Below are 57671 nucleotides of genomic sequence, written 5' to 3'. Positions count from 1 at the left end.
ACGAGGTAGACGGCCGGGTACTTCATGGTGACCTTGGAGCCAATGTTGCCGTCGACCCATTCCATGGTGGCGCCTTCTTCGCAGATGGCACGCTTGGTCACCAGGTTGTACACATTGTTGGACCAGTTCTGGATGGTGGTGTACCGGACGCGGGCGCCCTTCTTCACGATGATCTCCACGACGGCCGAGTGCAGCGAGTCCGAGGTGTAGATCGGCGCGGTGCAGCCTTCGATGTAGTGGACGTAGGAGTCCTCGTCGGCAATGATCAGGGTTCGCTCGAACTGGCCCATGTTTTCGGTGTTGATGCGGAAGTATGCCTGCAGCGGGATGTCCACGTGGACGCCCTTGGGCACATAGACGAAGGAACCGCCTGACCACACCGAGGTGTTCAGCGACGCGAACTTGTTGTCGCCCACGGGGATGACCGTGCCGAAGTACTCCTGGAAGATCTCCGGGTGCTCCTTGAGGGCGGTGTCGGTGTCCAGGAAGATGACGCCCTGGGCTTCGAGGTCCTCGCGGATCTGGTGGTAGACAACCTCGGACTCGTACTGTGCGGCAACACCGGAGACGAGGCGGCTGCGCTCGGCTTCCGGGATACCCAGCTTCTCGTACGTGTTGCGGATGTCCTCGGGCAGGTCTTCCCAGGTGGCAGCCTGCTTCTCCGTGGAGCGGACGAAGTACTTGATGTTGTCAAAGTCGATGCCGGAGAGGTCCGCACCCCACGTGGGCATGGGCTTCCGGTCGAAGTACTTCAGGCCCTTGAGGCGCAGGTCGAGCATCCATTCCGGCTCGCTCTTCTTGGCCGAAATGTCCCGGACTACCTCTTCATCGAGCCCACGGCGGGCGTTGGCGCCGACGTCGTTCTTGTCAGCCCAGCCGTACTCGTAGTTGCCGATGCCGTGAAGCTCGGGATTCTTCTCAAGAATCTCCGAGATCACAGTGTTTTCGGCGACTGCTTTCTCTGATAGTTGGTCCGTCATCACGGCCTTTCTTGCTGATGGTTGGTTACTTCATTCAGGCGGGCGGGGGCTGCCGGGAGCGGTTTAGGCCCTCCGGCAGACAGCCTTCCTGTGGGAATGTGGGTGGTGCAGACGTGGCCGCCGCGGGCAAGTGTGGAGAGCCGGCGTACGTCTACGCCCACCAGCCTCGAGAACACTTCGGTCTCCACATCGCAAAACACGGGGAAACGGGCGGCGAGTTGCTGGATGGGGCAATGGCCCTGGCACAGCTGGACACTGGAAAGGGCTGCCGGCAACGGAGCCTTGGCCTCGATGGAGGCTGCCGACGCCACGAAGTTGTCCCGGCTCAGGGCGTCCGCAAGCGCTTTGGCGCGGTCGGTGATGTCCGGACCCGCCTTTTCGATCTCGGGCGCGTACCGGCGCTCCATGTCCGCAAAGCGTTCGACGGCGAAGGCCCGCACCGCGTCCGGGCCTGCCATTTCCTGGAGCTGCTGGAGGGCGAGGGCGGCAATATCAAGGTAGTCGTTGCCAAGGCTCGACTGGCCTTGGGAACTAAGGACGTAACGCCGGGCGGGGCGGCCTGCCCCTGCACCCGACTTGGCCACCCGCTTGACTTCGATAACGCCGGCACGGGACAAATGGTCCAGGTGGCGGCGGACTGCCGCGGGCGTGAATCCCAGCAGGTCGCCCAGTTCGGCGGCACTTACTGGTCCGTGTTCCAGGACCGCAGCAAGGACGCGGTCGCGGGTACGCTCATCTGCGTCAGCCACCGGCCCTGCGGGCATGACGCCGCCTTCCGCGGAAACAGCGGAAGCCCCGTGCCGGACAACAGGCACAGCAGTAGCGTTGGTCATGGAATACACAACACAATAGTGTCGTAATTTAGTCCCGGGTTCCAGTAAGGCGAGGCTGACCTGACCCGCAACAGCGGACTGCCGGCAATACTACTTCCCGTAGAATACTGGGGTGCGATCGCCCCAATCCCCCGTCCTGTCCATTAACGGGCTCATCAAGGATGTAGGTCCGCTTTCCAGCCTGGACGGAAAAATGCTCCGGGTGGTGGGCGGCATCTCACTCGTCGCCGAGCGCGGGCAGGTCACTGCACTGCTGGGTGCCAACGGTGCAGGCAAAACCACCACGCTCGAATGCGCCCAGGGCCTGCAGAAGCGCAGCGGCGGCAGCATCACCCTGCTGGGCCAGGACCCGGCGTCGGCCGGGGCCGACCTGCGGTCCCGCGTAGGCGTGATGCTCCAGGACGGCGGCCTCCCGCCGTCGGCCAGACCGCTGCCGCTGCTGCGGCACATTGCCGGACTCTACGCGCACCCCTGGCCCGTGGAGGACTTGGTTGAGCGGCTGGGGATCGACGCGTTCGGCCGGACCACTGTCCGGCGGCTCTCAGGCGGCCAGAAACAGCGCCTTGCCCTTGCGGCAGCATTGATCGGCCGGCCGGAAGTCCTGTTCCTCGACGAGCCGAGCGCCGGGCTGGATCCGCAGTCCCGCCAGCTGGTGTTCGAGCTGATCGGCGAACTGCGGGATTCAGGCTTGGGAATCATCCTCACAACGCACCTGATGGACGACGCCCAGCGGCTCGCCGACTATGTCTACATCATCGACGGCGGCCGGAACGTCGCCGAAGGGACAGTCCAGGAACTCCTTCAGCGCGGACCCGCGTTGGAAGCAGGCGCCCACCACGTGCGGACCCTCTCCTTCGAGGCGAAGCCGGGACTGGACCTGTCCGCCGTGCTGCCCGCCGACGTCGTCATCTCCGAGGAACGGGCCGGCAGCTACACCGCCACCGGTACGCTGACCCCCCGCCACCTTGCAGCCCTGGCAGAGTGGTGGGCCGTCCACGACATCATGCCCGCTTCGATGACCCTGCAGGCGCGTAGCCTTGAAGACGTCTTCCTGGACATCTCGGGAAAGGACCTCCGATGAACGGGACTCCCGCGGGTGCCGCAGGCACCGCTCCAGGCCCCGGCCGCCAGTCGCCCGCACCCCTGCTGCGGCGCATACTGCTGCAGGGCAAGTACGAAGCGCTGGCTATGCTGCGCAATGGCGAGCAGCTGATCCTCGCAGTGGTGCTGCCGCTGCTGGCGCTTGCCGGCCTGACCGTGACACCCTTCCTGGACGGGCTTGGACCCACCCGCATCGATGTGGCGGTGCCCGGCATCCTCGCTCTTTGCGCCATGTCCACGGCCTTTACCGGGCAGGGCATCGCCACCGGATTCGACCGGCGCTATGGCGTGCTCCGCTTCCTCTCCACCACGCCGCTGGGCCGCGGCGGGCTGATCGCGGGCAAGGTGCTTTCGGTCCTGGCGGTGCTGTGCCTGCAGGTTGCCGTTGTGGCCGCCGTTGGGCTGGCTTTGGGGTGGCGGCCGACGGCGGCCGGCTGGATTCCGGGGCTCCTGCTCCTTGCGCTGGGGGCGGCGGCTTTTACTGCCTTGGGCCTCTTGGTGGCCGGAACTGTCCGCCCGGAAGCCACCCTGGCCATCACCAACCTGCTGTGGATCCTCCTGGGGGCCCTCGGCGGCATCGTGATTCCCGCGGAAAGGCTCCCCGCCGGGGCCCAGCAGATCGTTGCATACCTGCCCTCGGGCGCACTCGGCGAAGCCCTGCGGGACGCCTTCCTGCACGGTGCGGTGAATGGCGCCGCCGCCCTCATACTGGTGCTCTGGACAGTCATAGCCGGCGCAGCAGCAATCCGTTGGTTCAAGTGGAATTGAGATATTCGTGAGCACCGCCTTCCGCCTTCCTGAGTTCGCCGGCCGCCTGGCGGCGCGGCTGCCCCGCACTGTGGACACCAGCGTCCGCCGACTGGCCGTAGCTTCCCTGATCGGGCAGACCCTGCTGGTGGTCACCGGTGGCGCCGTACGGCTGACCTCGTCCGGCCTGGGCTGCCCCACCTGGCCCCGCTGCACTGACAGCTCCCTGGTGAACACCCCCGAGATGGGCATCCACGGCTTCATCGAATTCGGCAACCGCCTCCTCACCTTCGCCCTGGCCGCCGTCGCCGCTTTGATGCTGGTTTACCTGTGGAACCTCCGCAAGGAGCGGCGCGACCTTTTCCTGCTGGCACTGGGCCTCCTCGCCAGCATCCCCGCCCAGGCCGTGATCGGCGGCATCACCGTCCTCACCAACCTGAACCCCTGGGTAGTCGGACTTCACTTCCTGGTATCCATGGCGCTGGTGGTGTTCGCCACGCTTCTGGTCAACCGGGCATTCGGCCGGACCGGCCGGTTCCGGACCGTTCCCCTCGCCGTCCTGCCCGGGGCCATGCGCCCGGTGACGGCCGCCGTCGCGCTTTTTTCCGCCCTCGCGGTCATGCTGGGCGTGGTGGTAACGGGAGCCGGCCCCCACGCCGGCGACGCGGACGCTCCGCGCAATGGGCTCGACTGGGACCTGTTCTCCCACATCCACGCCGTGCCGGCGTACCTTGTGACCGCAGGAACCCTGGTTGCGCTTGCGCTGGTACTGCTGCGACGGATCACAGGCCCCATCCGAACGGCAGTCCTGGGACTCCTTGGCGTGACAGTCCTCCAGGCCGTCATCGGCTTCACCCAGTACTACAACGGCATCCCGGCCCTGCTGGTGGCCGCCCACATGCTGGGGGCCGCGCTGCTGATGGTTGCCTCCACGAACGCCTGGGATCTCGCAAAAGCAAGTCCGGTGGAATAACCCCCTGCAGCGGATCGGTCCGGCCGCTGCCAATCTGTGACCAACGCCCCTACTCCCCCGACCCCTGCGCCATCAGGCTGGGTATTGAAACACTTTGGCTTGCTTCCTGGTGCCGAAAGGCGGTCCCAGGGGGCTACGGGCAGGAGGATCCGCGATGGCAGGCCAGCCACAGCCCGGAGTCCCGCTGCCAGGGGTACCTGCCGGCAGCGGGAACGGAGCAACAGCGTTCATGCGGCGGCATCCCGCCCCTGCCTACTACCTCCTGACCTTCGTCATCTCCTGGGGCGCCGTAGCTGCCATCCAGGGTGTGGGGCCGGTACCGATGGGGGTCGCGCTAACGGCAGGCCCGCTGGGCCCGGCGGCCGCAGGCGTCCTCCTCACCTGGCTCCTGCACGGAAAAGCCGGCCTGCGGCAGCTCGGAATCCGGCTCCGTACATGGCCGGCCGGTGCACGCTGGTACGCGGTTGCGCTCCTGACCGGACCCCTGGTCATGGCTGCCACTGCGGCTGCTGTCACATGGGCGTTCCCGGGGTTCTACCGGAGCTTTGCCACCCCCGGTGAACTGGCCATCATCGTGCTGGCCGGCGTCGTGGTGGGAACCGTGGTCGGCAGCCTGGAAGAGCTCGGCTGGACAGGCTTTGCGCTTCCCCGGCTCCGGCAGCGGTTCGGCATCCTCTCCACCGGGCTCATCATGGGCCTGCTGTGGGGCGCTTGGCACTACCCCATGTTCGCCGGGAGCGCTGATCCGTCAGGAGCCGTACCCGCCGCCCTGGTGGTGGCCGTGTACCTTTTCGCGTGGCTTCCCCCGTACAGGGTGCTGATGGTGTGGGTGTACGAGCGGACGGGGAGCCTTCCCCTGGCGATGGCGATGCATGCGCCACTTTCGGCGGCCGCTTTCATCCTCTCCTTCATGGCGGCCTCCGGCACTGGATCCGGCCTTGCCATCCTGGTTCCCTCGCTGGCCTGGGGCATGGCGTTCTGGGCGATCGCCGCCGTCGTCCTGGTGGTCAAAGCCGTCCGCCCGAAAAATTGAACCTTTCGCCGGGACTCCCCTCGCGACACCTGAGGGAAACAGTCACTCTTCATTCCGCGCCGGAGCGCCGGCGCCTTGGTCCTGCCGTGCGCGTCACCCGGCACACACCGGGGCGGCGGCCCGGGCCGGGTCCAGGAACCGGATGCCGGTGGGTTCCACCAGTAGCACCCGCGCCGTGGCGATGTCATAGAACAGCCCTGTTGCCTGCACTTTGCCGGTAACGAGTTCCGGGCCAACCGCCGGATGGCGTTCCAGCTTGCGCAGCTGAATGGCAACGTTCACCATGGCCAGCTGGTCCACCTCGTTGTAGCCTGCGGCTGCAGCTTCCAATGCAACCGGATGCTCCGCGAGAAGCTCGGCGTAGCTGGGCCTCGCGTGGTCCAGCCAGGAATCGAAGGCCGCCCCCAAAACACCATTCCCCTTGCCGTTGGCCTCCTCGACCAGCGCCTTCATGGCACCGCAGTTGGAGTGCCCGCAGATCACGATCGAATCCACGTTCAGGCCCTTGACGGCGAAGGCCAGGGCCGAGTCAATCGAGGCATCCTGGCCCTCGTGGCACACCACGTTCCCGATGTTCCGCAGGGTCAGCAGGTCGCCCGGGCCGCTGCTGGTGATCAGGTTGGGGTTGACGCGGGAATCAACGCAGGCGATAAACAGGGTGTCCGGGTTCTGGCCCTCTGCCAGATCACGGACCAGGGGCCGGACCTGGTCGGCGAACCGCCGGTGGTACTTGCTGATCCCCTGAAGAAGCGAATCCAGCGGCCCGGCCTGCCGTCCGGCTGCTTCCCCGGCCCCTTCCCGGGTTGGCATGGCGGACTGCCATGACGTCCTGGGCGGCAGCGGAAGCTCCCTGGCGTCCTGGCGCTTGGGCGTGCGGTCAGCAGCATCCTGGAACAGGCTGTTGCCGTGTTCCTCAAGGCGGACCTTTCCGCCGGCCGCCTCGTATTGCCTTTGCCAGGCGATCAGCGCCTCGCGGAATGCGTGGTCAACGTAGTCCGCGTTCAGCTCCACCACAACCCCCTTGCCGTTCGGCACGGAATGCAGCACGCGGCTGAGCCGCGGCAGGGCGAAGAAGCTGCAGGACCCCGCGACGGTGATGCGCCAGGTATCCGACGACGAAACGGGCTTGTGTGCGTGGACCGCCGCCCGCAACACACGCCAAAGCACGCTCGCCGCCGCCAGCACGAGGCCGATCATGACACCTTCGAGCAGGTTCAGGAAGACGACACAGAGGAGGGTCACGGAGTAGATCAGGAGGTCGCCCGTGCGGAGGCTGATCCTGATGTCCGCAATTTTGATGAGGCGCGCGCCGATCACCACAAGGAGGCCCGCAAGGACGGCCAGCGGGATGAGCTGGATCAGTCCGGCGAAGATGGCGGAGAAGGCAAGGACCCAGATGCCGTGCAGGACTGCGGACGAACGGGTGGCGGCGCCGGCTTCCACGTTCGTGGCGCTGCGGACGATGACGCCGGTCACGGGCAGTCCGCCCAAGGACCCGGAAACAATGTTGGCTGCGCCCTGGCCCACGAGCTCCCTGTCCAGGTTGGTGCGGGGGCCGTGGTGCATTTTGTCCACGGCGACGGCGGACAGCAGCGATTCAATGCTGGCGATCAGCGCCATTGAGATGACGGCGAAGGCAACGGCGCGCCAGTTGTCGTCGGGCAATTGCGGCAGCGCGACGGCGTCGAAGATCGACCCTTCGAGGGAAATGCGTCCCACCCCGGGAGCGAAGGCGATGGAAAGCGCGGTGCCGGCGGCGACGGCGGCAAGCGGCCCCGGAATACGGCGCACAGCCGCGGGAAGGTGCTTCCAGCCGAGGAGGATTACGACGACGGCCAGTCCCAGGAGGGCTGCGTGCAGTTCGACATTGGTGATAGCTGCAGGCAAGCCCACGATGTTCTCAACAGCCGAGCCCGCCGGCTGGCCGCCAAGCAGTACGTGGATCTGCTGAAGGATGATCGTGACGCCGATGCCGGCCAGCATCGCCTTCACTACCACCGGCGAGACTGCCAGCGCGGCGCGCCCCACGCGGCTGAAGCCCAGCAGCAGCTGCACGACGCCGGCCGCTGCGGTGATGGCGCACGTCACCTGCCAGCCGAACTCCTGGACCAGCCCGGCCACGACGACGGTGAGTCCGGCCGCCGGTCCGCTGACCTGCAGCGGAGACCCGCCCAGGCTGCCGGCAACGATGCCGCCGATGGCGGCCGCGATGAGGCCCGCCATGATGGGCGCACCGGATGCCGCGGCAATACCAAGGGAAAGTGGCAGTGCCACGAGGAACACCACGAGTGACGCCGGGATGTCTGCGCCCAGATGGCCAGGGAACTTCAGGCGGCGCCGTCCCATCCCCCCGCTCCCTGGTGCGGGCGGACTGGCCGCGGTGCGGACGGAGGATGGATCGGGTGCCTGTGCCATGGAACTTCCTTTGCTAGCGGGCAGGATCCCCTCCACCGTAACCACGCCGTCATTTCAAATGACAGTAAACGTGATCGACATGACAAAAATGTCATACGCCTCGGCGCCACAGAAGGCGGCCCCCCGTGGGGCTGAGTCCAAGGTGCCAGGGCGTTGCGGAGAGTCCCGCGGAAAGTAATGGAGCGCTGCGGGTGCGAAAGGAACCCGCCGGACCGCTTTCCCCTGCTAGCCGGCCATGACGGCGGGTCCGACGAACGGGTCGACCGCCAGGGCGATGAAGAGCAGGGTGAGGTAGCTGATGGAGCCGTGGAAGACCTTCATGGCCCGCTTGTCGGAGATGTCCTCACGCTGTGCCCTGTTGTAGAGGGCGTGTGACTCGTAAAGGAACCAGGCCCCGGCCAGGACGGCGGTTACGGTGTAGACCCAGCCGGCACCGCCTGCGGGAACCATCAGGAGCGAGCAGGCCACCATGGCCCAGGCGTAGAGGACCACCTGCACGGAAACCACCTGGGCGCCGGCGATGGCGCCCAGCATGGGGACCTTGGCGTTGCGGTAGTCCTCGCCGTAGCGCATGGACAGCGGCCAGTAGTGCGGTGGCGTCCAGAGGAAGATCACCATAAAGAGGATGACGGCGGGCCATTCCACCGAGTTGGTGACGGCGGCCCAGGCAATCAGCACGGGGAAGCAGCCGGCCGCGCCGCCCCACACGATGTTCTGCGCGGTGCGGCGCTTGAGGATCATCGTATAGATCACCACGTAGAAGAAGATCGCCCCAAGCCCAAGCCACGCGGACAGCGGGTTGGCGCCGAACCAGAGGATGGCGATGGCGGCGGCACCGAGGAGCCAGGAGAAGACCAGCGCCTCGCGCGGGCTGACCTCACCGGTGACCAGCGGCCGGTTCTCCGTCCGGTGCATCAGCTTGTCGATGTCGCGGTCGATGTAGCAGTTGAAGGCTCCGGCGCTGCCGGCAGCGAAGGCCCCGCCCACCAGCGTGGCCAGGATGAGCCCGATGGACGGAAAGCCGCGTTCCGCATAAATCATGGTGGGCAGCGTGCTGACCAGCAGCAGTTCAATGACGCGGGGCTTGGTGAGGGCGAGATACGCCTTTGCCTTACGGGCGATCCCGGGTCGTGAGGCCCGGGATGCGTTCAGCGGCGTATCTGTTGTGCTCACGGTGGCAGTCACCCGTTCTGTTGGCAGTTCTGTCTGGCTGTCCAGCTAGTCATGCGGCCCGGTCCAACCGGGCGCCCGCGGAACAGTGATCCACGCAACAGCCGGGAGTGCGGGCGGCTGGAATTATTCCCGGACCCGGCGCTGGCCTCCGAATATCATACCGCGCCGGCCTGCTCCCGACGGCCCGCCATTAGGTGCTGGTGATTGCTCGCGCACCGATTCGAGCAGATTAACTCAACCTCACTTCAGACGCATTCATATAAGCGGAAATTGCGTCCAAAACGTGAGATTTGCAGCGACCAAAGAATGGAATAGAGCTAAGCTGTCACAAGATCAGCACGCAGCGAGGAAGCAGTGGAAAACGCATTCCCTGACTGGCCAGTGGCTGAGTGAAAAGATCAACGTTTCGATGGTGAACGGCTGGTACACACCGAGCGGGCGCCACACAGCGTGCCTTTGTACGGATCCCGTGTGCCGCCTGCCATCAGCACAGAGAGGGGCCCGGTTTTCGTGCCACATTTGGAAGAGCAAGAACTGTCTTGGACCAGCCTGGACCAGCGCGCGGTGGACACCATCCGCGTGCTGGCCGCGGACGCGGTGGAGAAGGTGGGCAACGGCCACCCCGGAACGGCCATGAGCCTGGCGCCGGCCGCATACCTTCTTTTCCAGAAGCTGATGCGCCACGATCCCCGCAACCCTGACTGGCTGGGCCGTGACCGCTTCATCCTCTCCCCCGGCCACACCTCGCTCACCCTTTACATCCAGCTGTTCCTTTCCGGCTACGGCCTGGAGCTGAAGGACCTGCAGGCACTGCGCACCTGGGGCTCGCTGACCCCCGGCCACCCCGAGTACAAGCACACCGCGGGTGTCGAGATCACCACCGGCCCGCTGGGCCAGGGCCTGGCGTCCTCCGTCGGGTTCGCCTACTCCCAGCGCCGCCAGCGCGGACTGTTCGACGCCGATGCTCCCGCCGGCGAGAGCCCGTTCGACCACACCATCTGGGTTATCGCCTCCGACGGCGACCTGCAGGAAGGCGTCACGGCAGAGGCTTCCTCGCTGGCCGGCCACCAGGAGCTCGGCAACCTCGTCGTTGTCTACGATGAGAACCACATCTCCATCGAGGACGACACCGACATCGCCTTCACCGAGGATGTCCTGAAGCGCTACGAGGCCTACGGCTGGCACGTCCAGCGCGTGGACTGGACCAAGACCGGCGAGTACAAGGAAGACGTGCAGGAGCTGTACTCCGCACTCCTCGCCGCCAAGGCCGAGACTTCGAAGCCCTCGATCGTCTCCCTGCGCACCATCATCGGCTATCCGGCACCCAAGAAGCAGAACACCGGCAAGATCCACGGTTCCGCGCTCGGTGCGGAGGAAGTCGCAGCGCTGAAGGAAGTCCTGGGCTTCGATCCCGCCAAGTCCTTCGACGTCGACCAGGATGTCCTGGCCCACGCCCGCGCCGTCGTCGACCGCGGCGCCGCTGCCTGCAAGGAGTGGGAGGAGTCCTTCAACGCATGGCAGGCAGCCAACCCCGAGGGCGCGGCCCTGCTGCAGCGCATCGAGGCCAAGGAACTTCCCGAAGGCCTCGACTCAGCGCTTCCGGTGTTCCCCGCCGGCAAGGACGTCTCCACCCGCGCCGCCTCGGGCAAGGTCCTGAACGCCCTGGGCCCGGTCCTGCCGGAACTGTGGGGCGGCTCGGCCGACCTCGCCGAGTCGAACAACACCACCATCGAGGGTTCGCCGTCGTTCGTTCCCGCCTCCAAGCAGACTGATGCCTGGTCCGGCAACCCCTATGGACGGGTCCTGCACTTCGGCATCCGCGAGCACGCCGCAGCTTCGATCGTGAACGGCATCAGCCTGCACGGCCGCACGCGTGCGTTCTCCGGCACGTTCCTGATCTTCAGCGACTACCAGCGCCCGGCCATCCGCCTTGGCGCGCTGATGGGTGTCCCGTCCCTGTACGTCTGGACGCACGACTCCATCGGACTGGGCGAGGACGGACCCACCCACCAGCCGGTGGAGCAGTTGGCCTCGCTGCGCGCCATCGTGGGGCTGGATGTTGTCCGTCCCGGTGACGCCAATGAAGTCGCCGTTGCGTGGAAGACCATGCTGGAGAACCACAGCAACCCTGCCGGCATCGTGCTGACCCGCCAGAACATCCCCACGTGGGAGCGCGGCGAAGGCGAGGCCGACGGCGACACGTTCGGTTCCGTTGCGGGCGTCGCCAAGGGCGGTTACGTCCTGGCCGAGGCCGCCAAGGACGGCGCCACCGTCCCGGCCGACGTCATCCTCATCGCCACCGGTTCCGAGGTCCAGCTGGCCGTGCAGGCCCGCAAGGCACTGCAGGGCGAAGGCATCGCCGCCCGCGTCGTCTCCATGCCCTGCGTTGAGTGGTTCAACAAGCAGGACGCCGCCTACCGCGAATCCGTCCTGCCGGCCGCCGTCAAGGCACGCGTGTCCGTTGAAGCAGGACTGGCCCTTGGCTGGAAGGAATTCGTCGGCGACGCCGGCCGTTCCATCAGCCTCGAGCACTACGGCGCTTCCGCAGACTACAAGCGCCTCTTCCAGGAGTTCGGCCTCACCGCAGCAGCAGTTACCGCGGCCGCCAAGGACTCCCTCGCCAGCCTCCAGGCATAACCCCAATTTTCGAGGAGATAAACACCATGACTACTCCCACCCAGCAGCTCTCCGACGCCGGAGTTTCCATCTGGCTTGATGACCTTTCCCGCGGACGTCTGGAAACCGGCACCCTGGCCAAGCTCATCGAAGAGAAGAACGTGGTTGGCGTAACCACCAACCCGTCGATCTTCCACGCAGCGATCACCGCCGGCACGGACTACGACGCCACCATCGCGAAGCAGGCAGCAGCCGGCGCCAGCGTCGAGGACACCATTTTCGAGATCACCACCACCGACGTCGCCGACGCCTGCGACCTGTTCGCACCGGTCGCCGCAGCCACCAAGGGCGTGGACGGGCGGGTGTCCATCGAGGTCGACCCCCGCCTGGCCTGGGACACGGCAGGCACCATCGCGGAAGCCAAGCACCTGTACAAGCGCGTCAACAAGGACAACGTCCTCATCAAGATCCCGGCCACCCTTGAGGGCCTGGAAGCGATCACCGCCACCCTGGCCGAGGGCATCAGCGTCAACGTGACCCTGATCTTCTCGCTCGAGCGCTACCGCGCAGTCATCAACGCCTTCCAGTCCGGCCTGGAGCAGGCCAAGGAAAACGGCCACGACCTCTCCAAGATCCACTCCGTGGCTTCGTTCTTCGTTTCCCGCGTGGACTCTGAGATCGACAAGCGCCTCGACGCCCTGGGCACCGACGAAGCCAAGGCACTCAAGGGCAAGGCAGGCCTGGCCAACGCCCGCCTGGCGTACCAGGTCTACGAGGAACTCTTCGCCACTGAACGCTGGGCCCTGCTGGCCGAAGCCGGCGCCCTCCCCCAGCGCCCGCTGTGGGCCTCTACCGGCGTCAAGGATCCGGCCTACCCGGACACCCTCTACGTCACCGAGCTCGTGGCCCCGGGCGTCGTGAACACCATGCCCGAGAAGACGCTGGACGCCACCTTCGACCACGGTGTGGTCGCCGGGGACACGGTCACCGGCACCTACGCCGAGGCCAATGCCACCCTGGATGCCCTTGAGAAGCTTGGCATTTCCTACAACGACGTCGTCGCAATCCTTGAATCCGAAGGCCTGGACAAGTTCGTGGCCAGCTGGAAGGAACTGCTCGGCGACGTCGAGGGCGCCCTCGCCTCCGCACGGAAGGCTTCCTAACCCACCATGAGCACACTCAGCTACGAAGCCACCGGTGCCGCACAGCAGGCACTCGAACAGCACCTTCCCGCCCTGGTGGAGGACCGGATCGCCACCCGGATCTTCGCGAAGGACCACACGCTGTGGGGTCCGGACGCCGAAGCAGAGTCGGCCATCCGCCTCGGCTGGGTTGAGGCTGCCACTGTCTCCCAGCCGCTCGTTAAAGAGATCCTCGAACTGCGCGACGCCCTCCGGGACGAGGGTGTGACCCGCATCGTGCTTTGCGGCATGGGCGGATCGTCGCTGGCTCCGGAGGTCATCGCCGGCACCGCCGGTGTCGAGCTGACTGTGCTGGACAGCACGGACCCGGACCAGGTCCGTGCTGCCCTGGCGGACCGGCTGGCGGAAACCGCCATTGTGGTTTCCTCCAAGTCCGGCTCCACCGTTGAAACCGACTCCCAGCGGCGGGTCTTCGAAAAGGCGTTCAACGACGCCGGCATCGATGCCGCCAGCCGGATCATCATCGTCACCGATCCCGGCTCGCCCCTGGACAAGGCATCCCGCGAGGCCGGGTACCGGGCCGTCTTCAACGCCGACCCCAATGTCGGCGGCCGCTTCTCCGCCCTGACTGCCTTCGGACTGGTGCCTTCGGGCCTGGCCGGGGTGGATATCCAGGCGTTTCTGGACGAGGCCGAGGAAGCGGCGGTAGTCCTCAACGAGGATGCTCCTGAGAACATCGGGCTGGCACTCGGAACCGCGCTGGGCGGAACCAGCCCGCTGCGCAACAAGATTGTCATCGCCGAGGACGGCTCCGGGATTGTTGGCTTCGCGGACTGGGCCGAGCAGCTCATCGCCGAGTCCACCGGCAAGCTCGGCACCGGCGTCCTGCCGGTGGTGGCCGGCCCCAACTCGCCCGAAGTGACTTCCGGCGCCGACGACGTTCTGGTGGTCCGGCTGGTAGCCGCCGATGCCGACGTCGAACTCGGGGACAACGAAGTGGCCATTGCCGGCGGACTTCCCACCCAGATGATGGTGTGGGAGTTTGCCACTGCCGTGGCGGGCCGCCTGCTGGGCATCAACCCCTTCGACCAGCCCGATGTCGAAGCCGCCAAGGTCGCAGCGCGCGGCCTGCTGGACGCACAGCCCGAGCCCACGCCCGCAGCTTTCATTGACGGCTCCATCGAGGTGCGCGGCGGAGACTGGCTTGGCAGCGCGGCAACGGCGGAAGAGGCAGTGCGCGCACTGTTGGATACCCTCCAGCCCGACAGCTACCTCAGCGTCCAGGCCTACTTCGACCGCCTTGCGTTCGCGCAGCTCGAAGGCGTCCGCGACGAGCTCGCAGCCGTCACCGGCCGGCCCGTGACATTCGGCTGGGGACCGCGCTTCCTGCACTCCACCGGGCAGTTCCACAAGGGCGGGCCGGCCATCGGTGTGTTCCTCCAGGTCACCGCGGCCTCAGCGGAAGACGTCGCCATCCCGGAGCGTCCTTTCACCTTCGGGGAACTCATTGCCGCCCAGGCAGCCGGCGACGCGCAGGTCCTGGAAAGGCATGGCCGGCCCGTGCTGCGCCTGCACCTGACCGACCGTGCCGCCGGTGTGGCACAGTTGCAGGACATTATTGCTGCGCTGTCCGCCAGGTCAGCCTCCGTTACCGAAAGCTAAGGCACAGAAGCAACATGCCAGAAACTGAATACGGCAGGACGCCCGGGACGCGTTCCGGGAGAACGCTGCGGAACCCGCTGCGCGACCCGCGCGACCGCCGCCTGAACCGGATCGCCGGCCCGTCATCGCTGGTGCTCTTCGGAGTGACCGGCGACCTCGCCCGCAAGAAGCTCATGCCGGCCGTGTACGACCTCGCCAACCGCGGGCTCCTGCCGCCCAGCTTCGCGTTGGTGGGTTTCGGACGCCGGGAATGGACTGATGAGGATTTCGCCGGTCAGGTGAAGGCTTCCGTGCAGTCCTATGCGCGCACGCCTTTTGATGAGGCGGTGTGGAACCAGCTTTCCGAGGGCATCCGTTTTGTCCAGGGAGAGTTCGACGACGACGACGCCTTCGAGCGGCTGGGTGAAGTCATCGATGAGCTTGATGAGCTGCGCGGTACCCGCGGCAACCACGCGTTCTACCTCTCGATTCCGCCCAAGGCCTTCGAGCAGGTATGCCGACAGCTGTCCAAGCACGGCCTGGCACAGGCTGAGGGTGACAAGTGGCGCCGCGTGGTGATCGAGAAGCCGTTCGGGCACGACCTCGAGTCTGCCCGGCAGCTGAATGACATCGTGGAATCGGTGTTCCCGCCGGACGCCGTGTTCCGGATCGACCACTACCTGGGCAAGGAGACGGTCCAGAACATCCTGGCGCTGCGCTTCGCGAACCAGCTGTTTGAGCCTTTGTGGAACGCGAACTATGTGGACCACGTCCAGATCACCATGGCCGAAGACATCGGCACCGGCGGCCGGGCGGGCTATTACGACGGCGTGGGAGCGGCCCGCGACGTCATCCAGAACCACCTGCTGCAGCTGCTGGCGCTGACCGCGATGGAGGAGCCCATCTCCTTCAACGCCGATCACCTGCGCGCCGAGAAGGAAAAGGTCCTCGCCGCCGTCAAGCTCCCGGACGACCTCTCCACGCACTCGGCGCGCGGCCAGTTCACCGGAGGTTGGCAGGGCGGGGAACAGGTCCAGGGCTACCTGGAGGAAGAAGGCATCCCGGCCGATTCCACCACCGAGACCTTCGCCGCGATCCGGGTGGACATCCACACCCGCCGCTGGTCCGGCGTCCCGTTCTACCTCCGCGCCGGAAAGCGCCTGGGCCGCCGCGTCACAGAGATCGCCGTGGTCTTCAAGCGTGCGCCCAACCTGCTGTTCCGCGACCACGCCGAGGACGACTTCGGACAGAACGCCGTGGTGATCCGCGTCCAGCCTGATGAAGGCGTGACCATCCGGTTCGGTTCCAAGGTTCCCGGCACGCAGATGGAAGTCCGGGACGTGACCATGGACTTCGGTTATGGCCACTCCTTCACCGAATCCAGCCCGGAGGCATACGAGCGGCTGATCCTGGACGTGCTCCTGGGCGAGCCGCCGCTCTTCCCGCGGCATGAGGAAGTGGAGCTGTCCTGGAAGATCCTCGACCCGTTCGAGGAATACTGGGCCACCCTGGACGAACAGCCCGAACCCTACGCCCCGGGCAGCTGGGGCCCCGCCTCGGCTGACGAGCTGCTGGCCCGCGACGGACGAACCTGGAGAAGGCCATGATTGTAGACCTGCCGGACACCACAACCTCCGCTGTCTCCAAGAAGATCATGTCCCTGCGCGAGCAGGGCGGCGTGATTGCCCTGGGCCGGGTGCTCACCCTCGTGGTGGTCACCAAGTCCGGGCTAGAGGAAGAGGCTATCGAGGCAGCCAACGAGGCCAGCCGCGAGCACCCTTGCCGGATCATCGTCCTGGCCGACGCCGGGGCCACGGCGCCTGACCGCCTGGACGCCCAGATCCGGGTCGGCGGTGACGCCGGCGCATCCGAGGTGATCGTACTGCGCGGCTACGGCGAGCTCGCGCACGAAAGCGAATCCCTGGTAGCCGCGCTGCTCCTCCCGGACGCACCGATCGTGGCCTGGTGGCCGCACGGCGCGCCGAAAAACGCGTGCGAAACCTCCATCGGGAGAATCGCCCACCGCCGGATCACCGACTCCGCGAATGAGCCGGATCCACAGCGTGCGCTGGAGAACATCCGGTCCACCTACAAGGCCGGAGACACGGACCTCGCCTGGACGCGCCTGACCAACTGGCGGATCCAGCTCGCGGCCGTCCTGGACCAGGTGGACTCTTCCCCCGTCACGGCCGTCGCGGTCGAAGGGGCCTCGGACTCCCCGAGCACCATCCTGCTGGCAGCCTGGCTGACGCTTACCCTGGACGCGCCCGTGACCATCGTCGCCGACCCGGCCGGTACGGGCATCCGCCGGGTCCGGCTTTCCCGGCCCGGTGGCGACATCCAGCTCTTCCGGCCCGGCCTGTCCGTCGCCGAACTAACGCAGCCCGGCCAGCCCGCCCAGCGCATCTCGCTGCCCCGGCGCAGCCTGCGTGACTGCCTTGCCGAGGAACTGCGGCGCCTGGACCCGGACGAGGTGTTTGGGGAAGTGATTACTATGGGACTGCCACGAACCAATCTAAGGAGCGTCCGACCCAGTGAGCGTTGACCCAAGAGTAAGCATTCATCCTGATTCGTCCGTCCTGATGGCCGCGATCGCGGCCCGCCTGATCACCAAGCTCGTTGATGTGCAGGACAAGTTCGGCGAGGCCACCGTGGTGCTGACCGGGGGAACCGTGGGTATCGGCACGCTAAAGGCTGTTGCTGACTCCCCGGCTGCCCCGGCGGTCGATTGGTCAAAGGTGAATTTCTGGTGGGGCGACGAGCGCTTCCTCCCCGCCGGGGACCCGGAACGGAATACGAAGCAGGCGTCCGACGCCCTGCTGTCGCACATCCCCGTGGACCCTGAACGGATCCACGAACCGGGGTCCGCGGATGACTTCGGCACTCCGGAAGAAGCCGCCGAGGATTACGCCCGGCGGTTGCGGGAAGCTGCAGCCGCCGAGCACGCTGCCGACATGTCCGACGACCGGCCGGAGGAGCCGTCCGCGCTGCCGCGCCTGGACGTCGTCCTGCTGGGCGTCGGTCCGGATGCGCACGTCGCGTCGCTGTTCCCGGAGCAGGCCGGCATCCGCGAAAAGGAACGCACTGTGGTGGGAGTCAGGAACTCGCCAAAACCGCCGCCCCTGCGGGTATCCCTGACGCTGCCGGCCATTAATACGGCCTCCGAGGTGTGGATGGTGGTGGCGGGCGAGGACAAGGCCGGCGCCGTGGGCCTGGCACTGGCAGGCGCCAACCCCGTCCAGGTCCCGGCCGCAGGACCACGGGGGACGTCCCGGACCCTGTGGCTTATCGACGAAAACGCGGCCTCACGTGTCCCCCAGCAGCTCGTCCGGAAGGACGCCGCGGGCGCGTAGTTTTTCCAGCGCTCCGGCCAGGACATCTTCGGCGTCCTGGTCGGAGCGCCGCTCTTTAACGTACTCAAGGTGGCTTTTATATCCGTCGTCCAAGGCGTCGGCGGCCGCTGCCTCGCCATCCCGGGATGCCGGGCCGCCGCACTTCCGGCAGTCCCAGACGAGCGGAATCTGGTCCTCGGGGAGTTTGAGGAATACCGGGGTGGTTTCGTGGCCCTTCGCGCACCAGTACGAGACCCGGATGCGCGGCAGCGGCTTCCCATGGTCCTCCGACTCGAAGCTGAAACCCGTTCCTTCCGTGACGCCCGCGCGGGTGCCCCGGAAGCCTGACGACGGATGAATCATCGGGACTCCTGCCTGCTTAAACAGAACTGTGGCTGTCGGGAACCGACAGCCACAGTTTAGTTGGCAGACCTGTGCAGCGGCAGTTTCCGCCACGGCACTTTTCGCTCATTAGGTAGTCAGGAGTCCCCGCCGCCGCTGAACCGCATGATCAGTCCCAGCGCGATGATGACGATGCCCCACGTCACGCCAAGCACCACCGTGAACCTGTTCAGGTTGCGTTCGGCGACGCCCGACGAGCTGAGGCCTGAGCTCATGCCGCCGCCGAACATGTCCGACATCCCGCCGCCCCTGCCCTTGTGAAGGAGGATGAGCAGCGTCAGCAGGAGGCTGGTGATGCCCAGGAGGATCTGCAGAATGACATGAAGAACGTCCACGACGGCCTTTCCGGAAGTTGGGGATTGCGGGAGTTGGGCGGACGGACTAGTCCGTCACCAAGTGACTCTCGAACCTGACAATATTAGCAAACTCGGCAGGATCCAAGCTTGCCCCGCCCACGAGCAGGCCGTCCACGTCGCGTTCCTTGAGGATTGCGGCGGCGTTGTTGGCCTTGACCGAGCCGCCGTAGAGCAGCCGCGTCCTGGCGGCAACATCGGCGCCGAACAGCGTCCCGAGCTCAGCGCGGATGGCGGCGCACATCTCCTGGGCGTCCTCCGGTCCGGCTACTTCACCGGTGCCGATGGCCCAGACGGGTTCGTAGGCGACGACCAGTTCGGCGGCCTGCTCGCCGCTAAGCCCGGCAACGCCGGCCCGAAGCTGCTCCAGGGTGTGGCTGACGTGGGTACCGGCCTGGCGGATCTCCAGGCCTTCACCGACGCAGAGCACGGGCGTGATGCCGTGCTTGAAGGCGGCCTTGACCTTGGCGTTGAGGACGTCGTCGGTTTCGTTGTGGATGGTGCGGCGTTCGCTGTGGCCCACCAGGACGTACTTGCAGCCCAGCTTGTTAAGGAACTGGCCCGAGATGTCTCCGGTGTACGCTCCCGAATCGAACTGGGAGAGGTCCTGCCCGCCGTAGGCAATGTCCAGGTCGTCGCCCTGGACAAGGGTCTGGACGCCGCGGAGATCCGTGAACGGGGGGAAGACAGCAACTTCGACCCGGCTGTAGTCGTGCTTGGCGTCCGAGAGGGTCCAGGCGAGCTTCTGCAGGAGGGTGATGCCCTGCACGTGGTCCATGTTCATTTTCCAGTTGCCCGCGATGAAGGGCTTGCGGTCGAAAGCGCCGTTCGTTGACGTAGTCACGTATTCTCCAAAAAGTTCTAGATATGTGTTCGGCCGGCAGGCTGCCGCGGGGCAACCTGCCGGCCGGAGGGACAGGTACTGCTGCCGGAAAGGCGTTAGCGGTCGAGGACGCTGAGCCCCGGGAGTTCCTTGCCTTCGAGGTATTCCAGGCTTGCGCCTCCACCAGTGGAGATGTGTCCGAACTGGTCGTCAGCGAAGCCAAGCGTGCGTACGGCCGCAGCAGAGTCGCCCCCGCCCACCACGGTGAACGCTTCGGTCTCAGTCAGCGCCTGGGCGATGGCACGCGTCCCGGCGGAGAACGCTTCGAACTCGAACACCCCCATCGGACCGTTCCAGAAGACCGTCTTGGCACCCTTGATCCGCTCGGCAAATGCTGCGGCGGACTCGGGGCCGATGTCCAGGCCGATGCCCTGGGCACCGAAGCTGCTGCCTTCGATGTTGTCCGCGGGGACAGTCTCATGGGCGGCATCGGCGGCGAACTTCTCCGCCACCACGACGTCCGTGGGCACCACGAATTCGGTGCCGGCGCCTGCCGCACGCTTGAGGTAGTCCTGGACCACCGGGATCTGGTCTTCCTCGAGCAGGCTGGAGGCGACCTTGTGCCCGGCCGCGGCGAGGAACGTGAACAGCATTCCGCCGCCCACCAGGATGGTGTCGGCCTTGCCCAGCAGGTTTTCGATGACTGCCAGCTTGTCGGAGACCTTGGAACCGCCGAGCACCACCACGTAGGGGCGCTGCGTGTCGGCCGTCAGCTTGCGCAGGACCTCCACCTCGGTGTGCACGAGGTCGCCAAGGTAGGACGGAAGCCGGGTGGCGACGTCGTACACGCTGGCGTGCTTGCGGTGCACCGCTCCGAAGGCATCGTCCACATAGGCGCCGTTGCCGCCAGTCAGGGCAACCAGCTCGTCAGCGAAGGCGCCGCGCTCGGCGTCGTCCTTGCTGGTTTCGCGGGCATCGAAGCGGACGTTCTCCAGGACAAGCACTTCGCCGTCCTGCAGGGAGGCTGCTGCTTCCTTGGCGGCACTGCCGACGGTGTCCGCGGCAAGGGTGGCTTTGAAGCCGGCCAGCTCCGCCAGGCGGGCTACTGCGGGGCGAAGGGAGTACTTGTCCTCAGGAGCGCCCTTGGGGCGTCCGAGGTGGGCTGTTACCAGCACGCGGGCACCGGCGTCCGTGAGCTTTGACAGCACTGGCAGGGAGGCCTTGATGCGGCCATCATCAGTGACTGTAGAGCCGTCGAGCGGCACATTCAGGTCACTTCGAACCAGAATGTACCGCCCGCGGACACCTTCAGCGATCAGTTCGTTGAGGGTGTGAGATGTCATGTGTCTAACCCTAGCCCAGCTTGGATGCGACAAGCTCCGTAAGGTCTACGAGGCGGTTGGAGTAGCCCCATTCGTTGTCATACCAGGAAACAACCTTGACCTGGTTGCCGATGACCTTGGTCAGGCCGGAGTCGAAGATGGAGGATGCGGGGTCGCCCACGATGTCGGAGGACACGATGGGCTCGTCCGTGTAGGTCAGGAATCCCTGCAGTTCCTCGGATTCGGCGGCGCGCTTGAGGGCTGCGTTGACTTCCTCCACGGTGGTCTCGCGGGAGACGGTGACGGTGAGGTCGGTGGCGGAGCCGGTGGGGACCGGGACGCGGATGGCGTAGCCGTCCAGCTTGCCCTTGAGCTCGGGCAGCACCAGGCCGATGGCCTTGGCCGCACCGGTGGACGTGGGAACCATGTTGATGGCCGCGGCGCGCGCACGGCGCAGGTCGCTGTGCGGGCCGTCCTGCAGGTTCTGGTCCGCGGTGTAGGCGTGCACGGTGGTCATGAGGCCGCGCTCGATGCCGAACTCGTCGTTGATGACCTTGGCCAGCGGGCCGAGGCAGTTGGTGGTGCAGGAAGCGTTGGAGATGATGTGGTGCGTCGCGTTGTCGTACAGGCCGTGGTTTACGCCCATCACGATGGTGATGTCCTCGTCGGACGCCGGGGCGGAGATCAGGACCTTCTTGGCGCCTGCATCAATGTGCTTCTGTGCAGCGGCGGCCTTGGTGAAGAAGCCGGTGGACTCGATGACGATGTCAACGCCCAGTTCCCCCCACGGGAGGTTGGCGGGATCGCGCTCGGCGAGGACCTTGACGACGTTGCCGTTGACGACGATGTTGCCGTCCTTGACCTCGATGGTTTCCTTCAGGCGGCCGCCGACGGAGTCGTACTTGAAGAGGTGCGCGAGTGCTTCGGGGCTGGTGAGGTCGTTGACTGCAACGATCTCCAGGTCCGCGCCCTGTGCGAGTGCTGCGCGGAAGTAGTTGCGGCCAATACGGCCAAAGCCGTTGATACCAATACGGGTCGTCACTTGTTCAGTCTCCTTGGTGCTTTCAAAAGCACAACTAGTTGAGCGGGCTATCAAGCCAACTAACAGATCCCGCACGCCATTGGGCAGAGATGATTTACATACGGAGGGCGACCAGCCTCATTGCTGAAGGCTAACCGCCTTCCGTGACCTATCTTACGTTTAACTGGGTCCGCCCCCGCAAGTGCGGGGGCGGACCGTCCACATCCCGGCCGTCATATGTCCGAAATGTGAAGTTTGTTACACCGCGGTGCGGCGGTGTTCACTACGGGAGGGTGATGAGCCCCGTGGCGTTGGTGCGCGCAGCCTCAAACCGCTTGGCGACGTCGGCCCAGTTCACGATGTTCCAGAACGCCTTGACGTAGTCGGCCTTTACGTTGACGTAGTCCAGGTAGAAGGCGTGCTCCCACATGTCCAGCATCAGCAGCGGGGTGGTGCCGAGCGCAACGTTGCCCTGCTGGTCGTACAGCTGCTCGATGACCAGGTTGCCGCCGATGGGCTCGTAGGCGAGGAAACCCCAGCCGGAGCCCTGCAGGCCCAGTGCCGCAGCGGAGAACTGCGCGCGGAACGCGTCGAACGAGCCGAACGCGTCATCGATGGCCGCAGCGAGTTCACCCTCGGGCTTGTCGCCGCCGTCCGGGGAGAGGTTGTTCCAGAAGACGGAGTGGTTGACGTGGCCGCCGGTGTGGAAGGCGAGGTCCTTGGAGAGCCGGTTGATGTTGGCGAAGTCGCCCTTCTCCCGGGCTTCGGCCAGCTGGGCCAGGGCGTTGTTGGCGCCGGCCACGTAGGCTGCGTGGTGCTTGCTGTGGTGCAGCTCCATGATCCGCGCGGAAATGTGCGGCTCCAGGGCGGCGTAATCGTAGCTGAGTTCGGGCAATACGTACTCGGTCACAAAATCCTCCAATATCGTGGACATTCGGTCCGGTTGGTAACTCTCGGATTATGCATCCGGGCGGCTGGCGCCCGGAATCTTTTTGATTCTATGGGGCTGTCACTCGTCCAGCATTTCAGGCGTCACATTGGCGTCCGTCCCGGGGATGCCCAGGTCCAGCGCACGTTTGTCCGCCATGGCCAGCAACCGGCGGATCCTTCCGGCAATCGCGTCCTTGGTCATCACCGGGTCCGCCAGGCGGCCGAGCTCGTCCAGGCTGGCCTGCTTGTGCGCCACCCGCAGTTCGCCGGCGTACTTCAGGTGGTCCGGCACGTCGTCGCCGAGGATTTCCAGGGCCCGGTCCACGCGCGCCCCTGCTGCCACGGCGGCCTGGGCGGAGCGGCGCAGGTTGGCGTCGTCGAAGTTGGCCAGGCGGTTGGCGGTGGCACGCACCTCCTTGCGCATCCGCCGTTCCTCCCACACCATCAGGGCGTCATGGGCACCCATGCGGGTCAGCAGCGCCGCAATGGTGTCGCCGTCCCGGATGACCACCCGGTCCACGCCGCGGACTTCGCGGGCCTTGGCCTGGATGTCCAGCCGGCGCGCCGCCCCCACGAGCGCCAGGGCCGATTCCGGTCCGGGGCAGGTGACTTCCAGCGACGATGAGCGCCCCGGCTCGGTCAGCGAGCCGTGCGCCAGGAAAGCCCCTCGCCACACCGCTTCGGCGTCGGCCGCTGAGCCGTTGACGACGGCGGACGGCAGCCCGCGCACGGGGCGGCCGCGGCCGTCGAGGAGGCCTGTCTGGCGGGCCAGCGCCTCGCCGTCACGCACCACCCGGACCACGTAGCGGCTGGCGCGCCGCAGTCCCCCGGCAGAAACGACGATGATTTCGCTCTGGTGGCCGTACACTTCGGCGATCGCTGCCCGGAGGCGCCGCGCGGTGGACGCCAGGTCCACCTCGGCCTCGATGACGATCCGGCCGGAGATGATGTGCAGCCCGCCCGCGAAGCGGAGCATGGCGGATACCTCGGCCTTGCGTACTGATGATTTTTTGATGTCCAGACGGGACAGTTCTTCTTTGACCGATGCTGTCAGTGCCATGGCACCTTCCTAACTGTTCCCAAAAACGTCGTGGTACGCCGTCGCCAGACGCAGGGGGTCGTGGACGGGACGGCGGCCCGACGCCCCTACTTTACCCAAGACCACCTCGGCGCCGATCATCCCGGCGGCTTTCTCGAACTCCTGCCGGTCAGGGACGGAGGCGGGATCTGCCAGGACAACGTCCACGCTGAACCCGGGGGCATATCTTCGCAGCACGTCAAGGTGGTCCGCGGCGGTCATGCCGGACGTTTCCTTGGTATCCGTGGCCAGGTTCATGGTGAGGCAGCGCTTCGCCGGCGTCTGGCACAGTGCCTCCCGCATCTCGGGCAGGAGGAGGTGCGGCAGCACGGAGGTGTACCAGGAGCCGGGCCCCAGGATGACCCAGTCCGCGAGCTCGATCGCGGTAAGTGCCTCAACGCAGGCGGGGGCGGCTCCGGGCAGGAGCCGCACCTCCTCCAGGGATCCCGCTACCGCGCAGCGCGCCTGGCCCCGGATGGTGTGCAGGGCGGAGCCGCCGTCAGGGGCGGTGATCCGGACGTCACCTTCGATGGTGAGCGGCACGGTGGACATGGGCAGGACCTGGCCGCGTGCTCCAAGGAGCGCGCCTGCCCACTTGAGCCCGGCGACGGCGTCGCCCAGCAGTTCCCAGAGGGTGACGATCAGCAGGTTGCCCATGGCATGTTCGTCCAGGGAGCCGCCCGGGCCCTTGCCGGGACGGAACCGGTGCTGCATGACGTCCCGCCAGGTGCGTCCCCAGTCAGTGTCGTCACACAGGGCGGCCAACGCCATGCGCAGGTCCCCCGGCGGCAGGACACCGTACTCCTCGCGCAGGCGCCCGGACGAGCCGCCGTCGTCCGCTACCGTCACCACCGCCGTCAGGTCCGAAGTGAGGAGGCGCAGCGCGGACAGCGACGCCGACAGGCCGTGGCCGCCGCCCAGGGCAACTACCTTGGGGCCTTTGTTTTGCTGGCCGCCCGCTGCTCCGGCGGGCGGAACCAGCGGCAGGGCCCCGGTGAAAAGCGACATTACTCCCGGCCCAGATCCCGGTGCGTGGTGGTCACCGTGACTCTGGGGAACTGTGCCAGTTTCTTGGAAAGCTCGACGGCGACGGCCACTGAGCGGTGCTTCCCGCCCGTGCAGCCCACGGCGATGGTGGCGTAGTGCTTGTTCTCGCGGCGGTAACCGTCCAGGACGGGCTCGAGGGCCATGACGTAGCGGTCCACGAAGTTCTTGACCCCTTCCGCCTCCAGGACGTAGTCGCTGACATCCTTGTCCAGCCCGGTGTGCGGGCGCAGCTGGGGCACCCAGTGCGGGTTGGGGATGAACCGGACGTCCGCAACGTAGTTGGCGTCAACGGGCAGGCCGTACTTGAAGCCGAAGCTCATGACGTTCAGCCGCAGGGCCACGGGCCCCGTTTCACTGAAGAGTTCGGTGATGGCGGTGGCAAGGCCGTGGACGTTGTAGCCGGAGGTGTCCAGGACGACGTCTGAGCTGTCGCGCAGTTCCTGGAGCAACTCCCGTTCGGCGGCAATGCCGTCGAGGATGCGGCCGCCGCCCTGCAGCGGATGCGGCCGGCGTCCCTGCTCGAACCGCCTGACCAGGACGTTGTCGCTGGCGTCCAGGAAGAGCACCCGGAAAGCCACTCCGCTGGAGGCCAATGCTCCCAGCGCGGCCCGGATGTCGGCGAACAGGCCCTTGCTGCGGACGTCGATGACCACCGCCAGCCGCGGAATGGACTGCGGGGCGTGGGACACAAGGTCGGCCAAGGTTCCGAGCATCTGCGGCGGAAGGTTCTCCACGACATACCAGCCGTGGTCCTCCAGCGCATCGGCAGCCGTGCTCCGCCCGGCTCCGGACATTCCGGTGACCACCAGCAGCTCCGCTTCGAGGGGCTTGACGGGCTGCAGCCCGTCCTCCCCGGCCCCGGATTCCGCCGTCGTCTCTGCCATTAAGTCCGCCCCGTTCCTGTTGTTGTCCTGCAGGCTGCCGCGTTGGCGGAAACCCCGTTCATTACCCTAGCCAAGTTTCAGGGGACTCCGCTAAGTTTCAATGATTTCGCCGGTGGTCATGTTGATGGCAGGGACAGCCGCAGCTTCCGGTCCGTCCGGCGCGAAGTGGTGCACGATCGCGCCGGCAAGGGCAGGGCCGATGCCCTTCGCCTGGGACAGCTCAGCCGCCGAGGCGGCCTTGACGCCCTTCACGGAACCAAAGTGGGCCAGCAGGGCTTTCCGTTTGGAGGCACCCAGTCCCGGTACACCATCCAGGGCGGACACGGTCATGGCCTTCCCCCGCTTTTGCCGGTGGAAGGAAATGGCGAAGCGGTGGGCTTCGTCACGGATCCGCTGCAGCAGGTACAGCCCCTGGGACGTCCTGGGGAGGATGACCGGGAAGTCGCTGTCCGGCAGCCACACTTCCTCGAGCCGCTTGGCCAGGCCCACCACGTAGACGTCGTCAATGCCGAGATCGGCGAGGGCACGGGCTGCGGCATTGACCTGGGGCTTGCCGCCGTCCACCACCACCAGGTTGGGCGGGTAGGCGAACCTGGCCCGCGGTGCAGGCGTGGTGGTATCCAGCAGGCCGGCCTGCGCTTCCTGTTCCTGTCCAGGCCCCTCTTCGGCCTCCGCCGGGACGCCGGCCAGGGCAGCCTCACCCACCTGCGCGGACTTGTCCTGCAGGTAGTGGCGGAACCGGCGGGTGAGGACGTCATGCATCGCGGCGGTGTCGTCCGCCGCTGCCGGTCCGGTGACCGAGAATTTCCGGTAGTCCGCTTTCTTGGGCAGCCCGTCCTCCACCACCACCATGGAGGCCACCACGTTGGTGCCCTGGACGTGCGAGACGTCGAAGCACTCGATCCGCAGCAGCGGCACCGGCAGGTCCAGTGCCTCCTGGAGCTCCTGCAATGCCTGCGACCTCACGGTGAGATCCCCCGCGCGCCGGGTCTTGTGAAGCTTCAGGGCGTGCTCGGCATTTTCGCGCACCGTGGACATCAACGCGGCCTTGTCCCCGCGCTGCGGGACCCGGACATCAACCTTTGCCCCGCGCAGTCCGCCCAGCCACAGCGCCAGTTCCTCGGTATTGCTGGGGGCGACGGGCACCAGGACCTCGCGCGGCAGCCTGCCATGGCTATCGCCGTCCTCGCCGTACACCTGTTGCAGGAGGTGCTCCACGAGGTCCGGGGTGGTGGAATCCTCCACCTTTTCAACTACCCAGCCACGCTGGCCGCGGATGCGGCCGCCGCGGACATGGAACACCTGGACCGCAGCTTCCAGTTCGTCTTCGTGCAGGGCGAAAATGTCGGCGTCGGTGTCCTCCGCGAGGACCACGGCGTTGCGCTCAAAGACTTTCCGCAAGGCGGTGATGTCATCGCGGACCCGGGCAGCACGCTCGTAGTCAAGCTCGGCTACTGCTTCCGCCATCTGCTTTTCCAGCTTCGCGATGAAGCGCCTGGCCTCGCCGCCCATAAAGGCGCAGAAGTCCTCAGCGAGTGCCCGGTGGTCTTCCGGGGAGATCCTTCCCACGCATGGGGCAGAGCATTTATCGATATAGCCCAGGAGGCAGGGCCGGCCGCTGGCCTCGGCGCGCTTGAACACCCCGGCGCTGCAGCTGCGGACCGGAAAGACTCGCAACAGGGTATCCATGGTCTCCCGGATGGCGCCTGCCGTGTAGGGGCCGAAGTAGCGGGTGCCCTTCCGCTTGTCGCCGCGCATCACCTGGACGCGCGGATACTTCTCGCCGACAGTGACGGCCAGGTAGGGGTAGGTCTTATCGTCACGGAACACCACGTTGAACCGCGGCTTGAATTCCTTGATCCAGGTGTATTCCAGCTGCAGCGACTCGAGTTCGCTGCCCACCACCGTCCACTCGACGCTGCTGGCGGCGTGGACCATGGCGTAGGTCTTGGGCAGCAGGCCGGCAGGGTTGGCAAAGTAGGAGTTCAGGCGGGAACGGAGGCTCTTGGCCTTGCCGACATAGATGACGCGGCCGTGCGCATCACGGAAGCGGTACACCCCCGGGTTGGTGGGAATCTCCCCCGTCTTGGGCCGGTAACTTGCTGGATTTGCCACTTATCCAGTCTACTGAGGCGCGCCGGGTGCCTTTGCCACCCGGCGGTCCTCGCGGCCCTTAAATCCGGCTGGAACCGGGGTTATTCCGTGGCCTTGCTCTGGTTGTAACTGGTGGAGCGTTCCTGTCCGCTGAGTTCGGCAATGGCGTCCATGATGCGGTCAGTCACTGCCCGCCGGGCCGGCAGCGAATGGTCCGGCCCGGTCTTGTCGAAGTACAGCGGCTCCCCCACTTTCATGGTGAAATGCTGCGGGCGTACCCCGCTCTCACCGGCGCGCTGGAGGTTTTCCGTACCGATAAGTCCAACGGGAATCACCGGTGCCCCGGTGGTGAGCGCCAGCCATCCCACGCCGGTGCGTCCCCGGTAGAGGATGCCGTCACGGGAGCGGGTGCCTTCCGGATAGATGCCGATTCCCTTGCCGGATTCCAGGATGTCCAGCAGCGTCTTGAGTGCCTGGACACTGGCGGCCTGCTCACCCCGCTCCACGGGAATGGAACCCACGGACTCGAAAAAGGCCTTCATGACCTTGCCCTTGACGCCTCCGGTTGTGAAGTATTCGGCCTTCGCGAAGAAGGCAACGGGGCGCGGCATCAGGGCCTGGACGATCACGCTGTCGAAGAATGACAGATGGTTCGGGGCGACGATGAACGGCCCGTCGGCAGGAACGTTTTCAAGGCCGACGACGGTGGGCCGGCAGGTGCTCGAGATCAGGCTGCGCGTGGTCCAGCGGACAGCATCAAACATTGCCATCGTTGGTCACCTCCCCCAGTGCCGCGGAGTGGATGGCCTGCATCTGCCGGAGAAGCTCCACCAGGCCCTCCGCGGTTTCCACCACGGCCACCGCACCGGCCTCCTCCAGCTCGCCGTCGGGCGCAAATCCCCAAGCCACGCCGATGCAGTCCAGGCCGTTGGCGATGGCCCCTGAAACATCCTGTGCCCGATCCCCCACCATCACGGCATGCTGCGTGTTCAGGTCCTTCAATGCAGCGGCGATGATCCCTGTCTTGCCGAGCGGAACCCCCTGCACCGCGCTTTCGTCATCCTCGGAGCCGTGGATGCCGTGGAACAACCCGTCGATTCCATGGTGTGCCAGCACAGTGCGGGCAAGGCGCTGCGGCTTCTGGGTGGCAACAGCCACCGGAAGCCCGGCTTCTGCGAAGGACTCCAGGACTTCACGGACGCCCGGGTAGATCCGGCCCTGCGCGATCCCGGTGGCGACGTAGTACTCGCGGTACAGGCGGATGACCTCGTCCAGCAGGTCCGCCGGCACGTTGGCCACATTCAGCAGGGCATCGCTGAGTTTCGGGCCGATCATCGCGTGGAGCAGGTCCTGCCCGGGAACGGGAAGCCCCATGGCGTTCAGGGCAAAGGAGATTCCGTCTGTTATTCCCCCGGCCGGATCGACAAGAGTGCCGTCCAGGTCAAAGATCACGGGCACTGTTGTTTGAGTCACCGGGTTAGTTTCTCACGACACCACTCATGCCTGAAACTCGCATACGCGCAGCGGCATACATTTGGATTACGTCAGGAGACCTCGCCGCGCTTCTACAGGATTTCAGCGAGGAACGCGGCTGTGTGGCTGGCAGTGGACTTGGCCAGCTCCTCCGGCGTTCCTGATGCCACGATCTGGCCGCCGCCGGAACCGCCGTCCGGCCCGAGGTCCACGATCCAGTCCGCGCTCTTGATGACGTCCAGGTTGTGTTCGATGGTGATCACGGTGTTGCCTTTGTCCACCAGCCCCTGCAGGACCATCAGCAGCTTGCGGATGTCCTCGAAGTGGAGCCCCGTGGTGGGCTCGTCCAGCACGTAGACGCTGCGCCCGTTGGACCGCTTCTGGAGTTCGGCGGCCAGCTTCACGCGCTGCGCCTCGCCGCCGGACAGCGTGGTGGCCGGCTGGCCCAGGCGGACGTAGCCCAGGCCAACGTCCACGAGGGTGTTGAGGTGCCGGGCGATGGGCGAGAAGGCAGCGAAAAACTCGGCGCCTTCCTCGATGGGCATGTTCAGCACGTCCGCGATGGTCTTGCCCTTGTAGTGCACCTCGAGCGTCTCCCGGTTGTACCGCGCACCATGGCACACCTCGCAGGGGACGTAGACGTCGGGCAGGAAGTTCATCTCGATCTTCAGCGTTCCGTCACCCGAGCACGCCTCGCAGCGGCCGCCCTTGACGTTGAACGAGAACCGGCCGGGCAGGTACCCGCGTACCTTCGCCTCAGTGGTTTCCGCGAACAGCTTGCGGATGTTGTCGAACACCCCCGTGTAGGTGGCGGGGTTGGAACGGGGGGTGCGCCCGATAGGGCTCTGGTCCACGTGGACCACCTTGTCCAGGTGCTCCAGGCCCTGGACGGTTTTGTGCCGGCCGGCTACCTGCTTGGCGCCGTTGAGCTTGTTGGCCAGCACCTTATAGAGGATCTCGTTGACCAGCGTGGACTTGCCGGAGCCGCTCACCCCGGTGACCGCGGTGAAGAGCCCCAGCGGGAACGCCGCGTCCACGTTCAGGAGGTTGTTCTCCCTCGCGCCCACCACCTTCAGCTCACGCTTTTTGTCGTACTTGCGGCGTTTCTTCGGGACTTCGATCTTCTTGCGCCCGGACAGGTAGTCGCCGGTGAGGGATGCGGTGTTCTCCAGCAGGTCCTTGTAGGAGCCGGAGTGGACCACCTGGCCGCCGTGCTCGCCCGCGCCGGGTCCGATGTCCACGATCCAGTCAGCCACGTGGATGGTGTCTTCGTCGTGCTCAACGACGATGAGCGTATTGCCCATGTCGCGGAGCCGGGTCAGGGTGTCGATCAGCCGCCGGTTGTCGCGCTGGTGCAGCCCGATGGACGGTTCGTCCAGCACATACAGGACACCCACCAGGCCCGAGCCGATCTGGGTGGCAAGGCGAATGCGCTGGGCCTCACCGCCGGAGAGGGTGGCGGACGGACGCTCAAGGTTCAGGTATTCCAGCCCGACGTCGAGCAGGAAGGTCAGCCGGGCCTGGATCTCCTTGAGCACCTGGTGGGCAATCTGCGCTTCCCGGCCCGTCAGGACAAGGTTGTTCAGGAACGCGGCGCAGTCACGCATGGGCAGGGCGGCGACGTCGGCAATGGACTTGCCGTTGATCAGCACCGACAGGGAGGCCGGGTTGAGGCGCGCCCCGTTGCAGGCCGGGCAGGGGATCTGCCGCATGTACTCTTCGTAGCGGTCGCGGGCCCAGTCGGAGTCCGTTTCGCCGTGCTTGCGGTGGACGTACTGGATGGCGCCTTCGAATCCGGTACTGTACTTCCGTTCCCGGCCGAAGCGGTTGCGGTACTGCACCACAACCTTGTGGTCCTTGCCGTGCAGCACGGTCTGGCGCACGTCCTTGCCCAGCTTCTCCCACGGCGTGTCCATGGAGAAGCCGAGTTCCTTGGCGAGGCCCTCCAGGAGCCTGTTCCAGTACTCAGTGGTGGCCGTGCCAAGCGACCACGGGGCGATGGCTCCCTCGGCCAGCGAAAGTTCCGGGTTGGGAACGATGAGTTCCTCGTCCACCTCCAGCTTGGTGCCGATGCCGCTGCAGGCCGCGCAGGCGCCGAAGGGGTTGTTGAACGAGAAGGACCTGGGCTCGATCTCGTCGATGGCAAGCGGGTGCTCGTTGGGGCAGGCCAGGTTTTCGGAGAAGGCCCGCAGCCGGCCGGGATCGTCCGCTTCAAGGTCCACGAACTCGGCAAGGACGCGGCCCTCGGCCAGGCCCAGCGCGGTCTCAATGGAGTCGGTGAGCCGCTGGCTGATGCCTTCCTTGACCACCAGCCTGTCCACCACCACCTCGATGGTGTGCTTGAACTGCTTGCCCAGCTTGGGCGGGTCGCTCAGCTGGACCAGGTTCCCGTCAACGCGCGCACGGGAGTAGCCCTTTGCGGTCAGTTCCTTGAAGAGGTCAACGAATTCGCCCTTGCGTCCACGCACCACCGGGGCCAGGACCTGGAAGCGGGTACCCTGGTCAAGCTCCAGCAGCTGGTCAACGATCTGCTGGGGAGTCTGCTTGGCCACCGGCTCGCCGCACACGGGGCAGTGGGGCCGGCCCACACGGGCCCAGAGCAGGCGCATGTAGTCGTAGATTTCGGTGATGGTGCCCACCGTGGAACGGGGGTTCTTGCTGGTGGACTTCTGGTCGATGGAGACCGCCGGCGACAGTCCCTCAATGAAGTCGACGTCCGGCTTGTCCACCTGGCCCAGGAACTGGCGCGCGTACGCGGACAGCGATTCCACGTAGCGCCGTTGGCCCTCTGCGAAGATGGTGTCGAAAGCCAGGGAGGACTTCCCGGATCCTGACAGCCCGGTGAAGACGATCATCGCATCCCGGGGCAGGTCGAGGTCCACATTCCGCAGGTTGTGCTCCCGCGCGCCCTTGACGACCAGGCGGGAGAGGTCCGGACGGTGTGGTGCGGCGGCGGGTGCTGCTGCGACGGAAACGGGGTGGACGGCTGTTTCTTCGGCTACGGCTTTAGGCACTCCCCTATGCTAATCGAAAACTTCTTCGAACATCCACGCGGGGGCGGTCAGCCGGCGTCGTAGGCGGCAGCCAGCAGCTTCACCGCCTCGGCGAACGTGGCGCCCTGCGCTTTGGCCGCGGCAGCGTAGGCTGCTGCGGCGGCCGAGAGCCCGCCGAGACGTTCGTCACGTGCGCACACCGTCGTCCCGTTCCTGCCGTGGGTGGCAACGATTCCGGCGGCTTCGAGCTCCTTGTAGGCGCGGGCCACTGTATGCGGAGCCACATCCAGGCGCTCGGCCAGGGCCCTGACGGCGGGCAGCCGGGTCCCCGGCGGGAGGGCTCCGTTGTCCACCTGGTGGATGACCTGGAGCCGCAGCTGTTCAAACAGCGCCACGGAGCTGGCAGTGTTCGGTTTCCATGTTCCGGGGAAGCCGGATGCGGGCATCAAAGGCCGGCCTCAAGGGCGTCCGCACGGCCGGGCCGGACGGAGAATTGAGCGTTGTGAAGCCGGGCGTAGTAGCTGTTGGCGGACAGGAGGCTTCGGTGTGTGCCCTGCTCGACAATGCGGCCGTGATCCATGACCAGAATTAGATCAGCGTTGCGGACGGTGGACAAACGGTGGGCTATCACGAAGCTCGTCCTGCCCTGCCGCAGGCGCTGCATTGCCTGGCGGATGAGGAGTTCGGTCCGGGAGTCAACCGAGCTGGTGGCCTCGTCCAGGATCAGGACAGCCCTGCCGGCCAGTTGTGCCCGGGCTATGGTGACCAGTTGCCGTTGGCCCTGGCTGAGGGGTTCCCCGCCGTTTTCCAGGACGGTGTCATAGCCGTCGGGCAGTGCCCTGACGAACCGTTCGACGTAAGTGGCCTCGGCGGCCGCCCTGATGCAGGCGTCCGTGGCGTCCGGCCGGCCGTAGGCAATGTTTTCCCTGATGGTGCCGGCGAAGAGCCACGCGTCCTGGAGCACCACCCCGAACTGCTCCCGGAGGCGGTCCCGGGGAATCCCGGCAATGTCCTGTCCTCCCATGGTTATGCGGCCCGATCCGGGCCCGTAGAACCTCATCAGGAGGTTCACCACAGTGGTCTTCCCTGCACCGGTGTGCCCCACAATCGCTACGGTCTGGCCCGGCTCGACGGAGAAGGAAAGGTTGCGCACCGCCGGGGCTGATTCCGGGTATCCGAAAGTCACGTCGTCAAAGACGATCCGGCCGCCGGCCAGGGCCGCGGTGGATCCCGCGGACGGCTCCGCGGGATCCTCCTCTGTGTCCAGGAGGTCGAAAACACGTGCAGCGGACGCGGCGCAGGACTGGATGAGGTTGAGCATCCCGCCGATTTGGCCCACCGGCTGGCTAAAGAGCCTGCTGAACTGGATGAACGCCTGGATCCCGCCGATGGTCATGGCGCCGGCAAGGACCTGGAGCGCGCCCACCACGGCCACGGCAATGTAATTGAGGTTGGACATCAGCACCATCAGCGGCTGGACCACACCGGCTGAATACTGGGCCCTGGTAGCTGCGCGCGCCAGCCGGCCGTTGCTTCCGGCGAATATTTCGGCGGCCTTGTCCTGGTGTCCGAAGGCTTTGATCACCTCGTGTCCGGTTATGAGCTCCTCCACGTGCGCGTTCAACTGGCCGGTTTCGGTCCACTGCCTCGCGAAGTGCGCCTGCGAACGCCGGGCCACGAGCACGGTGATCAGGGTGGACAGCGGAACAGTCGCCACCGCAATTGCGGCGAGCAGCGGCGAGATCCAGAGCATCATTGCCAGGGACCCGCAGAGCATGAGGAAGGACATGATCAGCTGGGTGAGGAGCTGGTTCAGGGCCTGGGCGATGTTGTCGATGTCATTGGTGGCGCGGCTCAGGACATCGCCCCGGGAGCGTTCCTGGAAATAGGTGGAGGGCAGGCGGTGGAGTTTGTCCTCGAGCGAGGCCCGCAAGTTGTACATGAGCCCCTGCACCGACCGGGCTGTCAGCGCTCCCTGGATCCAGTTGAACAGCGAGGCCAAGACGTACATCAGCGCCACCCCCGCCAGCAACAGGCCAAGCCGCCCCTGGTCAAGGGATCCCAGCACGACGCCGTCCACCACCACATCGGTGGCGTCACCGAGGTATTTCGGCGCGGCCACGTTGAGCCCCGCAAAGGTGCAGGTAGCCACCACGGCGCCCACCATGAAGCGCCTGAACGGGAGGAGCAGGCCAAGAAGCCGTCCAGTTGTTGGCCAAAACCTCCCTGGCACCCCTGGGGCAACGGCCGGAAGCGTCATGACCGGCCCTCCAGGGCCAGCTGCGAGTCCGCGATCTCCCGGTACGTGGGGGAAATCTCAAGCAGTTCGGCGTGCGTCCCCTGCGCCACCAGGCGCCCGCCGTCCAAGACCAAAATGCGGTCTGCGCTTTCCACTGCGGCAATCCGTTCCGCCACCACTATCACTGTGCTGGAGGCAAGTTCCGCGGCCAACGCCTGCCTCAACCTCGCGTCCGTGTCGTAGTCCAGCGCCGAGAAGCTGTCATCAAGAAGGTACAGCGGCACCTTCCTCAGCAGCGCGCGGGTGATGCACAAACGTTGCCTTTGCCCCCCGGACAGGTTGGTCCCGCCCTGGCCAACGGGGGTGGCAAGCCCCAACGGCAGCACGCTCATGAACCGCATGGTCTGGGCCGTCTCGAGGGCGCGCCAAAGCTCGGCGTCCGATGCGTCCGGTGCTGCCATCCGGAGGTTATCCGCGATGGTCCCCGAAAACAGGTGGGACTGCTGGGGGACTATGGACATGGCGGCACGAAGGGTGTCGAGCCGCAGCTCCCGGATGTCCGCGCCGTCGAGGGTGATGGTTCCTGCCGTCGGGTCGAGGAATCGCGGAATGAGGTTCAGCAGCGTGGACTTTCCGCTGCCAGTGGACCCCACGATGGCGGTGGTAGTGCCCGGAACGGCTGTGAAGCTGATGTCCGCGAGGACGGGGGCCTCCGCTCCGGGATAGGAAAAACCCACGCCTTTGAACTGGAGAACCCCCTGCCTGGCCGACGGATGCTGCGCGCCGCCCGCCGGCGCGGGAAGCAACAGACTGGGTTGCTGCGGGTCGCGCACGGAGGGTTCGGTATCAAGTACGGCGCCGATGCGCTCCGCGCACACTGCAGCCCGGGGCGCCGTCATAAGCACGTACATGGCCATCATGATGGCCAGGAGGATTTGCAGGATGTAGGCAATGAACGCGGCCAACGCCCCGATGTTCATCAGTCCGGCCTGGATCCGCTGCCCGCCGAACCAGACAACGGCCACGGAGGAAAGGTTCACCACCAGCATGACCAGAGGCAGCATTCCTGCCACCAGCAGCGCCGACTGGAGGTTGTTGGCCGTCAGGATGCTGTTGATCCGGGCGAAGCGCCGGACTTCGTGGTCCTGTCGGACAAAGGCCCGGATGACGTTGGCGCCCATGATCTGCTCGCGGAGGATGCCCCCTGCACGGTCGAGGTGTTCCTGCCCTTCGCGGTACAGCGGGATGAGGCGGCCCACGATGAGGTACATGATGATCAGGAGCAGGGGCACAATGACGATCACAACCGCGGACAGCGGCAGGTCCTGCTGGAGTGCCAGGACAATGCCGCCCAGGCCCATGGCCGGGCCGGCAACCAGCATGGTGAACACGAGGACCGCGAACGCCTGGATCTGCTGGGTGTCGTTGGTGGCCCGGGTGGCCAGGCTCTGGGTTCCGAAGGCCGCCACCTCCCGGGAGGACAATGACTGGATCTTGGTGAAGATCTCCGCCCGCAGCTGGTGCCCGATCCTCATGGCCGCCACAGCGGCGAGGTACCCCGCGGCGATGGCGGCAACGGCCTGGATTACGGCCAGCGCCGCCATGGTGATTCCCAGGCGCGGGATGACTGTGTGGTTTCCGGCAACGATGCCGTCATCGATGATTGCTGCGTTGACCGTGGGCAGCAGCAGGGTGGCCGCAGCCTGGACCAGCTGGAGGACTACGATGGCAGCCACATGGGCTTTGTGGCCCCCAAGCAGCCGGCTCATCAGTCCGATCAGCAACGTACCTCCAGTTGGGTCAGTCGGCGGAGGGAACAGCCTGCGGCGGCCTCTCCCCCATCAGCCACCCCGTCATTGTAGGCCAGATCACATTCCGGAGTTGTCACGCGTGTGACTGGAGTGTGAAGAGCGTCCAGCGGCCCGGTTCGTCACCGGTTCTTGCACCCCACGGCGAAGATCCTTCGAAAGGGAAAGACGGTGCCATGCCCCGTTTCTGGATACGCTTCCCGCAGCACGGCTGCGTACTCCGACTCGAATTCCGCCCCCTCCGCCGCGGAAAGGGCGGCAAGGACGGGGCGGAGCGCTGTGCCGCGGACCCATTCCAGGACGGCGTCCGTGCCGGCCAGCACCTGCAGGTAGGTCGTCTCCCAGGCGTCAGCCGAGAACCCGGCGTCGAGCATGAGATGAAGGTAGTCCGCAGGCTCGCCCACCGACTCGCCGCCCTGCAGCACCCCGCCGAGCTGCCGCACCCACCGCTGTGACCCCGCCAGCCCGCGCATCAACGCATGGGACGGGGCGTTGAAGTTCCCCGGGACCTGGAGCGCGAACCAGGCACCGGGGCGGAGGGCATCCAGCCAGGTCCGCATCATGTCCTGGTGGCCCGGCACCCACTGCAGGGCCGCATTGCTGACCACAACGTCGGTCTGCCCGGAGGGTTTCCACTCCGAAATGTCGGCCAGTTCGAAGCGCAGGGACGGGTTCCTTTCCGCCCGTCCGGCGGCTTTGGCGAGCATCTCTTCCGATGAGTCAAGGCCAACCACGTCGGAACCGGGCCAGCGGTCCGCGAGCGTGGCGGTCAGGTTCCCGGGCCCGCAGCCAAGGTCCACCACCTGGACGGGCCGGTCCGCCCGGACCCTGCCGGTCAGGTCGAAAAAGGGCCGGTCCCGGTAGTCTCCGAACTGGACATATTTCGCCGGATCCCACTTCATATCCATCTCCGCATTCTGGTGCCGTCTTCTGTATCGCGAAGCTTAACCCGGGCGGGGCGGAATCCCGGGCACGGCAGGGCACTAAGCTGGCAATCAATGAAACTCGTTGACCAGCTGCCCCATCTGCCCGCCTCCGTCCGTACTGTGGGTGTGGATCCCGACGACCTCTACACGCGGTTCGTTGAGTGGACGGAAAGCCGCGGACTGGCCCTGTATCCCGCACAGGACGAAGCCATTATGGAGCTGGCCACGGGGTCCAACGTCATCCTGGCCACCCCCACCGGGTCCGGAAAATCCCTCGTGGCCATCGCCGCCCACTTCCAGGCCATGGCCCAGGGCCAGCGGAGCTACTACACCGCGCCGATCAAGGCGCTGGTCTCCGAGAAGTTCTTTGCCCTGTGCGATATTTTCGGCGCCGAGAACGTGGGAATGATCACGGGCGATTCCGGCGTGAACCAGGATGCGCCCATCATCTGCTGCACGGCCGAGATCCTGGCCAACACCGCTCTCCGTGAAGGCGCAGCCGCGGAACTCGGCACGGTGATCATGGACGAGTTCCATTTCTACTCGGACCCGCAGCGCGGCTGGGCGTGGCAGGTTCCCCTGCTGGAACTCCCCCAGGCCCAGTTCCTCCTGATGTCCGCCACGCTGGGGGACGTCAGCCGGTTCGAGGAAGGCCTGACAACGTTGACGGGCCGCGCCACCACCACGGTGAGCTCCGCGGAACGGCCCATTCCGCTGCATTACTACTACCACGAGACCCCCGTGCACGAGACGCTGGAGGAGCTGCTCTCCACCAGGCAGGTGCCGGTCTACGTGGTGCACTTCAGCCAGGTCGAGGCAATTGACCGCGCACAGACGCTGATGAGCATCAACGTCTGCACCCGCGAGGAGAAGGACAAGATCGCAGAGCTGATCGCCAACTTCCGGTTCGCCGCCGGTTTCGGCAAGACCCTGAACCGGCTGGTCCGCCACGGCATTGGCGTGCACCATGCGGGCATGCTGCCGAAGTACAGGCGGCTGGTGGAGCAGCTGGCCCAGGCGGGGCTGCTGAAGGTCATCTGCGGCACCGACACCCTGGGCGTGGGAATCAACGTGCCCATCCGCACTGTCCTGCTCACGGCACTGAGCAAGTACGACGGCGTCCGCACCCGGCTGCTTAACTCCCGTGAGTTCCACCAGATTGCGGGCCGGGCCGGGCGGGCAGGTTACGACACCGCCGGGACCGTGGTGGTCCAGGCACCCGAACACGTGACGGAGAACGTCAAGGCAATGGCCAAGGCCGTGGCCAAATTCGGTGACGACCAGAAGAAGCTGCGCCAGGTGGTGAAAAAGAAGCCGCCGGAGGGGTTCGTCAGCTGGGGCGAGCCCACGTTCAAGCGGCTCGTCGAATCGGTGCCGGACCCGTTGACGTCAAGCTTCACGGTGACGCACGCAATGTTGATGAACCTGATGGAACGGCCCGGGGACCCGTTTGCGGCGGCCCGACGCCTCCTGACGGAAAACCACGAGACCCGGTCCTCCCAGCTGCAGCTCATGAAAAAGGCACTGGGCATCTACCGCGAACTGCTCGCGGCCGAGGTGGTGGAGCGGATCCCTGCGGAAGAGCAGGGACCCGACGGCCGGACCGTCCGGCTGACTGTCCACCTCCAGCCGAACTTCGCACTCAACCAACCGCTGTCCCCCTTCGCACTGGCCGCACTTGAACTCCTGGACCCGGAGTCGCCGTCGTACGCCCTGGACGTGGTGTCCGTGATCGAGGCGACCCTGGAGAAGCCGCGGCAGATCCTGTCCGCCCAGCAAAAGAAGGCCCGCGGCGAGGCGGTGGCCGCCATGAAGGCCGACGGCATCGAGTACGACCAGCGGATGGCCATGCTCGAGGAAGTGTCCTACCCCCAGCCCTTGGCGGAGATTCTCGGGGAAGCCTTCGAGGTGTACCGGAAGGCCGCGCCCTGGGTGGGCGATTTCGAGCTTGCCCCCAAGTCCGTGGTCCGGGACATGTACGAGCGTGCCATGAACTTTGGCGAGTTCGTGCAGTTCTACGGGCTGGCCCGTTCGGAGGGGATAGTCCTGCGCTACCTCGCGGACGCCTTCAAGGCCCTGCGGCAGACCGTTCCCCAGGACATGCTGCGCGAGGATTTGGAGGACCTGGTTGCCTGGCTCGGCGAGCTGGTCCGCCAGGTGGACTCCAGCCTCCTGGACGAATGGGAGGAGCTGGCCTCGGGCGCCGCCCCGACACCGCACGACGCGCCGCCGCCGCCCCCGCCGTCGCTCACGTCCAACATCCGGGCCTTCCGGGTGATGGTGCGCAACGAACTGTTCCGCCGCGTTGAGCTGTTCGCCGACGAGGACGCGGCCGCGCTGGGGGAACTCGACGCCGCAGCCGGCTGGGGCGCCGAGCGCTGGGAAGACGCCCTGGACGACTACTTTGACGAACACGACGACATCGGGACCGGGCCGGACGCCCGGGGACCGGCCCTGCTCATCATCACGGAGGAAAAGGACCGGTGGAAGGTCCGGCAGATCTTCGACGATCCCGCCGGCAACCATGACTGGGGGATTTCCGCCGAGGTGGACCTGGCTGCCTCAGACGAAACCGGAACGGCTGTGATCAGGGTGACTGAGGTCAACCGGCTCTAAACGCTGCCAGCGCCTGCCGGGTGCCGGCGGTAAGCTCGAACAATGAGTGTAATCCGCCCCGCAACCCCGCAAGACGTACCCGCAATCCTCCGGATGATCCACGAACTGGCGCACTACGAGAAGGAACCTGACGCCGTCCGGAACACCCCCGGGATGCTGCAGCAGGTGCTGTTCGGAGAGAACCCGCGCGTGTTCGCTGCCATGGCAGAGAACGGGGCCGGCGAAGTCCAGGGGTTCGCTTTGTGGTTCCTGAACTATTCCACCTGGGAAGGCGTGCACGGCATCTACCTGGAGGACCTTTACGTGAGCCCGGAAGCCCGCGGCGAAGGACACGGAAAGGCCCTGCTCCAGCACCTTGCCGCCATCGCCGTGGAGAACGGCTACGCCAGGGTGGAGTGGAGCGTCCTTGACTGGAATGAGCCGTCCATCAACTTCTACCGGCGCCTCGGCGCCAGGCCCATGGACGGCTGGTCCACGTTCCGGCTCACCGGCCAGGCCCTCGAACAGTTCGGCAGTGCCGTCCCCGCCCCTGCCAATGGCTAGTGCAGGGATGCCATCGCCGGCAGGCCCGGCGGTCCGGGCAAGGCATGAGGTAAGGGCGAAGCACCAGTTCCGCGGGATGCGGACCACGGAGCACTTTTTCACAGTGCCGCTGGACCATTCTTCCCCCTCGGGCGAAACAATCACCGTCTTTGCCCGGGAGTACGTTTCGGCCGCGCACAGCGAGAACCAGGCCGCGGGTCTTCCGTGGCTCCTGTTCCTCCAGGGCGGTCCCGGCGGGCGCGGCAACAGGTTTGGCTCGCTGGGCGGCTGGAGCAAAGCGGCTGCCAAGGACTTCCGGATCCTCATGCTGGACCAGCGCGGAACGGGGCTCTCCACGCCTGCGGACCGGAACACCCTGCCGCTGCGGGGGTCCGCAGCGGACCAGGCCGCGTACCTGGAGCATTTCCGTGCGGATTCCATCGTGGCCGACGCCGAGCTGATCCGGGATGCCCTGGGGGCGGGCCCGTGGACGGTGTACGGCCAGAGCTACGGCGGCTTCTGCGCACTGACGTACCTGTCCTTTGCACCGGAGGGCCTGAAGGAGGTCCTGGTGACCGGCGGCCTTGCGCCGCTGACCGGCCCGGCCGATGACGTCTACCGGGCTACGTTCCAGCGCGTTGCGGCCCGCAACGCCGAGTACTTCGGCTGGTACCCGGAGGACCGGGACATGGTTGACCGGATTGCCCGCCACCTTAGGAGCACCCCGGAGTTCCTTCCCGACGGCGGCCCGCTCACCGTGGAGCGCTTCCAGATGGTGGGTTCCTTCCTCGGCGGCAATACGCGCGTGGACAGCCTGCATCACCTGCTGGAGGACGCCTTCACGGAAACAGCGGAAGGCACCCGGCTCTCGGATGCCTTCCTGGACCAGGTGCAGGGCATCGTATCGCGCCGGTCCAATCCCCTCTACGCGCTGATGCATGAATCCATCTACGGCCAGGGGCAGGCGACCGGCTGGTCCGCCTGGCGGGTACTGGCGGACTACCCGGAGTTCCGGCCGGACGCCGAGCCGCTGCTGCTGACGGGCGAGATGGTTTATCCGTGGTACTTCGAACAGGACCCCGCGCTTCAGCCCCTCCGGGACGTGGCGGACCTGCTTGCAGCCAAAACGGACTGGAAGCCGCTCTACGATGTTGCCCGGCTGGGGGCCAATACCGTTCCGGCGGCGGCCGCCGTCTACTCGGACGACATCTATGTGGACCGGAAACTCTCCCTGGAAACAGCGTCCGCGGTGCGCGGGCTGCAGGTATGGGAGACCGGCGACTTCCACCACGATGGCATCGCCGACGACGGGGAGGCGATCTTCGCCAGGCTGCTGGGTATGGCCAGGTCAGGCGGGCGCTGACGCGCGCCGGCCGGCCACCATAGTCACGAACGCCGCGGCCAGGACGGCTGCGCCCACCACGCCGCCCAGCAGGTTCAGGCCCAGGTAGCCGATCCAGCTGAGGACCAGGCCCGACACCGCCCCGCCCACGGCCCCCGCTGCACCCATGAGCATGTCCGAAACCCCCTGCACCACTACACGGGAGTCCCGGCCGACGCTCTCGGCAAGCAGGGTGGAACCGGACACCGTGGCCGCGGACCAGCCCAGGCCCAGCAAAACCAGGCCTGCCGCCACCGCCCCCGTGGATGCCTGGCCGAATCCGGCAACAGCTACGGCGGTGATCAGCAGGGTGAAGCCAATCATGATGGTCTGCGCCCTGCCGGCCTTGTCCGTCAGCCAGCCCATCACCGGCGACAAAGCGAACATCCCGGCGATGTGCAGCGAAATGGTGAAACCGATGATCACCAGGACGTCACCGGACGCCGTGTGGCCCGCGTGGCTCGCGCCCGGCCCTTCGACCAGTTCCTGCAGGTGGAGTGGCGTCATGGACATCACGCCCACCATCACCGCGTGGGCCCCGACGACGGCGGCCACTGCCAGGAGCGCGGTCCGGGAGCCGCGGATGGCCCGGAGCCCGCGGACCAGCGAGCCGCCGTCGCGCTTTGCCTGCCCGTTGGTGCCTGCCCCCGCGCCGCTGCCCTCCGGTGCTGCCGGCGTTTGTTGTGCCGTGCCGGGGGCGCCGGTGCGCGCCTGCTGCGGCGCAAGTTCCCTGGCCAGCAGCAGCGGATCCGGCCGCAGGCCGGTAAAGAGCAGGACGTTCGCCAGGAGAAGCCCGGCTCCGGCAATTACGAAAGGCCCTGCCACCGGCGGAAGGCCCAGCGCCTGTCCCACCACGGTGCCGGGCTGGATGAGGTTGGGTCCGGCGACGGCGCCAACGGTTACGGCCCACACCACGGCGGACAGGGCCCTGCCGCGGTGCTCCGGGTCCGCAAGGTCGACGGCGGCGAAGCGGGCCTGCAGGCTGGCGGCGGTACCCACACCGATCCCGGCTGCGCCGAGCACCAGCAGGACGAAAAGGCCGGACACCACCGCGAGCACCATCAGGACCGTGCCTGCGAGGGCCGCGGACAGCCCGGCCACCTGGCCGATCCGGCGTCCCCGGCGGTCCGCCAGCGAGGCAAGCGGCAGGGCAGCCAGGGCTGCGCCGAGGGTCATGACCGTGGCGACGGCGCCGGCCCAGGCACTCGATCCGGACAGTTCGACGGCGAGGATGGACCCGATCGAAACCGTGGCACCGGTGCCGATTCCGCCAAAAATCTGGGCCGCGCTCAGCAGCACCACCGTGCGCCGCTGCACGAGGCGCACCTGTTGGTCCGATATCAGGGTGGGGGCCATGGTCCGAGCATAGTCCCCCCATGCGCCTCCTGCAGAGGGGATTTAAAGCGACAATCCCGGCCGCAGGATACGGCCGGGATTGTCCGGGTCAGGAGGACCAGGGACGCCTACTCGGCGTCGCTGTGGCTCCTCCGGACGTCCTCCTCGAGGCGGGGGTCCAGGTGCGCTTCCTTGGCCTTGGAGCTGACCAGGCTGGCGACCACCGCGATGACGATGGTGCCAACGATGACGCCCAGGGAAACGAACGTGGGGATTTCGGGGGCCCATTCAATGTGCTGCCCGCCGTTGATGAACGGAAGCTCGTTGACGTGCATGGCGTGCAGGACCAGCTTGACGCCGATGAACGCGAGGATGAAGGAGAGCGCGTGCTTCAGGTAGATCAGGCGGTTCATGAGGCCGCCGAGCAGGAAGTACAGCTGGCGCAGGCCCATCAGGGCGAACAGGTTGGCCGTGAACACGATGAAGGGGCTCTGGGTGAGGCCGAAGATTGCGGGGATGGAGTCGACGGCGAAGAGCAGGTCCGTGAGGCCGATGGTGATGAACACGATCAGCATGGGGGTGAAGACCTTCTTGCCGTTCACGGTGGTGCGCAGCTTGCCGCCGTCGAACTTCTCGGACATGGGGATGACCTTGCGGATCTTGGCGATCAGCGGGTTCTCCCGGTCTTCTTCGTCTTCGCCCTCGTCCTGGGCCTGCTTCCATGCGGTCCAGAGCAGGAACGCGCCGAAGATGTAGAACACCCAGCTGAACTGCTCGATCACGATCGCGCCGAGCAGGATGAAGATGCCGCGCAGGATCAGGGCGATGATGATGCCCACCATCAGCACTTCCTGCTGGTACTTCCGGGGCACGGAGAACCTGGCCATGATGATGATGAAGACAAACAGGTTGTCGATGCTGAGGCTGTATTCCGTCACCCAGCCGGCGACGAACTGGCCGCCGAATTCCGGGCCGGTGAAAGCGAACATGGCGCCGGCGAACACCAGGGCCAGAGTGACGTAGAAGGCCACCCAGAGTCCGGCTTCCTTCATGGAGGGTTCGTGCGGGCGGCGGACCACCAGGAGAAGGTCGGTCAGGAGGATCAGGCCAAGGACGACAAAGGAGCCGACCTCAAACCAGACGGGCAATTCGAGCACAGGGTAGCCTTTCGCAGGGTACAGAGATGCGGTGTAAGTCTCTCCGGCCTGCCTGCGCACTTGGTGCTGAAACGGCGGCCCGCTACGCCCGGCGGGGCAACCATGCCCTGCGTGTTGACGATCGTAGCGCTCGGGATACTCCCCTACGTGACGTTAACTCTACCCCAGGCGGGCCGCCCGCCCGTCCCCTGTTGATGTTTGTGTCAGGCGTGCCCGGCAGCCTGCATCTGCCGGAGCTCCTTCTTCAGCTCGCTGACCTCGTCCCTGATCCTGGCGGCCACTTCGAACTGCAGCTCGGCAGCGGCGCCGTGCATCTGCTCCGTCAGCTGTTCGATCAGGCCCACCAGGTCCTCGGCCGGGGCCGCTGCCAGGCCGTCCGAGCGGACCTGGGCGGCACCCTTTGCGGCGGACTTCCGCTTTCCTCCCTTGGCCAGCCGGTTGTTCTTCAGCAGCTCCTGGGTATCGGCGTCTTCCTTGGCCAGTTGGTCCGTGATGTCGGCGATCTTTTTCCGCAGCGGCTGCGGGTCCACGCCGTGTTCGGTGTTGTAGGCAACCTGGATGGCGCGGCGCCGGTTTGTCTCGTCGATGGCCTGCGCCATGGAGTCCGTGATGCGGTCGGCGTACATGTGCACCTGGCCGGAGACGTTGCGGGCAGCGCGGCCGATCGTCTGGATCAGGGACGTGGACGACCGCAGGAAGCCCTCCTTGTCCGCATCGAGGATGCTGACAAGGGACACTTCGGGAAGGTCCAGGCCCTCACGGAGCAGGTTGATGCCCACCAGGACGTCGAACTTGCCCATCCGGAGTTCGCGCAGCAGCTCCACGCGCCGCAGGGTGTCGACGTCGGAGTGCAGGTACTCCACCTTGATGCCATGCCCGAGGAGGTAGTCCGTAAGGTCCTCGGCCATCCGCTTGGTCAGGGTAGTGACCAGGATGCGCTCGTTCTTGTCCGTACGGGTCTTGATCTCGCCCAGCAGGTCGTCGATCTGACCCTTGGTGGGCTTCACCACCACCTCGGGATCGATGAGGCCCGTGGGCCGGATGATCTGCTGCACAAAACCGTCGGCCTTGCCCAGTTCATACTTGCCCGGCGTGGCGGACAGGTAAACGGTCTGGCCAACGCGTTGCAGGAACTCGTCCCATTTCAGCGGCCTGTTGTCCATGGCCGAGGGCAGGCGGAAGCCGAAGTCCACCAGGTTCCGCTTGCGCGACATGTCGCCTTCGTACATGGCGCCGATCTGCGGGATGGTCACGTGGGACTCGTCCACCACCAGGAGGAAGTCGTCCGGGAAGTAGTCCAGGAGGCAGTGGGGGGCCGTTCCGGGGGCGCGGCCGTCGATGTGCGCCGAATAGTTCTCGATGCCGTTGCAGAAGCCCATCTGCTGCATCATCTCGAGGTCGTACATGGTCCGCATCCGGAGCCGCTGCGCTTCCACCAGCTTGTTCTGGCTTTCCAGTACCTTCAGCCGATCAGCGAGCTCATCCTCGATCCGCTTGATGGCCCGGGACATCCGTTCGGGTCCAGCCACGTAGTGCGACGCGGGGAAGACGTACATTTCCTCTTCGTCGCGGATCACCTCACCGGTCAGCGGGTGGAGTGTCTGGATATTCTCGATCTCATCCCCGAAGAACTCGATCCGGATAGCCAGTTCCTCGTACATCGGGATGATCTCCACCGTGTCCCCGCGGACGCGGAACGTGCCCCGATGGAAGTCCATGTCGTTGCGGGCGTACTGCATGGACACGAATTTGCGGAGGAGGTCGTCACGGTTCATCTCCGCCCCCTTGCGGAGCGTGACCATTCCTGCGATGTATTCCTCGGGCGTGCCCAGGCCGTAGATGCAGGAGACAGTGGCGACGACGATCACGTCCCGGCGGGTCAGCAGGGCGTTGGTGGCTGAGTGGCGGAGCCTTTCAACTTCCTCGTTAATGGAGGAGTCCTTCTCGATGAAGGTGTCCGTCTGGGCGACGTAGGCCTCGGGCTGGTAGTAGTCGTAGTAGGAAACGAAGTACTCCACCGCGTTGTTTGGCAGCAGCTCGCGGAATTCGTTGGCCAGCTGCGCCGCCAGGGTCTTGTTCTGGACCATCACCAGGGTGGGCCGCTGCACCTGCTCGATAAGCCAGGCGGTGGTGGCGCTCTTGCCCGTACCCGTGGCACCGAGCAGCACCACGTCCTTCTCGCCGTTCCTGATGCGCTCCGTCAGTTCGGCAATGGCGGCGGGCTGGTCGCCGGCGGGCTTGAATTCGCTGATGACCTCAAAGGGCGCCACAACACGGTTGATATCCTGCGCAAGGCTCATGGATCTAATCTACAACCGGGCACCGACACTATTGCGGCCCGTCCGTTACGGGCGAACAGCTTTCCGCCGGTCCGCGGATGCCTTCAGGACGCGTACGACGGCGGCGCCCAGCCGGTCTCCTCGGACCAGGCGGACATGAGGGGCCAGGCAACGTCCGTGAACCACGGTTCCTTGGCCTCTGCGTACGCCCTGGTGCCCGCCGACCCGGCGAAACGTCCCGCAAGGCCTGCCTTATGCCGTGCATACAGCGTGCGTGCGGACGGGTCGGCACGCAGCCAGTCCCGGAACATCAAGGCATAGCGCCATCCGGGCGAGCCGGCAACACGGACGTGGATGTTGACCGGACGCCCGGGGTCCGCGTTGGCATGGAACCGTTTCTGCCACTGCCCGGGATCCGGCGCCGACGGCTTGGGCGTATCGGACCCGGCGCCGGGCACCACGGGGAACCCGGCTGCCGCCAGCAGGGGTGCAGCAGTGTCTGCAGCGTCCAGGCCGGAAACCGCAACCTGCAGGTCTATAACATTCTTGGCAGCGAGCCCGGGGACGGACGTGGAGCCAATGTGGTCCACCGCCAGGATGAGCCCGGGGGCCGCGGTCTTCAGCCTCGCGGAGATCCTGGCCGCCTCCTTGGCCCATTCCTCCCGATACGGCTCCAGGACAGGACCGCAGTTCCTCGGCGCACGCCTGCCCGCGGCGAGGTTGCGGGCGAAGGGCACCAGCCGGTCATCCCAGAGCCGGTCCACCTGGTCCAGCAGGTGCTGCACGCTGCCGGAGTTGTCCAGGACGACGTCGGCCGCGGCCAGCCGTTCCTCCCGCGTTGCCTGCGCAGCCATCCGCGACAGTGCAGCTTCGCGCGTCATCCCGCGGTGCTCCAGCATTCGCTGGAGCCGCACGTCGTCCGGCGCGTCGACCACCACCACAAGGTGGAAGTCGCTCCCCTGTCCGGTTTCCACCAGCAGGGGAATGTCCTGCACCACGACGGCATCTCCTGCTGCAGCTTCCACGATGGCGGCCGCACGCGAACGGACCAAGGGGTGGACGATTCCATTCAGCACCGCGAGCCGTGCCGGATCTCCAAAGACCAGGTCCCCGAGCCTGGGCCGGTCAAGGCGGCCATCCGGGCCAAGGACATCCCGGCCAAACTCAGCCACAACGCTGTCCAGGCCCTCGGAGCCCGGCTCCACCACTTCCCGCGCCAATGCATCAGCATCCACCAGCACCGCGCCGCGTTCCTTCAGGCGCAAGGCAACCACTGATTTTCCTGAGGCGATGCCGCCCGTCAACCCGATCTTGAGCACTCCCCCACCCTAATCCCCCGGTCCGGGTCCAGGTTCAGGTCCGGTCCAGGTCCACGGCGCGTCTCCTGTGGTGCCATGGACCGGACCCGGCCGGAATTCATCCGGACAACCGCCCCGGCGCCCGGGGTCATGCCCTAACAGTTCTAGTACATATGGCCCAGGGCGTATTGGTTAGCCGTGATGCGGGAGCTGGCGCCAAGAAAGTCGCCGAGCTGCTGCAGGGTGCGGATTTCCTCTTCACCGTAAGGCGCGGCTATCGAGTGTGCCTGCAGGTCCGTCGCGCCATCCGACGTCGTCGAAGATGCATTCGCGGGCGCGGCAATCACTCCTGAGAAACCGGCTGCGGCAACAGTTGCGATGGAAAGGAACAGCTTCCTCTTTTTGGTTCCATCAGACCGCTTGCCATCCACTGACGCAGGTCCGGCCATGTGGGCAGGAATCCGGTGATTTCCTTTGGATGTGAACAATGTACTGCTCCTTTCTTGCGGTGCCACCCCGGATGGATGACAGGGTTTTTTCCTGACCGTCTTCGGTTCAGGCATTGCGCCGGATTCGGCGAAGAGTTCAGTAAGGCGAACCGGCCCTTGGCGCCAGGAGGTCCTCCAGTGCTGCCGGGTTGGACTTGGTGCGGTCCACCAGGCAGTCCGGCCAAATCTCTTCAACCCAGTTGTTGCCGTAGGCGGAACCTGGGGTGCCGCGCCGGCCAGGCTGCGGAAGGATTTCCGGCGATTCAATCCGGAAAAGACCTGTTTGATGCGTGCTGCGGCTTGAGGCTTCTACCCGCTTCATGGTCAGGCTCTCCCTTTCCTGTTCGGAATACTCTGCTGGTTCCGTTTCCTGGTGTTCCCAGATTCCCGCTGACGCCTTAATCGATCCTTAATCACGAGCCGCAACCCCTACTCCAGCCGTTGCCGGGCCAGGGGAACTTGGGCCTAGACTGGGCCGGGTGCAAGAGGAAGACAGCAGGGCCACGGGTTACACCACCCTGGCGGCCGGACCCGATTTCCGCCACGAGATCGAGATCAAGCGCTCCCGGTTCATCACCGTCCTGCGCCGCGCCGGCACCGAAGAACTGGCACGCGACCTGGTCACCGGCCTGCGCCGCGAATTCCATGACGCACGCCACCACTGCTCAGCGTTCATCATCGGCCCGGACCGGAACATCCAGCGCTCCAATGACGACGGTGAGCCCTCGGGGACGGCCGGCCTTCCGATGCTTGAGGCCCTCGCCAAAAGGGAGACACTCCCCGGGGTGGCCGACCTCAGCGACGTCAGTGCCGTCGTCGTGCGCTATTTCGGTGGCGTCCTGTTGGGTGCCGGTGGTTTGGTGCGCGCCTACTCGGAGTCCGTCTCCTCGGCGCTGTCCCTGGTGCCCATGGTGCGCCGGAGCAGGTTGCGCATCTGTGCCGCCGAAGTGCCGCACGCTGCTGCCGGCCGGCTGGAAAACGACCTGCGCTCCGCGGGATTCGTGATGGCCGGGACCAGCTACGCCGCCGGGCACACCGTCCTGCGCGTGGCCGTGCCGGACGAGCCCGCAGCCATTGCCGCTGCGGCCGGGCGCGTGCAGCTCCTCACCGCCGGCAGCGCCGCCCTGACGATGGAAGGAACGGAGTGGGTGGATGTCCCGCTTGCCTGACGTGTCCCTGCTGGACGTCGACGAACAGCTGCTGGAACAGCTCCTGGACCTGGCCAAGCGGGACGCTTCGCCGGATGAGGTGGCTCCCCCGCTCGGCGGCCCGGGCTGGAACCTTGAACGGACAGCCTGGTTCTTCACTTACCACCGCGCCGCCGCGGAAGGCCTCGACGGGACGGCCGGCGAGAAATCCTGGGGCATCCTTGCCGATGGCGCCCTCGCCGGCTCCATCCGGCTCAAGCGCGTAGATGCCGGCACCGGACGGGACACCGCGGAAACCGGGATCTGGCTCGGCAGGAGGTTTCGGGGCCGCGGCATCGGAAGCGCGGCACTTCGCCTGGTCCTGGCTGAGGCCCGCAACGCCGGAATCGCCGAGGTGACCGCCCGCACCCTGGCCGGAAACCCCGCCGCCCAGCGGATCCTTGCCGGCGCCGGCGCCACTCTCACGCCTGACGACGACGGAACTGTCCGCGCCGTCGTCGCACTCCCAACTGACTAGCAGCAAGCGCACCAAAAATCGCGTTTGGCAGCGCTAAGTGCCAGTCAGTTGCTGCTTTAACGACAACGGGCCCCCGCGTTTGCGGGGGCCCGTTGTGTCAGCCCGGAAAAGTCCGGACCGTTGGCACTTAGTTGCCGGTCAGCTTCTCACGCAGGGCGGCGAGAGCCTCGTCGGATGCAAGCGTACCTGCACCGGTGTTGGACTCAGCAGCCGGCTCCGAGGAGTAGCTGGTGGTGCCGGAGTCGCTCTCACCGGACGTTGCAGCTGCAGCGTCGTCGGCAGCGTGCTGGGCAACCTGCTTCTTGTGTGCTTCCCAGCGGGTCTGGGCGTCAGCGTACTGCTGCTCCCAGGCGGCGCGCTGGTTCTCGTAGCCTTCAAGCCACTCGTTGGACTCGGGATCGAAGCCCTCGGGGTACTTGTAGTTGCCCTCTTCGTCGTACTCTGCGGCCATGCCGTACAGAGCGGGATCGAACTCGGTGCTGTCGGCGTCGACGCCCTCGTTGGCCTGCTTGAGGGACAGCGAGATGCGGCGGCGTTCCAGGTCGATGTCGATGACCTTGACGAACAGCTCGTCACCAACGGAGACAACCTGCTCTGCCAGCTCCACGTGGCGGACAGCCAGTTCGGAGATGTGGACCAGGCCTTCGATGCCGTCTTCGACGCGGACGAACGCACCGAACGGAACGAGCTTGGTGACCTTACCCGGGACAACCTGGCCCAGGGCGTGGGTGCGGGCGAAGGTCTGCCACGGATCTTCCTGCGTAGCCTTGAGCGACAGGGAGACGCGCTCGCGGTCCAGGTCGACCTCGAGAACCTCGACGGTGACTTCCTGGCCAACTTCGACAACCTCGGACGGGTGGTCGATGTGCTTCCAGGACAGCTCGGAAACGTGAACCAGGCCGTCTACGCCGCCCAGGTCCACGAATGCACCGAAGTTGACGATGGAGGAAACGACGCCGGGACGGACCTGGCCCTTTTCCAGCTTGTTGAGGAAGGTGGAGCGGACCTCGGACTGGGTCTGCTCGAGCCATGCACGGCGGGACAGCACAACGTTGTTGCGGTTCTTGTCCAGCTCGATGATCTTGGCTTCGATCTGCTGACCGATGTACGGAGCAAGGTCGCGCACACGGCGCATCTCGACGAGGGATGCGGGCAGGAAGCCGCGCAGGCCGATGTCGAGGATAAGACCACCCTTGACGACCTCGATGACGGTACCGGTGACGACACCGTCTTCTTCCTTGACCTTCTCGATGTCGCCCCAGGCACGCTCGTACTGCGCGCGCTTCTTGGAGAGGATCAGGCGGCCTTCTTTGTCTTCCTTGGTGAGCACCAGGGCTTCGACCTGATCGCCAACGGAGACGACGTCTCCGGGGTCAACGTCGTGCTTGATGGAAAGCTCGCGGGAGGGGATGACACCTTCGGTCTTGTAACCGATGTCGAGCAGGACTTCGTCGCGGTCGACCTTGACGACGGTACCTTCGACGAGGTCTCCGTCATTGAAGTACTTGATGGTCGCGTCGACTGCTGCGAGGAAGTCCTCAGCGGTACCGATGTCGTTAATGGCGACTACGGGGGTACCGGGCTTCTCGGTGGAGGTGATGGTCATGTAGTAGGGGCTCCGTTGTGGATAGTTAGTCGGTCAGGCAAACCGGCGCGCCCGCGTTATGGAACGCAGGCGCGATTTGCGGTGAATCCGACGGATCCTCCGGGTCATCCTGATTTTGTGGATTGCTGAGAATATATTTAACTGCAAATACGTGCACGTAGTACACGCCCGTTTATTCTAGTCGCTGCCCGCAACACGGGTCAAAAGCGGCGAGGCAGGGCACGCGCATGACGCGGCCACCCGGGAAGGGGACCGCAGGCTGCCAGTGACCTCAGAAGTGGGTAAGGCAATGCGTCGAGCGCTCGACGGCGAACATCTGCCTGGCCTTCAGCGCGGATCCGGCCGTGTGCTCCCGGACCTTGCCCGCTGCCGCCAGCGTGACCGGACTGACCCCGCCGACGTACATCGAGGACAGCGCGGAGACGTCCAGGGTCAGGTCCGCCTCCGCCGTCTCCGGCAGGCGCTCGACGGCGGCCTGGCCGGCGTCGGCGGAAAGAGCGTACGTTCCGGCCGTGAGGCCGAGCGGATCCAGGACTTTCAGCGCCAGGCGGCCTCCTGCCGGGTAGTGCCGCCCGGCCAGTGCCTTCGGGACATCGAGGATGCGCAGCCAGAGCATGTCCCGGCTGTCCGAGGAGTCGATGCAGCGCGGATCGTCCAGGGCCCAGGCCAGCGGGTCGTCCAACGGGGCTTCCGTCCAGGACACGCGCTCCACCAGATCGATGGCGCCAAGGAACTGCCAGAGTTCCAGGTAGGCATCATTGGTGCCGGCCAGCAGGTCCACCACTTCCACGGTGTAGGGCTCGGTGTCCCAGCCGAGGAACTTGTAGGAGACGTAGCCGTCGACGGTTCCGGCGGGCCCGTAATGGAGCGCCACCTTGATGGCGGGGTCCTCCTTGCCGTCGCGGCCGAGCGAGCCCGACGCAAGCTGCCGGTACCAGTCCTGCCGCCCTACGGACCCCGGGGTCAGCCGGTGCACCCGGTCGAAGACTTCCGGAGCCAGCTGCAGCAATGCCTTGGGATCGGCGACCTCCACGGTGCCGGCGGGCTGGTGCGGCAGGCTGAACCGCGCGCTGGTGTCAACCTTGATGTTGCGTTCAAAGCTGGCCACGCCGTAGCCGAACCGGCCATATATGGTTCCCTCTGACGCGGTCAGCGCCGCCACCGCAACCCCGTCGTCTTTCGCGAGCTGCAGGTCCTCGCTCATCATCCGCCGCAGCAGGCCGCGCCGCCGGTGCGAGGTGCGGACGGTGACAGCGGTGACCAGGTGGGCTTCCACCAGGTGCCCGAAGCCGACGTTGAGCGTGTTGCGCATGGTGCCGAAGGTGGCCACCGGCACGTCGGCGGGCAGCGACGACGGCGCTACCGGGCCGGTTTGGTAGGCGCCGGTGAGGACGCGCCGGTCGGCCTCATACGTCTCAAGCGTCTTCGCGACGTGTTCCGGCGTCCGGGTGGATTCGTGGAAGCCGAAGGACACGGCGCGGCTCCAGGTTTCGGCCTCGGCGTAACCGTCCTTGCCCTTGGACACAGCGTCAAAGCGCCGGATTTCATAGTTTCCACTCAGATCAGCCACGCACCTGAGCCTAGCCAAGATCCCCGGCGCCTGGCCAGCATCAACACCCCCTAGTGGCCGGCGTCGTACCAGCTGGGGCCGACGCCGATCTGGACCTCCAGCGGGACGCTCAGGTCCGCGGCGGCGGCCATCTGCTCGGTAACCAGCTTCTCCACGGCCGCGCGCTCACCGGCTGCCACTTCCAGGACCAGTTCGTCGTGGACCTGGAGCAGCATCCGTGATTTCAGCCCCTGCGCTTTCAACTCGGCGTGGACTCCCAGCATGGCGCGCTTGATGATGTCCGCGGCCGAGCCCTGGATGGGACTGTTCAGGGCAATCCGCTCGGCGTTCTCCCGGAGTTGCCTGTCCGTGCTGGTGAGGTCCGGCAGGTAGCGCCGGCGTCCCTCGATGGTTGCGGTGTACCCGTCAATGCGGGCCTGGTCCACCACGCCGCGGAGGTAGTCGCGGACAGCGCCGAACCGGTCGAAGTAGTCCTTCATGAGGGTCCGTGCCTCATCGACGGAGATCTCCAGCTGCTTGGACAGGCCGAACGATGTCAGGCCATAGGCCAGGCCATAGGACATTGCCTTCACCTTGGAGCGCATGGCGCTGGTGACCTCTTCGGTGGGCACATGGAAGATGTTCGAGCCGACGAACCGGTGCAGGTCCTCACCGTCCCTGTAGGCCTGGATCAGGCCCTGATCACCGGACAGGTGGGCCATGATGCGCATTTCGATCTGGGAATAATCGGCGGACAGCAGGCACTCATAGCCCTCCCCCACCACGAAGATCCCGCGGACCCGCCGGCCTTCCTCGCTGCGGATAGGGATGTTCTGCAGGTTCGGGTTGTTGGAGGAGATGCGGCCTGTCGCTGCCACATTCTGGGCGTAGGTGGTGTGGATCCGGCCGTCCTCGGCCACGGACTTCTTCAGGGATTCGAGCATCTGGCTCAGCTTGGCGGCCTCCCGGTGCGCCATCAGCTGCACCAGGAACTCGTGCCCCGTCTTTTCCAGCAGGTTCTTCAAAGATGCGGCGTCCGTGGTGTAGCCCGACTTGATCTTCTTGGTCTTGGGCAACTGGAGTTCCTCGAACAGGACCGTCTGAAGCTGTTTGGGAGAGCCCAGGTTCACCTCATGCCCGATCGCCGCGAACGCTTGCTCCTGCGCCTGGTCGATGACCCGGGCCAGATCGGCGATCTGGTCATCCATGCGCGCCATGTCAATGGCAATGCCGGCGAGCTCCATGTCCGCCAGGACACGGCTGACCGGCAGCTCGAGGGTGGAGAGCAGTTCCTCCGCCTTGCGCTCCTTGAGTTCGTCCTCGAAGTAGCGGCTCAGGGCCAGCACGACGGCGGCCGCCTGGACCAGCGCGTCGGCTGCGGCGTCGTCCTCGCCGTCGAAGGAGAGCTCCAGCTGGCCTGCCTTGGCCGTGGCGGCAGGGATCCCTACGTTGAGGTGGTGCTGGGCCAGCTCCGCGAGTTCGTAGGTGCGCCGGTCCGGCTGGATGAGGTAGCCGGAGATGGAGGTGTCATCCACCACGCCTTCCAGCTCCAGTCCACGGGACGTCAGGGCTTTCAGTGCGGCCTTGAAACCGTGCAGGACCTTCGGCGCTTCCGGGTCCCGCAGCCAGCCGGCCAGGACGTTCTCCGACTCGGCGTCCTGGCTTGACAGGTCGACATAGGCGGCAGCGCCGTGCCGGACAATCGCCAGCGCCGCGGCGTCCTCGCCGATGCGGCCGGGGACAAGGTCGACGGAGACGGCGGAGCGCTGCCCCGCGCCGGCGTCGAGGAACGCTGACAGCTCCGCGGCACTGCCCGGCACGACGTACTGCGGCGTGTCGATGCTTTCCCGTTCCGCGGCAGGCTTGTCCGCATCGCCGTAGAGCGCAAAGAGCCGGCTGCGGATGGTCTTGAACTCAAGCTTGTCGAACAGGTCCTCCAGGGCGGCCTGGTCCGGCCGCGGCTGGTAAAGGTCATCCAGCGTGACGGGAAGCTCAAGGTCCGTGTGCAGCTGGTTCAGGCGGCGGTTCCGCTTGACGGCCTCGACGTTTTCGCGCAGCGCATCGCCCACCTTCCCGCCAATCGCATCCAGGTGCTCCAGGACGCCGTCGAGCCCGCCGTAAAGATTGATCCACTTGGCGGCCGTCTTGGGCCCGACCCCGGGCACGCCGGGGAGGTTGTCCGCCGTTTCGCCCACCAGCGCAGCAAGATCCGAGTACCGGCTGGGGCTGACGAAGTACTTCGCCTCAATGGCAGCGGCATCCATCCGCGGAATGTCGCTGACGCCCTTCCTGGGGTACAGCACAAAAACGTTGTCGGTGATGAGCTGGAACGCATCGCGGTCCCCCGAGACCAGCAGCACTTCGTACCCTGCTTTTTCTCCCATGGTGGCGAGGGTGGCAAGAATGTCATCTGCCTCGTAGCCGGGCATTGTGATGGTCTTGATGCCCCAGGCCTTCATGACCTGCGCAATGAGGTCGATCTGGTTGTTCATCTCCCGCGGAGTCTCGTTGCGGCCACCCTTGTATTCGCTGTACTCCGTCTTGCGGTGGGTGGATTCGTCCGAAACGTCGAAGGCCACCGCGATGTGGGTGGGCTGCTGCTCCTTGATGAGATTGATCAGCATGGAGGTGAATCCGTGAATGGCGTTGGTGTGCTGCCCGTTCGTGGTTGAGAACTTGTCCGCGGGCAGCGCAAAAAACGCGCGGAATGCCATGGAATGTCCGTCCAGCACCAAAAGGCGCGGCTGTCCCGTCATGGGAACCACCGGGGCTTCCGTCGCAGAAACCGAGCCACTGGCCTGTGCCGGGACATTGCCCCGGCCTGCGCCTTCCCCGACTGCAGCGTCCTCAAGGGTGGCGGAACCCTGCGGTGCTTTGTCCTCCTGCAAGGTTTGGGACGGGAAAGGGGCCGGTTTGGTTGTTTCACTCACAGGTGCCAGCCTAGTTGCCATGATGGACAATTTCACGCCCGGCCCTTTCGCCGGGGAGCTTGCGGCCGCCGGAATCCCTGAGCACCTGCACGGTTGGCTGGGCCGGTTCGGGATCGGCGCCCTGGTGGTGAAAATGGGGATTCACTTCCTGGAAATGAGTCCCGAGCGGAGCGTTGCCACCATGCCCGTGGAGGGCAACACCCAGGTTGCGGGCATTCTGCATGGCGGCGCCCACGTAGTGCTGGCGGAGACCCTTGGTTCGTTTGCCGCGGGGATGCACGCGGGACCGGACCGCCACGCCGTCGGCATCGAGGTGAATGCCACGCATCACCGCTCCATTGCGGCGGGTACTGTAACTGGAACCTGCACCGCCATCCACCTGGGCAGGACCCTGGCCACCCACGAAATTGTGATTACGGACGGGCAGGGCCGCCGGCTGTCCACCGCCCGTATAACGAACATGATCCGGGACAACGTCCCGGCCCGGCAGGAGTAGGGCGAGTCCCCTCTGTCATTCTCAGAAGCTGACTGCAAGGAACGCAGAAGCGCACTTCTGTGGCGTTGGCCAGAAATGGCGGGGGAATATGGTTGGTTCCGCAGTCTGCACCGTATCGGAAGTTCACAGGTGTACGGAACTGAGTACGTGTTCTAGTCTGATCTGGGCGCATCCCGCGCCGAGTCACTTGTTCATGGGGGAGACAAATGCGAATTTCAGGGAACCTCGGCGTTGGTCTGGCCGCTGCGGCACTGATTGCGGTTGCGGGCGTCGCCGCCCCGGCGCAGGCTGCCACGGGGTGGGATCGCTGTCCGGAAGCGCACTTCTGCGCATTCGCGGGCCCAAATGGCTCTGGGCTCATGGCCGCGTACCAGGTCGGTGACCCGAACCTGGCGGACGAGTATGGCCCGACCGGCATGAACGACAACATCGAGAGCGTATGGAACCGTACCGGCTCGCTATGGGGTGTCTGGCGGACCATCGGCGGGCAGAACGGGCTCGCAATTGCCGAGCACTTCAAATACAACATGCATAGCGAGTTCGTCAATAATATCTCCGTGATCAAACGCTTCTGACGCTTGTCAACGGCTGCCTGCACCGGTCTTGCCCGGAATTCAATGTCGGCCGGCTGGACTTGAGACACGCGTCGCACATCCAGCCCCGCCCTAGCCAGCGCAATAATGTCGTACCCTCGCGCGATGATTTTGGTATGGGGAAAGCGGCGGTGGCGAAGGCGTTTGCGGACATGAATGCCGCTCTTGCCGTGCTCATTGCCGAGGCGGACGGGTGCGGTTCGGAGCCGTTTTCCGCTGCTGATCCGCTGGCCGGGCTGGCCGACGGGTGCCTGGACATCCTTGCCGGGGCCGCCGGGGTCCAGGCCAGGGTGGCGGGGCTGGTGGCCAAAACAGCAGGGACATACGCCGAAACAGCACGGGCGGCCGCCCCGCCGGACCCGCCCGTGCAGGCGCTC

47 protein-coding genes and 1 pseudogene (1 of these 48 running past the window's edge) are annotated in these 57671 nt (G+C 66.0%); 18 read left to right on the top strand and 30 right to left on the bottom strand.

Features of this window, described 5'->3' with window-relative positions:
* Together sufB and ACQ3DC_RS08210 are read right to left on the bottom strand one after the other, a co-directional pair.
* A protein-coding gene (sufB, locus tag ACQ3DC_RS08215; protein ID WP_104997916.1) for a Fe-S cluster assembly protein SufB crosses the window boundary here: on the bottom strand, positions 1 to 980 show its 5' portion. It extends 484 nt beyond the left edge of the window; 980 of the gene's 1464 nt are visible here — the first part of the coding sequence; it begins with the start codon at positions 978 to 980; its stop codon lies beyond the left edge, outside the window.
* Positions 980 to 1822 carry a helix-turn-helix transcriptional regulator gene (locus ACQ3DC_RS08210; protein WP_370460741.1) on the bottom strand — a complete coding sequence of 281 codons (843 nt, stop codon included), beginning with the start codon at positions 1820 to 1822 and terminating at the stop codon, positions 980 to 982. The genes sufB and ACQ3DC_RS08210 overlap by 1 nt, the downstream gene beginning before the upstream one ends.
* Before the next feature lie 103 nt (positions 1823 to 1925).
* On the opposite strand from ACQ3DC_RS08210, the gene ACQ3DC_RS08205 reads away from it, so the two are divergent.
* The 4 genes from ACQ3DC_RS08205 (at position 1926) to ACQ3DC_RS08190 (ending at position 5667) form a co-directional block, all read left to right on the top strand.
* Entirely contained in the window at positions 1926 to 2894 is a 969-nt protein-coding gene (locus ACQ3DC_RS08205; RefSeq protein ID WP_430751973.1) for an ABC transporter ATP-binding protein, read from the top strand.
* Entirely contained in the window at positions 2891 to 3682 is a 792-nt protein-coding gene (locus tag ACQ3DC_RS08200; RefSeq protein WP_157242358.1) for an ABC transporter permease, read from the top strand. The genes ACQ3DC_RS08205 and ACQ3DC_RS08200 overlap by 4 nt, the downstream gene beginning before the upstream one ends.
* A 7-nt stretch (positions 3683 to 3689) precedes the next feature.
* Positions 3690 to 4634: a COX15/CtaA family protein gene (locus ACQ3DC_RS08195; protein ID WP_321216187.1), complete on the top strand. Its 945-nt coding sequence runs from the start codon at positions 3690 to 3692 to the stop codon at positions 4632 to 4634.
* Positions 4635 to 4788: 154 nt separating this feature from the next.
* Positions 4789 to 5667, top strand: a complete 879-nt coding sequence (locus ACQ3DC_RS08190; protein WP_430751972.1) for a CPBP family intramembrane glutamic endopeptidase — start codon at positions 4789 to 4791, stop codon at positions 5665 to 5667.
* 93 nt (positions 5668 to 5760) lie between these two features.
* Here ACQ3DC_RS08190 and ACQ3DC_RS08185 read toward each other — a convergent pair whose 3' ends face one another.
* Positions 5761 to 8082, bottom strand: a complete 2322-nt coding sequence (locus tag ACQ3DC_RS08185) for a SulP family inorganic anion transporter (protein ID WP_430751971.1) — start codon at positions 8080 to 8082, stop codon at positions 5761 to 5763.
* Between the two features lie 225 nt (positions 8083 to 8307).
* Positions 8308 to 9267 (bottom strand): heme o synthase, encoded by a 960-nt coding sequence (locus ACQ3DC_RS08180; RefSeq protein WP_370460742.1) that lies wholly within the window; start codon positions 9265 to 9267, stop codon positions 8308 to 8310.
* 507 nt (positions 9268 to 9774) lie between these two features.
* On the opposite strand from ACQ3DC_RS08180, the gene tkt reads away from it, so the two are divergent.
* The 6 genes from tkt to pgl are packed head-to-tail and all read left to right on the top strand — an operon-like array spanning position 9775 to position 18007.
* The gene (gene tkt, locus ACQ3DC_RS08175) at positions 9775 to 11892 is read left to right on the top strand and encodes a transketolase (protein ID WP_430752051.1); all 2118 of its coding nucleotides are present in this window, start codon (positions 9775 to 9777) and stop codon (positions 11890 to 11892) included.
* Positions 11893 to 11918: 26 nt separating this feature from the next.
* A complete protein-coding gene (gene tal / locus ACQ3DC_RS08170) occupies positions 11919 to 13034 on the top strand; it encodes a transaldolase (RefSeq protein WP_430751970.1) in 1116 nt (371 codons plus the stop codon).
* A 6-nt stretch (positions 13035 to 13040) separates the two neighbouring features.
* The gene (locus ACQ3DC_RS08165; RefSeq protein ID WP_430751969.1) at positions 13041 to 14675 is read left to right on the top strand and encodes a glucose-6-phosphate isomerase; all 1635 of its coding nucleotides are present in this window, start codon (positions 13041 to 13043) and stop codon (positions 14673 to 14675) included.
* A gap of 14 nt (positions 14676 to 14689) precedes the next feature.
* Complete coding sequence (zwf, locus tag ACQ3DC_RS08160; protein ID WP_197432524.1) at positions 14690 to 16261, top strand: glucose-6-phosphate dehydrogenase; 1572 nt, start codon at positions 14690 to 14692, stop codon at positions 16259 to 16261.
* Positions 16258 to 17199: a glucose-6-phosphate dehydrogenase assembly protein OpcA gene (locus ACQ3DC_RS08155; RefSeq protein WP_157242364.1), complete on the top strand. Its 942-nt coding sequence runs from the start codon at positions 16258 to 16260 to the stop codon at positions 17197 to 17199. Before zwf ends, ACQ3DC_RS08155 begins: the two co-directional genes overlap by 4 nt.
* Positions 17189 to 18007: a 6-phosphogluconolactonase gene (gene pgl, locus ACQ3DC_RS08150; protein WP_323057189.1), complete on the top strand. Its 819-nt coding sequence runs from the start codon at positions 17189 to 17191 to the stop codon at positions 18005 to 18007. Before ACQ3DC_RS08155 ends, pgl begins: the two co-directional genes overlap by 11 nt.
* Here the strand turns inward: pgl and ACQ3DC_RS08145 are convergent.
* The 17 genes from ACQ3DC_RS08145 to ACQ3DC_RS08065 all read right to left on the bottom strand — a co-directional run bounded on the left by ACQ3DC_RS08145 (position 17960) and on the right by ACQ3DC_RS08065 (position 37355).
* Positions 17960 to 18349, bottom strand: a complete 390-nt coding sequence (locus ACQ3DC_RS08145) for an RNA polymerase-binding protein RbpA (RefSeq protein ID WP_157242365.1) — start codon at positions 18347 to 18349, stop codon at positions 17960 to 17962. The genes pgl and ACQ3DC_RS08145 overlap by 48 nt on opposite strands.
* Positions 18350 to 18465: 116 nt before the next feature.
* Positions 18466 to 18723 carry a preprotein translocase subunit SecG gene (gene secG / locus ACQ3DC_RS08140; protein ID WP_104997906.1) on the bottom strand — a complete coding sequence of 86 codons (258 nt, stop codon included), beginning with the start codon at positions 18721 to 18723 and terminating at the stop codon, positions 18466 to 18468.
* A gap of 46 nt (positions 18724 to 18769) precedes the next feature.
* The gene (gene tpiA / locus ACQ3DC_RS08135; RefSeq protein ID WP_430751968.1) at positions 18770 to 19585 is read right to left on the bottom strand and encodes a triose-phosphate isomerase; all 816 of its coding nucleotides are present in this window, start codon (positions 19583 to 19585) and stop codon (positions 18770 to 18772) included.
* 95 nt (positions 19586 to 19680) lie between these two features.
* Positions 19681 to 20907 (bottom strand): phosphoglycerate kinase, encoded by a 1227-nt coding sequence (locus tag ACQ3DC_RS08130; protein ID WP_157242366.1) that lies wholly within the window; start codon positions 20905 to 20907, stop codon positions 19681 to 19683.
* 10 nt (positions 20908 to 20917) lie between these two features.
* The gene (gene gap, locus ACQ3DC_RS08125; protein WP_321216181.1) at positions 20918 to 21928 is read right to left on the bottom strand and encodes a type I glyceraldehyde-3-phosphate dehydrogenase; all 1011 of its coding nucleotides are present in this window, start codon (positions 21926 to 21928) and stop codon (positions 20918 to 20920) included.
* Between the two features lie 262 nt (positions 21929 to 22190).
* Entirely contained in the window at positions 22191 to 22817 is a 627-nt protein-coding gene (locus ACQ3DC_RS08120) for a superoxide dismutase (protein WP_188808970.1), read from the bottom strand.
* Between the two features lie 99 nt (positions 22818 to 22916).
* Positions 22917 to 23897 (bottom strand): DNA-binding protein WhiA, encoded by a 981-nt coding sequence (gene whiA, locus ACQ3DC_RS08115; RefSeq protein WP_015937022.1) that lies wholly within the window; start codon positions 23895 to 23897, stop codon positions 22917 to 22919.
* Positions 23898 to 23906: 9 nt separating this feature from the next.
* Positions 23907 to 24923, bottom strand: a complete 1017-nt coding sequence (locus ACQ3DC_RS08110) for a gluconeogenesis factor YvcK family protein (RefSeq protein WP_321216180.1) — start codon at positions 24921 to 24923, stop codon at positions 23907 to 23909.
* A complete protein-coding gene (gene rapZ, locus ACQ3DC_RS08105) occupies positions 24923 to 25846 on the bottom strand; it encodes an RNase adapter RapZ (protein WP_157242370.1) in 924 nt (307 codons plus the stop codon). The genes ACQ3DC_RS08110 and rapZ overlap by 1 nt, the downstream gene beginning before the upstream one ends.
* A 90-nt stretch (positions 25847 to 25936) precedes the next feature.
* On the bottom strand, positions 25937 to 27961 hold the full coding sequence (gene uvrC, locus ACQ3DC_RS08100) for an excinuclease ABC subunit UvrC (RefSeq protein WP_430751967.1): 2025 nt from the start codon (positions 27959 to 27961) through the stop codon (positions 25937 to 25939).
* Between the two features lie 80 nt (positions 27962 to 28041).
* A complete protein-coding gene (locus ACQ3DC_RS08095) occupies positions 28042 to 28710 on the bottom strand; it encodes a lysophospholipid acyltransferase family protein (protein WP_321216178.1) in 669 nt (222 codons plus the stop codon).
* Complete coding sequence (locus tag ACQ3DC_RS08090) at positions 28697 to 29413, bottom strand: HAD hydrolase-like protein (RefSeq protein ID WP_430751966.1); 717 nt, start codon at positions 29411 to 29413, stop codon at positions 28697 to 28699. Before ACQ3DC_RS08090 ends, ACQ3DC_RS08095 begins: the two co-directional genes overlap by 14 nt.
* 92 nt (positions 29414 to 29505) lie before the next feature.
* Positions 29506 to 32427 (bottom strand): excinuclease ABC subunit UvrA, encoded by a 2922-nt coding sequence (gene uvrA / locus ACQ3DC_RS08085; RefSeq protein WP_321216176.1) that lies wholly within the window; start codon positions 32425 to 32427, stop codon positions 29506 to 29508.
* A gap of 47 nt (positions 32428 to 32474) precedes the next feature.
* Positions 32475 to 32852 carry a GntR family transcriptional regulator gene (locus ACQ3DC_RS08080; RefSeq protein ID WP_157242372.1) on the bottom strand — a complete coding sequence of 126 codons (378 nt, stop codon included), beginning with the start codon at positions 32850 to 32852 and terminating at the stop codon, positions 32475 to 32477.
* Complete coding sequence (locus tag ACQ3DC_RS08075) at positions 32852 to 34666, bottom strand: ABC transporter ATP-binding protein (RefSeq protein ID WP_323057194.1); 1815 nt, start codon at positions 34664 to 34666, stop codon at positions 32852 to 32854. The genes ACQ3DC_RS08080 and ACQ3DC_RS08075 overlap by 1 nt, the downstream gene beginning before the upstream one ends.
* Positions 34663 to 36414, bottom strand: a complete 1752-nt coding sequence (locus ACQ3DC_RS08070; protein WP_197432525.1) for an ABC transporter ATP-binding protein — start codon at positions 36412 to 36414, stop codon at positions 34663 to 34665. The genes ACQ3DC_RS08075 and ACQ3DC_RS08070 overlap by 4 nt, the downstream gene beginning before the upstream one ends.
* Positions 36415 to 36575: 161 nt before the next feature.
* Positions 36576 to 37355, bottom strand: a complete 780-nt coding sequence (locus ACQ3DC_RS08065; protein ID WP_157243221.1) for a trans-aconitate 2-methyltransferase — start codon at positions 37353 to 37355, stop codon at positions 36576 to 36578.
* A 96-nt stretch (positions 37356 to 37451) separates the two neighbouring features.
* Between ACQ3DC_RS08065 and ACQ3DC_RS08060 the strand changes: the two genes are divergently transcribed.
* Genes ACQ3DC_RS08060 through ACQ3DC_RS08050 form a run of 3 tightly spaced genes read left to right on the top strand, consistent with a single transcriptional unit; the run spans position 37452 to position 41880 of the window.
* Entirely contained in the window at positions 37452 to 39995 is a 2544-nt protein-coding gene (locus ACQ3DC_RS08060; protein ID WP_321216173.1) for a DEAD/DEAH box helicase, read from the top strand.
* Between the two features lie 42 nt (positions 39996 to 40037).
* Entirely contained in the window at positions 40038 to 40538 is a 501-nt protein-coding gene (locus ACQ3DC_RS08055) for a GNAT family N-acetyltransferase (protein ID WP_323057195.1), read from the top strand.
* Between the two features lie 7 nt (positions 40539 to 40545).
* Positions 40546 to 41880: an alpha/beta fold hydrolase gene (locus ACQ3DC_RS08050; RefSeq protein WP_321216171.1), complete on the top strand. Its 1335-nt coding sequence runs from the start codon at positions 40546 to 40548 to the stop codon at positions 41878 to 41880.
* Here ACQ3DC_RS08050 and ACQ3DC_RS08045 read toward each other — a convergent pair.
* The 6 genes from ACQ3DC_RS08045 to ACQ3DC_RS08020 form a co-directional block, all read right to left on the bottom strand.
* On the bottom strand, positions 41866 to 43254 hold the full coding sequence (locus tag ACQ3DC_RS08045; protein ID WP_430751965.1) for an MFS transporter: 1389 nt from the start codon (positions 43252 to 43254) through the stop codon (positions 41866 to 41868). The genes ACQ3DC_RS08050 and ACQ3DC_RS08045 overlap by 15 nt on opposite strands.
* A 107-nt stretch (positions 43255 to 43361) precedes the next feature.
* Complete coding sequence (locus ACQ3DC_RS08040) at positions 43362 to 44390, bottom strand: TerC family protein (protein WP_321216170.1); 1029 nt, start codon at positions 44388 to 44390, stop codon at positions 43362 to 43364.
* Between the two features lie 203 nt (positions 44391 to 44593).
* Positions 44594 to 46690, bottom strand: coding sequence for an excinuclease ABC subunit UvrB (gene uvrB / locus ACQ3DC_RS08035; RefSeq protein WP_157242378.1), 2097 nt, complete (start codon positions 46688 to 46690; stop codon positions 44594 to 44596).
* A gap of 83 nt (positions 46691 to 46773) precedes the next feature.
* Complete coding sequence (coaE, locus tag ACQ3DC_RS08030) at positions 46774 to 47988, bottom strand: dephospho-CoA kinase (protein WP_430751964.1); 1215 nt, start codon at positions 47986 to 47988, stop codon at positions 46774 to 46776.
* Between the two features lie 143 nt (positions 47989 to 48131).
* The gene (locus ACQ3DC_RS08025) at positions 48132 to 48530 is read right to left on the bottom strand and encodes a hypothetical protein (protein ID WP_430751963.1); all 399 of its coding nucleotides are present in this window, start codon (positions 48528 to 48530) and stop codon (positions 48132 to 48134) included.
* A 22-nt stretch (positions 48531 to 48552) separates the two neighbouring features.
* Complete coding sequence (locus tag ACQ3DC_RS08020) at positions 48553 to 48777, bottom strand: hypothetical protein (RefSeq protein ID WP_157242380.1); 225 nt, start codon at positions 48775 to 48777, stop codon at positions 48553 to 48555.
* Positions 48778 to 48934: 157 nt separating this feature from the next.
* Here ACQ3DC_RS08020 and ACQ3DC_RS08015 point away from each other — a divergent pair, with 157 nt between their 5' ends.
* Together ACQ3DC_RS08015 and ACQ3DC_RS08010 are read left to right on the top strand one after the other, a co-directional pair.
* A complete protein-coding gene (locus tag ACQ3DC_RS08015; RefSeq protein ID WP_323057199.1) occupies positions 48935 to 49624 on the top strand; it encodes an IMPACT family protein in 690 nt (229 codons plus the stop codon).
* Positions 49608 to 50120: a GNAT family N-acetyltransferase gene (locus tag ACQ3DC_RS08010; protein ID WP_323057200.1), complete on the top strand. Its 513-nt coding sequence runs from the start codon at positions 49608 to 49610 to the stop codon at positions 50118 to 50120. The genes ACQ3DC_RS08015 and ACQ3DC_RS08010 overlap by 17 nt, the downstream gene beginning before the upstream one ends.
* Positions 50121 to 50247: 127 nt before the next feature.
* On the opposite strand, the gene rpsA is transcribed toward ACQ3DC_RS08010, so the two are convergent.
* The 3 genes from rpsA to polA all read right to left on the bottom strand — a co-directional run bounded on the left by rpsA (position 50248) and on the right by polA (position 56031).
* Positions 50248 to 51726: a 30S ribosomal protein S1 gene (gene rpsA, locus ACQ3DC_RS08005; RefSeq protein ID WP_157242382.1), complete on the bottom strand. Its 1479-nt coding sequence runs from the start codon at positions 51724 to 51726 to the stop codon at positions 50248 to 50250.
* A gap of 271 nt (positions 51727 to 51997) precedes the next feature.
* Complete coding sequence (locus ACQ3DC_RS08000; RefSeq protein WP_430751962.1) at positions 51998 to 53296, bottom strand: GNAT family N-acetyltransferase; 1299 nt, start codon at positions 53294 to 53296, stop codon at positions 51998 to 52000.
* A 50-nt stretch (positions 53297 to 53346) separates the two neighbouring features.
* The gene (polA, locus tag ACQ3DC_RS07995; RefSeq protein WP_430752050.1) at positions 53347 to 56031 is read right to left on the bottom strand and encodes a DNA polymerase I; all 2685 of its coding nucleotides are present in this window, start codon (positions 56029 to 56031) and stop codon (positions 53347 to 53349) included.
* A gap of 193 nt (positions 56032 to 56224) precedes the next feature.
* Between polA and ACQ3DC_RS07990 the strand changes: the two genes are divergently transcribed.
* The 3 genes and pseudogenes from ACQ3DC_RS07990 to ACQ3DC_RS07980 all read left to right on the top strand — a co-directional run.
* Positions 56225 to 56701, top strand: a complete 477-nt coding sequence (locus ACQ3DC_RS07990; protein ID WP_197432526.1) for a PaaI family thioesterase — start codon at positions 56225 to 56227, stop codon at positions 56699 to 56701.
* A gap of 206 nt (positions 56702 to 56907) precedes the next feature.
* Positions 56908 to 57276 (top strand): peptidase inhibitor family I36 protein, encoded by a 369-nt coding sequence (locus ACQ3DC_RS07985; RefSeq protein ID WP_430751961.1) that lies wholly within the window; start codon positions 56908 to 56910, stop codon positions 57274 to 57276.
* Between the two features lie 134 nt (positions 57277 to 57410).
* Positions 57411 to 57671: pseudogene (locus ACQ3DC_RS07980) on the top strand (HNH endonuclease signature motif containing protein); the annotation flags it as partial.

The organism is Paenarthrobacter sp. NEAU-H11 (assembly GCF_050573415.1).
Classification (GTDB): Bacteria; Actinomycetota; Actinomycetes; order Actinomycetales; family Micrococcaceae; genus Arthrobacter.
This window is presented reverse-complemented; position numbering and strand designations above follow the sequence as displayed.

Coding starts and splice junctions, on each gene's coding strand:
- ACQ3DC_RS08185 (WP_430751971.1), bottom strand. CDS start 8,082: ATGGCACAGGCACCCGATCCATCCTCCGTCCGCACCGCGGCCAGTCCG.
- ACQ3DC_RS08200 (WP_157242358.1), top strand. CDS start 2,891: ATGAACGGGACTCCCGCGGGTGCCGCAGGCACCGCTCCAGGCCCCGGC.
- polA (WP_430752050.1), bottom strand. CDS start 56,031: ATGACGGGACAGCCGCGCCTTTTGGTGCTGGACGGACATTCCATGGCA.
- tal (WP_430751970.1), top strand. CDS start 11,919: ATGACTACTCCCACCCAGCAGCTCTCCGACGCCGGAGTTTCCATCTGG.
- rpsA (WP_157242382.1), bottom strand. CDS start 51,726: ATGACCATCACCTCCACCGAGAAGCCCGGTACCCCCGTAGTCGCCATT.
- zwf (WP_197432524.1), top strand. CDS start 14,690: ATGCCAGAAACTGAATACGGCAGGACGCCCGGGACGCGTTCCGGGAGA.
- ACQ3DC_RS08155 (WP_157242364.1), top strand. CDS start 16,258: ATGATTGTAGACCTGCCGGACACCACAACCTCCGCTGTCTCCAAGAAG.
- ACQ3DC_RS08070 (WP_197432525.1), bottom strand. CDS start 36,414: ATGAGCCGGCTGCTTGGGGGCCACAAAGCCCATGTGGCTGCCATCGTA.
- ACQ3DC_RS08075 (WP_323057194.1), bottom strand. CDS start 34,666: ATGACGCTTCCGGCCGTTGCCCCAGGGGTGCCAGGGAGGTTTTGGCCA.
- ACQ3DC_RS08165 (WP_430751969.1), top strand. CDS start 13,041: ATGAGCACACTCAGCTACGAAGCCACCGGTGCCGCACAGCAGGCACTC.
- ACQ3DC_RS08130 (WP_157242366.1), bottom strand. CDS start 20,907: ATGACATCTCACACCCTCAACGAACTGATCGCTGAAGGTGTCCGCGGG.
- ACQ3DC_RS08050 (WP_321216171.1), top strand. CDS start 40,546: ATGCCATCGCCGGCAGGCCCGGCGGTCCGGGCAAGGCATGAGGTAAGG.
- whiA (WP_015937022.1), bottom strand. CDS start 23,897: ATGGCACTGACAGCATCGGTCAAAGAAGAACTGTCCCGTCTGGACATC.
- ACQ3DC_RS08025 (WP_430751963.1), bottom strand. CDS start 48,530: ATGCCTGAACCGAAGACGGTCAGGAAAAAACCCTGTCATCCATCCGGG.
- ACQ3DC_RS08110 (WP_321216180.1), bottom strand. CDS start 24,923: ATGTCGCTTTTCACCGGGGCCCTGCCGCTGGTTCCGCCCGCCGGAGCA.
- uvrB (WP_157242378.1), bottom strand. CDS start 46,690: ATGAGCCTTGCGCAGGATATCAACCGTGTTGTGGCGCCCTTTGAGGTC.
- ACQ3DC_RS08145 (WP_157242365.1), bottom strand. CDS start 18,349: ATGATTCATCCGTCGTCAGGCTTCCGGGGCACCCGCGCGGGCGTCACG.
- ACQ3DC_RS07990 (WP_197432526.1), top strand. CDS start 56,225: ATGATGGACAATTTCACGCCCGGCCCTTTCGCCGGGGAGCTTGCGGCC.
- ACQ3DC_RS08095 (WP_321216178.1), bottom strand. CDS start 28,710: ATGGCAATGTTTGATGCTGTCCGCTGGACCACGCGCAGCCTGATCTCG.
- ACQ3DC_RS08190 (WP_430751972.1), top strand. CDS start 4,789: ATGGCAGGCCAGCCACAGCCCGGAGTCCCGCTGCCAGGGGTACCTGCC.
- rapZ (WP_157242370.1), bottom strand. CDS start 25,846: ATGGCAGAGACGACGGCGGAATCCGGGGCCGGGGAGGACGGGCTGCAG.
- ACQ3DC_RS08010 (WP_323057200.1), top strand. CDS start 49,608: ATGTCCCGCTTGCCTGACGTGTCCCTGCTGGACGTCGACGAACAGCTG.
- ACQ3DC_RS08065 (WP_157243221.1), bottom strand. CDS start 37,355: ATGAAGTGGGATCCGGCGAAATATGTCCAGTTCGGAGACTACCGGGAC.
- ACQ3DC_RS08060 (WP_321216173.1), top strand. CDS start 37,452: ATGAAACTCGTTGACCAGCTGCCCCATCTGCCCGCCTCCGTCCGTACT.
- ACQ3DC_RS08055 (WP_323057195.1), top strand. CDS start 40,038: ATGAGTGTAATCCGCCCCGCAACCCCGCAAGACGTACCCGCAATCCTC.
- ACQ3DC_RS08020 (WP_157242380.1), bottom strand. CDS start 48,777: ATGAAGCGGGTAGAAGCCTCAAGCCGCAGCACGCATCAAACAGGTCTT.
- ACQ3DC_RS08045 (WP_430751965.1), bottom strand. CDS start 43,254: ATGGCCCCCACCCTGATATCGGACCAACAGGTGCGCCTCGTGCAGCGG.
- ACQ3DC_RS07985 (WP_430751961.1), top strand. CDS start 56,908: ATGCGAATTTCAGGGAACCTCGGCGTTGGTCTGGCCGCTGCGGCACTG.
- ACQ3DC_RS08080 (WP_157242372.1), bottom strand. CDS start 32,852: ATGCCCGCATCCGGCTTCCCCGGAACATGGAAACCGAACACTGCCAGC.